Origin of the sequence: Reyranella sp. CPCC 100927 (assembly GCF_007859315.1) — a bacterium.
Lineage (GTDB): Bacteria > Pseudomonadota > Alphaproteobacteria > Reyranellales > Reyranellaceae > Vineibacter.
On sequence record NZ_VOHA01000008.1, the window covers coordinates 1 to 56,306 of the forward strand.

The window sequence follows — 56,306 nt, forward strand, 5'->3', positions numbered from 1 at the left end:
GAGAAAACTGTTACCCATGTGGTGAGCACAAACTGTTACCCATGTTGCGGCTGAAGACCTTCGGCCACCTCCCCCACTGCGTGGAGGAGGAAAGCACTGCGCGGGGAGAAGGGGCGTGGATCAGAGCTTGATGCAGACGTTGCGCAGTTCGGTATAGAACTCCATCGAGTGCACGCCGCCTTCGCGGCCGATGCCGGACTGCTTGGACCCGCCGAACGGCGTGCGCAGGTCGCGCAGGAACCAGGCGTTCACCCACGTGATGCCGACCTCGACCTGCGCCGCGACACGATGCGCGCGGGCGAGGTTCTCGGTCCAGATCGCGGTGGCAAGCCCATAGGGACTGTCATTCGCCAGTGCGATCGCCGCATCCTCATCATCGAACGGCACGATGCTGCAGCACGGCCCAAAGATCTCCTCGCGCATCACGGCCGACGTCTCGGCAAGACCGGTCCAGATCGTCGGCGCGATGAAGAACCCCGATGAATAGGGTGACGGCAGCGCCGGGATGCCACCACCAGTCACGATCTCGGCGCCATCGGCCTTCGCCCTGGCGTAGTAGGACAAGACCTTGTCGCGATGGGCCTGGCTGATCAGCGGGCCGATCGTGGTCGCGGTGTCGAACGGATTGCCCGGCTGCAGCCTTTCCGCCGCCGCCTTCAGGCGCTGCGTGAAGGCCGCAAGGATCGGCCGCTGGACGTAGACCCGTTCGGTGCCCAGGCAGACCTGGCCGCAATTGGCGAACACCGCGCGCGTCACGCCCTCGATCGTCTTGTCGAGATCGCAATCGGCGAACACGAGCGAGGCGTTCTTGCCGCCGAGTTCCAGTGAAACCGGCCGCACGCCGTCGGCAGCGGCGCGCATGATCGCGGTGCCGGTGCCGGTCTCGCCGGTGAAGGTGATGCCGTCGACACCGGGATGGCGTGTCAGGTATTCGCCGGAACTGTCACCGCCGAAACCGTGCACGACGTTGTAGACGCCCGGCGGTACGCCGGCCTCGTTCATGACCTCGCCCAGCAGTGTTGCCGTGGTCGGCGTCTCTTCCGAGGGCTTGACGACGACCGTGTTGCCGCAGGCGAGCGCCGGCGCGACCTTCCAGGTCAGCAGCAACAACGGCAGGTTCCACGGGCATATGACCCCGATGACGCCACGCGGAACGCGGATGGCATAGTTCAGGGCGCCGGCACCGTCCGGCGTGGCCGTCCGGAACGTTTCCGTCGACAGCGTCAGCACCTGGTCGGCGAAGATGTTGAAGTTCGCCGCCCCGCGCGGAATGTCGATGTGCGCGGCAAGGCTCTTCGGCTTGCCGGTGTCGAGCACCTCGGCCGCGAGGAAATCATCGAAGCGTGCCATGATGCCGTCGGCAACCTTGCGCAGTATGGCCGAACGTTGCTGCTCGCTCATCTTGCCCCAAGGGCCCTTCAAGGCCCGCTTCGCCGCCTTGACCGCATCATCGACCACGGCCGGGTCGGCTTCGGGCACGAGGTTGACGATCGCGCCGGTGGCCGGGTTGCGATTTTCGAAGTGGCTGCGCGCGGTCGGCACGAAGCGACCGTCGATGAAGTGCGACAGGTGCGCGACCTTGTCGGCGCGGGTGTTCACGGCGGTGGCCATCACTCTCTCCTGGCAATTCGCTGCCCGCTGTCATCCCGAGCGAAGCGAGGGATCTTTGTGCAGCAGCAAGAAGAACAAGATCCCTCGCGACGCTCGGGATGACAGTCTTGGTCTAGACGGCGACGTGATCGTCGCGCGCCGACCACGACCGGCTCAGGTCGGCCGCCGCCACGACGTCGCCAAACAGGAAGCTGACATTGGCGAGCGTGGCGCGGTGCAGCGCCTCGGCGTGAGATCCCACCGCGTCTTCCACGATCGCCACATCGAACCCGCGGCTATGGGCGTCCCGCAACGTCGATTCGACACAGACGTTGGTTTGGACCCCGCAGAAGACCAGGGCTTCGCGCTTCAGCGCACTCAGGTGCGGTCCGAGGTCGGGGTTGGAGAAGCCGGAATAGGTGTGCTTCTCGAAAACGGCTTCATCGGGCGCTGGGCAGACGCCGAAGAACTGCGCACCCCAGGTGCCTCTTTCGCAGCAGACCGCGGCGGCACCGATGCGCCGCTTCTGCACCACCATCGACGGCGGTATGTGCTGCGCCTCGTAACAGGCGGTCAACCAGACCACGGGCACCCGTACCCGGCGCGCCGCCTCCAGCAACCGGTTGAGCGGCGCAACGATGGCCGCCAGGCCGGAGACGTCCTTGCCGATGCCGTCGATATAGCCACCGGGCGCACAGAAATCGTTCTGCATGTCGACCACGACAAGGGCCGAGCGGCGCGGCGACAGCCGTTCCGCGACGCTGTCCAGAACGACACGGCTGGCGAAGCGGGTCATGCGAAGCGCGACCAGACGCTGGCACCGATGCCGCAGCGCATTTCAGCAGAAGCCACGTAGAAGACCGTGCGCGCCCCGGTTCCGCCCGCCGCCGCCATCGCGACCATCCAGGCCAGCAGTTCGGTCGTACCGCCGCCGCCGACCTCGTTCATGCGGTCAACCGTCGCCTCGCGCATCACGCGCTCGGCGTCGCTTTCCGCCATCAGGTCGAGGAACCAGCGATCGAATTGCGGATCCATGGTGAAATAGCGCGGCCCGCCCGGCTCGTGCGACAGGCCACCGGTTCCCATCAATGCGACGCGCAGCCCTGCAGGCAGGACATCGCGCACGATCCGCCGCAATTCCTGCCCGAAGCGAATGCAATCGATCGGTTCCGGTACCGGCGGATTGATGCAGTTCATATGGATCGGCAGGATCGGCACGTCGTAACCGAGATACCAGAGCGGCACCGACCAGTTGTCGTCGAAGAGCAGCCCATCGCCGCGATCGATGTGATGGCCCGCCGCGATCGCCTCGCGAGCGACGATCTCGGCAATGTCGGGCCGCCCGCGCACCTGGTATCCAGGCTGCTTCAGCCACGCCTTGAAGAACTCCGCCGGTCCCGTCCACTGCGCCGCGCCATCGACACGCCAATGCGGCGGATCCTTCAACGGCAGGTTCAACAGGTGATCGTTGGCGATCCCGATAATCACGTCGGGCCTGGCCGCGCGCATGATCGCCGCCAGCTCCTGGTAGCCTGCCTGGATGGCGTGCTGATCGGCAGGCGGACACGACTCGATCCAGCCGGTCACGCCAGGCGCATGCGCCATCGCCATGATCGAGACGAACTCAGCCATGGGATGTCTCCGTCACGGTCGCGTCCCGGTGCTCGACGATCCGATCGCCGAACGACTGCCGGTAAGCCTGCGCGGCGGCGCTCCGTGCCGTGTTGTTGGCGGCGCCGTGAATGAGCCGCGTGATCTGCGGCAGGAAGTAGGAATGAACGCCGAGCTCGCCGAGGCGCCGGACATCGACATTGCGCAGCGCGTCGCGCTCGGGAGCGCTCAGACCGTAACGCTCCATCAGGTCTTCCAGGCGCTCCTTGAAGTGTGGCCACACGTCATTGTCGCGCCTGACGTCGAAGATCAGCCGATTGGTTGGCAGATCGGGATCGAATTCATTCGCCATCGTCAGCCCTCCTCGGTGGGCGTCTTGTATGGCCAAAAATTTATGCAAACAAGAAAATTCGTAAACTACACCCTTTTGATGCAAACAGACATTCTCAGAAATTCAGCTAAACTGGCGTCGACGGCGGCGTGGACCGCGAACGGAACCAAGCCGCATCGTCCGGACGGAGAGTGCGCATGAGCGAGTTTTTGCGGAAGACAACGACGCCGGAATGGGGTCCGTCGGCGTGGCTGATCCGGCACGCCGGACCGCGAACCCACGCCGACGATGCGCTCATCCGGCTGCGCCAGGACATCATCACCGGGGAATTCGCACCGGGCGTCCGCCTGCGCCCCGATCAGCTCGAGGAACGCTACGGCATCGGGCGCAATCCCGTGCGCGAGGCCCTGTCGCGCCTGGCGGTCGAAGGGCTCGTTCGCGGCGAGGGCCAGCGCGGTTTTCAGGTCGCGCCCATCACGCGTGCGGAGCTGCTCGATGTCGCGGACCTGCGACAGCGCTTTTCGACCTTGGCGCTCGCCCGCTCCATCGCCAACGGCGACGAGCATTGGGAAGCCGGCATCGTCGCGGCCTACCACCGCATGTCGCGGATGGAAGCCAGCCTGGTCGGCGATCCGGCGAGCTACGCCGACGAATGGGAGAAGCGCAACAGCGCGTTCCACACCGCGCTGGAGGCGGCCTGCGGCTCGCCCTGGCTGTTGCACTTCTGCGCGCTGCTCTACGAGCAATCGGAGCGCTACCGGCGCGCCGTCGTGCGCTACCCGAAGCTGCGGCCCTCGATCCACACCGAACACAAGGCGATTCTGGACGCGTGCTTGGCCCGCGACGAGACGGAGGCTTGCCGGCTGCTGGCCGATCACATCGCGCGCGGTGCCAAGGCGACCCTGGCCAAGCTCGACGAACAGACGGCCGGCGGCGAACGCAAACGCGGGACGAAGAAAAAGTAGCGCGCGGCAACGATTCCCTACGTTTCAATTTTTTCATGTAAAAAAGAAAATTCATAAATTATTTGACGACCCTCAAATTGGATGGTCTTCTGGGGTGGCATGGTGCGACCGGCAGTAACGGTCGCACGACGTGAACTTGTGTCGACCAGCGGGCAACGGGCAGCGGCCCGCACCAAGAAGCACCGCCGGGTTCGACGAGGGAGGTGATCGTGAACAGCAGTTTGCGCTCGGCGCTGCGCGCCGCGATCTGTGGCCTTGCCCTTGCCGTCGGACTGTCGCCGGGCGCCGCGCCCGCGGCGGACGACAAGCTGCGCATCGGCGTGATCCTGCCGCTGTCGGGCGTGTTCAGCAACGAAGGCCGCCAGTACGAGCAGGGCATCGCCGCCTACCAGAAGCTTCATGGCAAGACGGTCGCGGGACTGTCGGTCGAGATCATCACGCGCGATGACCAGGGACCCGGTTCGGGCGACCTCGCACGCCGTCTGACGCAGGAACTGATCCTGCGCGAAAAGGTCGATGCCATCATCGGCTACAGCTTCACGCCCAACGCGATGTCGACGGCGTCCCTGCTCAGCGAGGCCAAGCGTCCGGCGATCATCGTCAACGCCGCGACCTCGATCATCACGGAACGCTCGCCGTATTTCGTGCGCGTCTCCTGGACCTTGCCGCAGTCGGCGGCCACGCTGGGCGACTGGGCGGCGAAGAACGGGATCAAGACCGTCTACACGATGGTGTCCGACTACGCGCCCGGCATCGACGCGGAAACCTGGTTCACCAAGGCCTTCGTCGCCGGCGGCGGCAAGGTCGCAGGCTCGGTGCGCACGCCGATCACCTCGATGGAATACGCGCCGTACCTGCAGCGCGTCATCGAGGCCAAGCCGGATGCGCTGTTCGCCTTCAATCCCGGCGGCGACGTTTCCGTGGCCTTCATGAAGGCCACGCGCGAGCGCAACCTCGCCGGTGCCGGCATCAAGCTGCTGGTCACCGGCGATGTCGTCGAGGACAATTCGCTGCCCCTGATCGGCGACGGGCTGGACGGCGTCATCTCCGCCCACCACTACCAGCTCGGCATCGCCACGGCCGAGAACGAGCGTTTCATCAAGGCCTACAAGGACATCGCCGGCGCCGACGCGACCCCGAATTTCAGGGCCGTGCAGGCTTATGACGCAATGGACCTGCTGTACAAGGCGGTCGTCAAGACCGGCGGCAAGACGGACGCTGAAGGCCTGCTTGCCGCCATGAAGGGGATGACGCTCGCGAGCCCGCGCGGTGCAATCACCATCGACGCGCAGACGCGCGACATCGTCCAGGATGTCTACATCCGCCGCGGCGAAAAGATCGACGGTCGCTGGCAGAACCGCAGCTTCGATACGTACAAGGCGGTCGCCGACCCCGGCAAAACCCCGCGCTGATTCGCCGCCAAGGGATCCGGCCACCCGTGTCCAACGTGATCGCCATCATCATGGACGGCGTCGCCTACGGCATGCTGCTGTTCCTGTCCGCGGTCGGACTCTCGGTGACATTGGGCCTGATGCGGTTCATCAATCTCGCCCATGGCGCTTTCGCCATGGGTGGCGGCTATCTCGCCGTCGTGCTGGTCGATGCCGGCCTGCCCTTCCTGCTCTCGCTGCCGATCGTCTTCCTCGCCATCGGCGCCGCGGGCATCGCGATCGAACGCGCCGGCATCCGCCATCTGTACCGGCGCACGGCCCTGGAGCAGGTCCTGTTCTCCATTGGCCTGGCGTTGGCGCTGGGCGCGCTCGCCAACCTGGTCTTCGGCCCGCAACAACAGGCGATCCAGATCCCGTCACTGCTGTCAGGGCGCGTCACCGTGCTCGGCCTCGAGATCGCCCGCTACCGCCTGTTCCTGATCGGCATGGGCGCGGCGACCGCGATCACGCTGGTCTGCCTGTTCGAATACACACTGTTCGGGGCGCGCATCCGCGCCGCCGTCGACAACCGCCGTGCCGCCGAAGGCATCGGCATCCAGGTCGAGCGCCTGTTCGCGGTCACCTTCGGCCTGGGTGCCGGGCTGGCCGGTCTGGGCGGCGCGCTCTCCGTCGAGATGCTCGGGCTCGACCCCGCCTTCGCCCTCAAATACCTGACCATCCTGTTGATGGTGGTGGCCATCGGCGGCGCCGGCTCGATCGCGGGCTCGCTGCAGGCGGCGCTGGTGCTGGGCACGGTCGACGCGCTGTTCAAGTATTTCCTGCCCGAGGCCGGCGGCTTCGTGATCTTCGGCCTGCTGGTCGCCGTTCTCCTGGTCAGGCCGTCCGGCCTGAGGGGACGCGCGGCATGACCTTGCTGAAAGACAGCGGCCTCGCCGTCGGGCCCGGCATGCGGCTGCCGATCAGCGGGGCAACGACGCTGCTGTTCGCTGCCCTCATCGCCAGCGGTTTCCTCTTCCCGAACCACTTCGCGCTGGCAACGCAGATCCTGGTGCTGATGATCTTCGCGCTGTCCTACGACCTGCTGCAGGGACACGCCGGGATCGTCTCGCTCGGCCATGCCGTCTTTCTCGGCCTGGGCGCCTACAGCAGCGCCATCCTGGCGCGGGCCGGCCTCACCGATCCGCTGCTCGGGCTGGCGGTGGGTGCCGCGGTCCCCGCCTTGATCGCGCTGGTGTTGAGCCCGATCGTCGTGCGCGGCAACGACTTCACGCGCCTTCTCGTGACGCTCGGGGTCGCGTCCCTGGTGTACGAGGCCGCCAACCGGCTGCGCGACCTGACGGGCGGCGCCGACGGGCTGTCCGATTTCGAGGTCGCGCCGCTGCTCGGCCTCTTTGCCTTCGATTTCGAGGGCAGGACGGGCTTCATCTACGCCCTGGCTACGTTCTTTCTGGTCTACCTGGCGCTGTGGCGCGTGACGAACTCGCCTTTCGGCATGGCGTTGCGCGGCATCCGCGAGAATGCCCGGCGCATGCCGGCCATCGGCTCGCCGGTCGCGCGCCATCTGGCGGTGGCCTATCTGCTGTCGGGCGCGGTCGCCGGCATCGCCGGCGCACTGCTGGCGCAAACCAGCCGGTTCGCCTCGCTGGACATGCTGGGCTTCGAACGCTCGGCCGAGATCGTCATGGTCGTGACCCTGGGCGGCAACGGCCACCTCGCAGGGGTCGGTATCGGCGCCGCCGCCTTCGGCGTGGTCAAGGACGCATTGTCGACGGTGAGCCCGCGCTACTGGCAGCTCGGCCTCGGCATCGTGCTGATGGCCTCGGTCTTCCTGGCGCGCGGCGGTATCGGCGGCATCATCGAGCGGCTGAGCCGCCGGCGGCAGCCATGACGGCAGCGCTCGCCACCAGCGACCTCAGCATCCGCTTCGGTGCCTTCGAGGCCGTGCGCCAGGTATCACTCGCCATCCGTCCCGGCGCGCGCCACGCGCTGATCGGACCCAACGGTGCCGGCAAGACGACGCTGGTGAATGCGCTGACCGGCAGCCTGAAGCCGACCGCCGGCCGCATCATGCTGGCCGGCGAGGACGCGACGCACCTGTCCGAAGCCCAACGGGTGCACAAGGGCCTGGTGCGGACATTCCAGATCAACCAGCTGTTCGCCAACCTGTCGGTCCTGGACAATGTCTGGCTCGCGGTGCTCGAGCGCAACCGCCGAACCGGCATCTTCTGGCGCTCCGCGCGGGCCGATCGCGCCGCGCTCGATGAGGCACGCGCCTGCCTTGAATTCGTGCACCTGCTGCCGCTGGCCGATCAACTGGTCGCCACCCTGCCCTATGGCAGCCGCCGCCTGCTCGAGATTGCGCTCGCCATGGCGGCGCGTCCCAGTGTCCTGGTGCTCGACGAACCGGCGGCCGGCGTACCGGCGGCCGACAGCGAAGCGATCTTCGAACGTATCCACGCCCTGCCCGACAGCCTGACGCTCGTCTTCATCGAGCACGACATGCGGCTGGTATTCCGCTTCGCCGAGCGCATCACGGTGCTCGTCGCGGGACAGGTCCTCACCGAGGGCACGCCGGCGGACATCGCCGCCAACCCGCAGGTCCGGGAAGTCTATCTCGGCCGGCGAGGCGCGCATGCTTGAGATCGACAGCCTGACGGCGGGCTATGGCGAAGCCATCGTGCTGGAAGGCATCACCCTGCGCCTGGACGAGGCCGAGGGTCTGGCGGTCCTCGGCCGCAACGGCGTCGGCAAGACCACGCTGATCCTCGCGCTGATGGGCCATGCTGTCATCTCGGGCGGCACCATCCGCTGGCGCGGCGCAGACATCAGCCGCAGCGCTGCCAACGAACGGGCGGCCCTCGGCATCGGTTGGGTGCCGCAGGAGCGCGACATCTTCCCCTCGCTGACCGTCGAGGACAACCTGCGCGTCGCGGCACGGCCGGGCCGCTTCGGACTGGCCGACGCCTATGCGATGTTCCCGCGCCTGAAGGAGCGCCGGCGCAATCACGGCGACCATCTCTCGGGCGGCGAGCAGCAGATGCTGGCGATCGCCCGCGCCTTGATGACCAACCCGAGCCTGCTGGCGCTCGACGAACCGTTCGAGGGACTGGCGCCGGTGATCGTCGAGGAACTGGAAGAGTCGATCCGGCGGTTGCGGCGCGACTACGGGTTCGCCATCATCCTGGTCGAACAACACGCCGAGGACGCGCTGCGGCTGAGCGACAAGGCCATCGTGCTCGATCGCGGCAAGATCATCCGGCAGGACCAGTCCCAGGCCCTGCTCGCCGACTTCGATACCCTGCGCCCGCTGATTTCGGTGTGAGGCGGAACGCAGCACGGCGGCTCACACCCGCACCACGATCAGCTGGTGCATGGCGGCGGCCAGGGTGCGCGCGACCGAGGGATGACGCAGCGAGATCGGACCGGGGTCGATCAACACCATGTTGTTCATCGTGCCGAACAGCATCTGGAAGGCGAACGCGATGCGCTCCTGCAGGGCCGTACCGGACTCGGGCGGCGACAGCGCCACGATGCGCGGCAGCGCGTAGGCGACATGCAGGCGACCAGCCTCGCGCAAGGGGGTCCAGGTCCGGCGGTCATGCGTGGCACGGCGCAGGCAGGCACGCACAAGCCCTTCATGATCGCGATACCACTGCACGCCGCCTTTGCAGATCCAGGCCAGCAGATGCGGCAGACTGTCGTCCGGCACCGCATCCGAGGCGTAGGTGGTGTCGAGGTATCGCCGTGCGTCCGCCACCACCAGCCGCTGCAGCGTATCGATGAAGGCTTCCTTGCTCTCGAAGCGGCCGTAGAACGAACCGACCGTAGCCTCGCACCGCGCGCACAGCGCCTCGATCGAGAGGCTGTCGAAATCATGGTCCTGCAGCAGCGCCAGGCCCTCGTTCATCAGCCGCACCACGAGATCCCGGCTGCGCTGCTGCTGCACCGGCCGCATCCCCGGTATATCGGCACCGGCTAGGAGTTCCTCATCCAGCATGACATCGGCCCCCGTCCACGTCCGTGCTATCGCACATGGCGTATGGCGGCGCCTAGATCCCTCGCGGCGCTCGGGACGACAGCAGGCGCCCAGGTTTTCGATTTGCCTTGCATTAAAACTAGAATCAGAACTACAATTCTATTTATAACGATAAGCTGGAGGAACGTCATGCGCAATGCCCGATTTGACGTATGTCCCACCTCGGGTGCCCTGGGCGCCGAGATTCTGGGCATCGACCTCTCGCAGCCGCTCTCGCCGGCGGAAACCGAGGAGTTGCGCCAGGCACTGTACGAGCACGGCGTGATCTTCTTCCGCGACCAGGTGCTGACGCCCGAGCAGCACATCGCTTTTGCCGGCAGCTTCGCGCCGATCAACGTCAACCGCTTCTTCAAGGCGGTGGCGGACTATCCGCAGATCGCGGAGGTGCGCAAGGAGCCGGCCCAGACCACCAATATCGGCGGCGGCTGGCACACCGACCACAGCTACGACCAGGTCCCGGCACTGGGCTCCGTGCTGCTGGCGCGCGAGGTGCCGCCACGCGGCGGCGACACCATGTTTGCCAGCATGAGCCTCGCCTATGATGCGTTGTCTGACGGGCTGAAGCGCACGCTCGAGGGGCTGCGCGCCGTGCATTCCAGCCGGCACGTCTTCGGCGCCAAGTCCCTGTATACGAAGGGCGTCGGCGATCGCATCGGCAACCCCGAACAGGCGACCCAGGACGCCGTGCATCCCGTCGTCATCCGCCACCCCGGCAGCGGCCGCAAGACGCTCTACGTGAATCCCGGCTTCACCATTCACTTCGAAGGCTGGACGGCGGCCGAGAGCAAGCCGCTGCTGGATTATCTCTACGCCCACGCGATGCGGCCGGAGTTCCATACCCGCTTCTCGTGGCGCGAAGGCTCGATTGCGTTCTGGGACAACCGCGCGACCTGGCATTTCGCGATCAACGATTACCACGGCGAGCGGCGCCTGATGCACCGCATCACGCTGGAGGGCGAGCCCCTGAACTGACTGTCGCGGACCCCAGCCGAAGGAGTCGTCATGACCAGGGCCAAGGCCATCGCCGCGACCGTCGTCGCATTCATGGGCGTATCGTTTTCCGCCGCGCTGGCGCAAGGCCGCGGCGAGACGGTGAAGATCCAGGACTATCCCGGCATCGGCAACCTGATCTACCGGGTCGCCGTCACCAAGGGCTACTGCGAGAAGCACGGCATCACCTGCCAGCTGCAGACTGTTCCGTCGGCACCGCTGGGCGCCCAGGCATTGCTGGCCAAGAGCATCGACGTCGCCGTCGTCGGGCCCGAGGTGCAGATCATGGCCGGGCTCAAGGGTGCCCGCCTCGTGGCGCTGCTCAGCATCGGACAGCGCAATCCGTTCCTGATCACCGTGCGCAACGATGCCGACGCACCGGCCGCCGACCGCGGCTATCCCGCCTTCATGGCCGACCTCAAAGGCAAGAAGATCGGCGTGACCGCGCGCGGCTCGATCGCGGAGCTGCAGTTCGGGCAGCTGGCGCGGCGCGCCGGGCTCAAGCCCGAGGACTTCACATTCGTGGCGGTGGGCGCCCCCAACACATCCTACGGCGCGCTGATCTCCAAGCAGGTCGATGCCAACATGACCTTCGAGCCGTCGAACTCGATGTGCGTGGTGCTCAAGACCTGCCGCACGCTATACCGCGCCGGCATCGCTACCGAACCGCCCGAAGTGGCCGGCACCAACGGTGCTTCCGTCGTGGCGGTCATGACCCGCGACGCGGCCGCCAAGTCACCGCACGTGCCCGAGGCGCTGATCGCGGCGGCGCGCGATGCTGAAGCCTTCATCCAGGCACCGGGCAATTTCGACGAGCTGCTGAAGATCGCCCAGGGCTTCTTCAAGTTCGACATGCCGCGCGGCGAGGAGATCATGGCGGTGTCGCTGAAGGACGCGGTTCCCAGCTACCGTATCGCGATCAGCCGGCCGGCGCTCAAGCAGATCGCCGACAACATGCTGGCCACAAGGCAGATCGAAGCCGCCGTCGACACCGCGCCGCTGCTGTACGAAAAGGCGCCGTGATGGAAACCGCCTGCGCCATCGAGGTGCGCGACCTCAGCGTGCGGTTCGGCGGCGGCACCGCCGCGCCGGTCCTGGCCGTCGACAACGCCTCGTTCACCATCGCCCCGGGCGAGTTCGTCTCGCTGGTCGGCCCCAGCGGCTGCGGCAAGACCACCATCCTGAACCTGTTGACCGGCCTGCTGGCGGAAACGCCGGACGGCGAGGCGCGCGTGCTGGGCAAGGCGCCGCGGCCGGGCAATCCCGACATCGCCTACATGCTGGCGCGCGACAGCCTGATGCCGTGGCGCACCGCCCTGGGCAACGCCGTCTATGGCCTGGAGGTACGCAACGTCGCCAGGGTCGAGCGCGAGGCCCGCGCCCGGACCTTGCTGGCGCGCGTCGGCCTGGATGCCTTCGCCGACCAGTACCCCAAGGCGCTGTCGCACGGCATGCGCCAACGTTGCGCGCTGGCGCGCACCTTCGTGCTCGACAGCCCGGTATTCCTGATGGACGAGCCGTTCGGCGCGCTCGATGCCCAAACCAAGCTGCAGCTCGAGGACGTGCTGATGGACTTGTGGTCGGCCGATCGCAAGACTGTCGTGTTCGTGACCCATGACCTGGCCGAGGCGGTGGCGCTGTCGGACCGCGTGATCGTCATGAGCGCCCGGCCAGGCCGCATCCTGGCCGACGTGCCGATCGACCTGCCGCGGCCGCGCAGCATCCGCGCGCTGCAGAACGATCCGCGCTTCCACGCGCTTTACGGGCGTCTCTGGGGTCTGCTCGAGCAGGGGATGGCCGGCCATGTCCATTAGCACGCGGTCCGAACGGCTGGTGTCGATCATGGCCGCGGCCCCGGCAGGCGGGCGCGTCGCACGACGCATCGGGCCACGAACCGTCCCCTTGTGGCTGCGGCACGTGCTGTTCATCGCCGCGCTGATCGGCGCGTGGGAGCTCGCCGCCAGCCAGGATCTGCTCGACCCCGCCTTCTTCGGCCGCCCCTCCGGCATCGCCGCCTATCTGTGGAAGGGTTTCGTCACCGGCGGCACGCTGTGGCGTGAGCTCGGCTACACTCTGGCCGGAGCCGTGATCGCCTTCATCGGCGGTAGCGTCTGCGCCGTGGCAACCGGCCTGCTGTTCATGGTTTTCCCCGGCTTCCACCGGGCGTCGGAGCCTTATCTCACGCTGCTGAACGCGATGCCGCGCATCGCGTTGGCGCCACTGTTCCTGCTGTGGTTCGGACTGGGCATCGGATCGAAGATCGCCGTCGGGTTCAGTCTCACATTCTTCATCGTGCTGTCGGCCACGGTGGCCGGTATCCGCAGCGTCAACAGCGACCATCTGGTGCTGTCCAAGGCACTGGGCGCGACGCCGCAGCAGGTATTCACCAAGGTTACGCTGCCCTCGGCCGTGCCGGTGATCTTCTCCGGCTTCCGGCTGGGCCTGATCTTCGCGCTGCTGGGCGTGGTCGGCGCCGAGCTGATCGCTGCGGAGCACGGCCTGGGCCAGACGCTGGCCTATCTGCAGTCGACCTTCAGCATGGACGGCGTGATGGGGCTGTTGTTCCTGTTGGCCTTCCTGGGGCTTGGCGTGACGTCCCTGATGAACCGCCTGGAACGCACCCTGCTCGACTGGCAATAGCACCCGATCATCCGCGCCGGGCGATCGAGGCGAAGGTTCACCGGCGCCGCGACGACTTCGTCGCCTGCTTCACCAGCCGCAGGGTCTCGCGCTCCTTGGCCATTCCCTTCGCGAGATCGCACCACGGGCGGGCGAGCCAGGCCTGGAGCTTATCGGGCGCGTGGCGCGCGAAATGCAGCAACGCCGTGCGCACATAGAAGAGCCCGGTGTTGCCGTAGGCGTCGTGCGCACTCCAGCCGCTGGGGATCCACATCTCACGGACCACCTCGGCCAGGACCGGTTCGTCCCGCGGATGATCGATCAGGAAGAAGAGAAGCTGGGAGCCGCCGGCATAGGCGTAGTGCTCCAGTCCCTGGAGAAACCAGTCGGCGGTCGGATGGTTGTTGGAATAGAGATGCAGTCCGTAGGCCGACATCGCCGCCACGAGCGCGGCGCGAAAGCGCGGATGGGCATCGCCATAGGCCGCCAGCGCCCAGTGATCGTCCAGTGTCGGCCGCTCCGCGAAGGCGCGCGCCATGGTCTCGGGAAGATCCGGCAGATCGAAGTGCCGCGCCGCCGCTTGTCGCAGGTCGGCATCATCGAAGGTCGCGAGCATCGCGAAGACCTTGTCGGCCTCCGGTCGGGTCGCAACAGCCGCCAGCAACGCCGCGCGATGGCCCGCCTTGATCAGGCGCCAGGCAAAATTGACCGCATCGCCGTGACCGTCATCGCCGGCGAAGGGCGCGAACGCCGGCACCTGTTCGGCCCGGCTCGGCCCCTTGATCCAATAGCGGCGGATGGGCGGCGGTGCATGCTCGGCAATCAGCCGCGCGGCACGATCGATGTCGAACGCTGCCGGATCGCGGGCGATGTCGAAATGGAATGCCGCGATCAGGGGACTGTCCCAGTGGCCGTCCACCGTATGCGCGAAGGGAAACAGCGCCGCGAGCGGGATCCGCTCGGCCTCGAAGGCGTCACGCGCCTGCTGCGCTGGTGAGGCCGCGAAGGCCTCCTCCGCGGCGATGTGGAAGGCACCGTCGAGTGCCCGGCCGAACAGGTGACGGTAGCGCACGACCGGCGCGCCGGGTGCGATCGGCGCTTTCGAGATCGCGCATTTGCGCGGCTTCTTGCCGCTCCACCTGCCATCGCGCACGGCGCATAGCGCAGTCGTCTCGGGACCGTGCGGCTGAAATGGCCGAATCACGTACGCGCGCAGAAAAGTCGCATATTGCGGCGTCGTGGCGAGGTGCCCCAGCCACTCGTTCTGGCGCATTTCCTGCGTCCAGCCCATCGTCTCCGCCGTGGCAAGATTGAACCGCCAGGCCTGACCATAGCCGCGCCGCGCCAGCGCGCGTGCCGCCTCCAGCGCCTGCGCGTCGCGGCCCGTTGCGGCCAGCACGCAGATGGCATTGAACTCGAAGTGGCTGTTGTCGATCGTTGGCGCCGCCAGATACGCGGGAAGCTCCGCCTCGACGAGCGGCAGCACGCGTCCGGCCGCGTCGGCGACCAGCGCGATGGCGACGAAGCCGGCGTGGAATGCCTGCACTCGCTCCAGCCGCCGATCGAGCGGCCCGAGCCCGAGGATGGCCTCGCCGCGCTCCAGCAGCGATGCCGGCGACAGCACAAAGCTGTCCTGACGCTGGGCGCCGGCATGGGCGATCAGGGCCACCGCCAGCGGATCGGCCGTCGTGGCATCGGCACGCCCATGGCGCCGGGCATCGCAGGCATGGACGAAGACATCGACCGCCGCGGTCTGGTCACCCTGCCCCAACGCCGCATCGATCAGTCCCATCCAGACGAACGGGAAAGCCGTCGTGAGCCGCCAGTGTCCTTCGCCGCGCCGATGCGGCGGCGCCAGGCAATCGCAGAACCAGCCGAGCACCGGCGCGACCGTCTCCGGGTGGCCCATCCGGTTGAGCGCCTGCGCGAAGAGCGCCGCCGCGACGCCCAGCAATGGGTGGAGGGGAGCGCTGTCCGTCGGCGCTATCGCGATGATTTGTGGTGCGCTCGCGCGCGCCAGCGCAATCAGCGCCGCATCGGGGTCCAGCGCATCGAGCGCGCCCTTCAACGCTGCGAAGAAGCCGGTCGCCGGATCCTCGTCGGCGCGCGGGACATCGGCCATCCGCGGCTCAATCGCCGCCCGGCAGGGCGCGGGCCTTGTGCGCGACCGCCGTGATCATGATTGCCTGGTGCGGATGCGGCAGCGCTTTGACCGCCACCGTGTTGCGCGCCGGACTGCCGCCCGGGAAGAATGCGCCGTAGGCACGATTGAACGCGTCATAGTCCGCCATGTCCGTAAGATACGCGCTGACGTTCACCACGTCGTCCAGCGACACGCCGATCGCCTTCAGCATGTCCTGTATTTTTTCCAGGGTGTAGCGGGTCTGTGTCGCGATATCGATTTTGGCCTTGCCGTTGACGAAGGACACGCCCTCGAAACTGTCATCGGCCCGCCGCGCACTGGTTCCCGACACGAAGATGAAATCACCGACGCGCTTGAGGTGCGGATAGTTCGCCCGCGGCCGCGCCGTGGCGGGAAAGGTCCGGCTTTCGACGAACAGCGATCGCTCGATCTGGTGCGCTCGCGTCTCGAGCGCGGCCCGTACCGCCGGCAGCTTCGCGTCGGTCAGGCGCGATGCCGGCGCCGACAGCGCGATGGCCGCCACGACGTTGCCCCGCGCATTGCGCAGCGGGACGGCGATCGAGCGCAAACCTTCTTCCCATTCCTCGTCATCGACCGCGAAGCGTTGCTGTTGGATGTTGCGCAGTTGTCGCTCCAACGCACCGCGATCGGTGATGGTCGCCGCCGTGAAACGCTCCAGCGGCGTCGCATCCAGGTACGTCTTGCGGTGATGGTCGCTCATTGCCGCGATGAACAGCTTGCCCGCCGCCGAGCAATGCATCGGAAACGGCTCACCGACGGGATGCGCGATGAGCAGCGACCGGTCCGGCTTGGCGACCGCGGCATTGATCGCCTGGCTGCCGCTGCGGGCAACGCAATGCACGACCTCGCGGAACGCTTCGGCAAGGGCTTCGAGATGCGACTGCGCAGCGTTGATCAACAGCTGGTCACCTTCGACCCGCCCACCCAGCTGCGCCAAACCCGGCCCAAGGTGAAATCCACCACGCCGGCCGCGAGCCACGGCCCCTTCCTCCTCGAGCGTCAGCAGAAAACGGTGAACCGTGGCCATGTTGCTGTCGATCGCCCGCGCCAGGTCGCGCGCGTTGACGTCGCGATCAGCGGCCGCGATGGCGCGCAGGATGGCAAAGGCCTTGGCCACGGAATTGTTCTTGGGCGTGAGGGTATGGCCGCGAATGGTCGCACCTCTTGTCGATCTGTCGTTCGGCGCGCACGCGCGGATGCTCGCCCGTCCGCAACAGGTGTTTTCGCTTGACGCACGGGCCCGATAGAGCAATCTTATTTATCAATAATCATATCTCACTATTTGAGATTTCCAAAGAGGAAACGGCCATGACCCAGGGAAAAATTGTCGCCGGTTTCGTCGCGCCCCACCCGCCGCATCTCGTCTATGCGGAAAATCCGCCGCAGAACGAACCGCGGGCGCAGGGCGGCTGGGAGCCGCTGCGTTGGGCCTATGAACGGGCGCGCAAGAGCATCGAGGCGCTGAAGCCCGATGTCCTTCTGGTCCACTCGCCGCACTGGACGACGTTGGTCGGCCACCACTTCCTGGGCGTGCCGCGGCTGTCGGGAAAATCGGTCGATCCGATCTTCCCCAATCTCTTCCGCTACCAGTTCGACATGACCGTGGATGTCGCGCTGGCCGAGGCATGCTGTGCCGAAACGCAGGAGCTGGGGCTGACCGCAAAGATGATGCGCAATCCCAACTTCCGGGTCGACTACGGCACGATCACGACCTTGCACATGATCCGCCCGCAATGGGACATCCCCGTGGTGGGCATCTCGGCCAACAACTCGCCCTACTATCTCGACCTCAACACGGGCGTCGAGCAGATGGAGACGCTGGGCAAGGCAACCCGGCGCGCGATCGAGAAGAGTGGCAAGCGCGCGGTGCTGCTGTGCTCCAACACGTTCTCACACTACCACTTCCAGGAAGAACCGGAGATTCCCGAGGACATGAGCCGCGAGCATCCGCAGAGCTACCAGGGCTATCAATGGGACATGCGGATGATCGAGCTGATGCGCAAAGGCGAGATCCGCGAAGTGATGCGGCTCTTCCCGCAATGGGTCGAGGAGGCCTTCGCCGAAGTGAAGTCGGGCGCGTTCCCATGGATGATCGCGGCCATGGACTACCCGAGCATACCGGCCGAACTGCATGGGTACGGCACGGTGATCGGCACCGGCAATGCCGTGATGGAATGGCGGCTCGCCGCCTGATCCCGCCATCCTCGCTCGCCAGGAGACCACCATGCCGGTCGTTTCAGCCTTTCTCGTACCGGGAAACCCATTGCCTCTACTCAAGGAAGACAACGCGCCGTGGGCTGCGCTCGCCCAGGCGGCCCGCGCCGCCGGCGACGTGCTGCGCCAATCGAAGCCCGATGTCCTGCTGATCTACTCGACCCAGTGGATCGCCGTGCTCGACGAGCTGTGGCAGACGCGCCCGCACAGCACCGGCCTGCACGTCGATGAGAACTGGTACGCGTTCGGCGACCTGCAGATGGACCTGCGTGCCGACGTGGCCCTGGCCAAGGCCTGCATCGATGCCGCGAGCGCCGCCGGCATCCGCTCGAAGCCCGTCGACTATGACGGCTTCCCGATCGACACCGGCACCATTGTCGCCAACGCCTTCCTCAACCCCGGCGGCAAGATCCCGGCGGTGGTGGCCTCCAACAATCTGTACCATGACTTCGCCAAGACCGAGACGCTGGGCAAGCTGGCCGCCGCGCAAGCGAACAAGCACGACAAGCGGGCTGCGGTGATCGCCATCGGCGGCCTGTCGGCCAGCTACTTCGATCGCGACATCGACATCAGCCACGACCACATCGTCAACGCGGCGGACGACCAGGCGAACCGGACCCTGCTCGAGGCGATGACCCGCGGCGGCGCCGGCGCCTTGCGCGACGCGGTCGGCCACTACAACGGGTCGGCCAAGGGCGACATGGGCATGAAACACCTGGCCTGGCTGCTGGGTGGCGTCGGCGACTTCAAGCGCGCGGTCGTTCACGGCTACGGCGCCACCTACGGCGCCGGCGCCGCCGTCGTCGAGTTCCAGCTTTCGTAACCGCGCAGCGCAGGAGCGCATCCTCGATCATGACCGTGACCCAAGACAGCCGCGCGTCGGTTCCCACCGGAGTCGTCAAAGGCAAAGCAACGCCGCGCGGTCGCTTTCCTCACTATCGCCGGGCGGGCGACTTCGTCTTCATCTCCGGCACCAGCGCGCGCCGTCCCGACAACACGTTCGAGGGTGGCGACGCCGACACGATGGGCGTGGCGCGCGTCGATATCCGCGTGCAGACGCGCGCCGTCATCCGCAACCTTCAGGACATCCTGGCCAGTGCCGGCCTGTCCTTGAAGGACCTGGTCGAGGTCAGCTGCTTCCTGGTCAACATGAACGACTACGAAGGATTCAATGAGGTCTGGGCATCCACCTTCGACGAGAACGGACCCACCCGAACGACGGTTGCCGTACACCAGCTGCCGCACCCTCTGCTGCTCATCGAAATGAAGGCGATCGCCTTTTCTCCCCTCGACCACGAGTCCGATCGGTAGTCACCAGATACAGAGCATCCGGCCTTCCTCTTGCCTGTCACGTGGTGGTTTCGACGGCGCCAGGCGTTGAAATCGGGGACGCCGTCAGTACGAAGAAACGTCTCGGCGTTGGCTTCGGATATGGATGGGTGGCAAAAAGGTGATGCCAGTGCCGGATGTCGCCGAAACCGTTGCGGTTCAGCAGCGCTTCGGCATCGGCCAGTTCAATGCCGCCATAGAAGGGCAGACTGTCGTTCACGTCCCCGTACGTCGTGTCCGATGCACCAGCCGGATCGGCGGGGTCCCGCCAGACACCGTCCGAGAACAGCAGGACGCCACCAGGTCGCAGAAGACCTCGGATCGTCGCCAGCGTGCGACTGGGATCGGGCAGGGTCCAGAACAGGTTTCGCGCGCAGATCACGTCCCAGCTGGCGAGCGGAAGCTTGGGATCATCGACATCCCCTTGAACGAACCGGACATCGACGCCCATGGCCTCGGCGTTTTGCCGTGCCTGCACCAGCATGCCGTCAGCACCATCGACGGCGGTCACCCTGTGACCCAAAGCGGCCAGGATCAGTGCGCATGCGCCGGTTCCTGTTCCCAAATCCACCACGTCCCGAGCCGGCGGCATCGGGACCGCCTGCGCCAACACCGCAGCCCACTCCTGGGCGAATTCGATATGAGACGCTCGCGCATTGAACGATGACGCGTGCTCACTCCAGTACCGGAACACGGTGCTTTTGATTGCTTCCATTGGGACCATCTCGTAATAAAGAGATGTTATATCATAACTTTACCTGATGCCGACACAAACCTTAACTTTAGGCTCGCAGCTTCGCGCTGCGAACGGCGTACCCACGGCAGTGGCCGGATCGGACCCACCCGCACGACAGTCGCCGTGTACCAACTGCCGCACCCTCTGCTGCTGCTGGCTACCTCATCTGGCCCGGACTGTACGGCTTACCTTTTCCGTCGCGCGGATCGAACGCGTAAACCGGTCCCTCCCATTGACCGAAGTCTATGGCCGAGGAGAACCAGCCCGTTGAGTGGGAGTAGGTCTGCGGATCCCGCGGGGCAATGACATAGGCACCGCTGTATATCGCGAACTCTCCCATCAAACGCATTCCGTCGCCCCACGTACCCTCGTTGCCGGGCTCAGTTCTGGCTGCGCCGCAAGCGTAGATCGTCACGCGCTGGATCCATGGCTTCCAGACCTGCACCTTGTTGATGTTGCCCAGATGGAGTTTCTGTTTGCACAGAACCAGTCCGAATCCCGGTATCGGCGTGCTTGCGTCGGTTACGCCGCGAACTGCGTTCGCGCTTACATAGGCACCATGGCAGATGATGATCAACTCGCTGAGGCCGCCCTGAGACTTGGCATACGATGCGACCCAGTTGATGGAGCCGTCGATGTCGCTGTCTTCATTGCTGTGATGTGTGTTGGATGCCAATTTGGGCGATTCGCCTTCCACCCGTGTATCGTGCCAAAGCATGCGTCTCATGGACGTTCTCCGTGAACGATGTCGATGGGTCGACGTCTACTGCGGAACCAGCTCGGTACGGCGGTTGCGCGCGCGGCCGGCGTCGTCGGTGTTGGGTGCCACCGGGGCGAGCGGCCCGATGCCGTGACCGGTCAGCCGGGCGGCGGCAATGCCATGTGCCTGCACCAGCATCTGCACCACCGACTGCGATCGCCGGCGCGATAGATCCATGTTGTAGGCAAGCTGCCCCTGGTTGTCGGTGTGGCCAACGACATGCAGGCGCAGGTTCGGACTTGCCTGCATCAAGCGGGCGATCTCCTCGACCTGCGGTCGGCTTTCCGGCTTGATGTCGGCCTTGTCGAAATCGAACAGGATATTGTGCAGCACGATGCGGCCGTCGCGGTTGAGCGCGCTGTTCATCTCGGGGACGCCAACCGTCACCATGCGCTGCTCGCGCGCCTTGGGTTCGATGATGGTCACCACAACAATGGTCCGCTCGTTGAGCGCCTTGCAGTAGAGGTCATTGCGCAGAGAGTAGGTGGCAATCGCGACATGGGCGTCGCCGTTGGGCGTCGGCACGCGCGCCGCGGCATAGCGCAGGCCCGATATATTCGACACGACGCTGCAGTAGCCGTTGCTGTTGTATGGCGCGCGCAGCTCTGCCTTTGGATAAATCCGCATCATCAAGCTCTGGTCGCCACCGCCGCCGTCGCTGCTTCGACTGTTGTCGCCGCCACAGGCCTCGTCGCGGCAGCTGAACATGGCTTCGCCGCCGCGGGCCACGATCTCGTCCTGGTAATTGCTCATCACTTCGAGCGGGCTGCGCTGGGGCGGCACTACGTAGACGATGCGTGTCTTGCGTCCTTCCAGCGCCACGGCGCGTTCCGGCGCAAAGACCCTGTTGTTCATGCTGTCCCGCTTGTCAGCCACTTGCTTCAATGTGCTCACGGGCAGCTCGAACTCGTCGAACGCCATCTGCGCGTAGTCGACAATGAAGCTGCCGTCGTAGCGGCGCAGCAGCGGGTTGTCGCGCGCGTTGGGAATATCCCGCGTCGGAACCGTGGCGTCGGCGAGCGCCAGGTCGGGCGTGAGCATCACGGCCGTTGCGAGGACCAAACCGAAACGACAGGGATGACGCAAGGTCGACTCTCCACGGCAGACGGGACGGACACTGCGTGTCGCACGATGCCGACAGTGGAGATCAAAATGAGCCGGCGCGCCTCCTCCCAAAGGAGGAGGCACAAAACAGCCGGGCGTGGTTGTCAGCCGGGGCGGCGATGCAGTCCGCTGGATGACGCCAGCGCCAGCCGTATCAGCTCGGTCTGCCGCTGCGTGCCGGTCTTCTGGTAGCTGTGCTTGAGATGCGTCTTGACCGTGGTCCGTGACACGCCCAACTGGTCCGCCGCATCGGCGAGCGATGGCGTGTCATGTGCGAGCAGCGCGACGAGCGCGGCCTCGGCCGGAGTCAACCCGTACGCCGTTTGCAGCGCGCTCGCCATATCAGGCGGCATGGCATCCGGGTCGGCGACGAAGATGGCAACCAGCACCCTGCTCGGCTCCAGGCCCACCGCATGAACCGGCACCGGAGACATCGCGACACCATAGGGCCGCGCACCCGATCGCCGCGCCACGGCGAAGGTCTCACAGGCGGCCGCGTTACGGTCGGCCGTGGCCCTGATCCGCCGCCGCATCGCCGACGTGTCGGCCGGTCGCGCCGCGGTCAAGCGATCCCGCCGTGCCAGCAGACCGTCGGCCGCGCGCAGGATGCGCCGCGCGGCGCGATTGGCGTGCACGATCCGGCCATCGGGCTCGACCACGATGATCGGATTGGCGGCGGTATCGAGCAGCGCACCGCAAAGCTCGCGTTGACCGGCCAGTGCACCCAGGCGCCGGCTGAAACCGACAGCCCGGACCAGATGCGGCGACAAGGCCTGCAGCAACGCAACCTCGTCGGGTGCAAAATCGCCAAGGCGCCGGCCGCGGCAGAACATGATCGCGCCCACCGCCTGTGGTCCCGCCGACGTCACCAGGCCGAAATACGCGTGACGGTCCTGCGGCGCGCTCCATTCATTGTAGAACGGCGAGCGCATTAGGTTCTGTTTGGGCAGCAGCATCCAGTCGGCCGACGCCAGACCGGGCCGCAACCGCCGGAACGCCGGAAACAGCGGATTGAGTTCAGGCCTGTGGAATTCCCGATTGTACAGTGCCTGCCATTCGGGCTCGGCGCCGAATTCGCTGGAGAAACTCAACTGGTTGCCGTTGCCCACCGTCGTCGCCAGGATGCCGCCGTTGGCGCCGAAGCGCTCGCCGAGACGCACCAGTGTCGTATCCCACAGTCTGGGTTCGACACCGGCCTCGTAGATCTGTCCGATCAGGTCGAGCACATCATCGGCAAGCGACATGTACAGCCCTCGTGGCAGCGACCGCGGATTCCAGGAGAGGCAGTGCATCGGAACGGAGAGAGCCACGTTCCGACAGCATCACACGCTGGTATTATATGAGCATTCGCTCACAGTCAAGAAAGTGTGTCTGCACACTGGTTTTTCAAGCTGATCCGATGCGATCCGGTTGCCTTGGCGAGGACCATCGGATAGAGGGCATATCCATGATCAAGACCGCGCTCACCGCCGCTTTCTATTACGCGACGTTCCGATAGGGGCGGCGCGGTTTTGACATGACCGAGACAAGCCGCCGTCAGGGCGGCTTTTGTTTTCGGGCAATCCTCCTGGCGGCATACGGCCAGGAGACCTGCGATGAGTGCAACCACCCCAACGGGCATCCCCGTCGAACCGCGTTCGGCCGTGCTGAGAACGCTGTTCGCGCGCGGTTACATCCATCAGGCGACCCATCTCGCCGGCCTCGATGAAGCGTTCGCGGCGGGTATCGTGCCCACCTACGCCGGCTTCGATGCGACCGCCGACAGTCTTCATGTCGGCCATATGCTGCCGATCATGGCACTGCGCCGGCTGCAGCAGGCCGGCCACAAGCCGATTGTGCTGATCGGCGGCGGAACGAGCCGCATCGGCGATCCAAGCTTTCGCTCGGAAGTCCGGCCGATGCTGAGCGCCGAGCAGATCGCTTCGAACATCGCCGGTATCCGCACAATCTTTGGCCGTCTCCTCACCTTCGGCGACGGACCGACCGACGCGGTCATGGTCGACAACGCCGACTGGCTGGGTGACCTGCGCTGGATCGAGATGCTGCGCGACATCGGCCGACATTTCTCGGTGAACCGCATGCTGTCGTTCGACAGCGTGAAAGCGCGGCTGGACCGGCAGGAGACCCTGAGCTTCCTCGAGTTCAACTACATGATCCTGCAGGCATACGACTTCCTGGAGCTCTCACGTCGGCTCGGCGTGCGCCTCCAGATGGGTGGCGCCGACCAATGGGGCAACATCATCAACGGCATCGAGCTGACGCGCCGCACCACGGGCGAGGCGGTATTCGGGCTTACGGTGCCGCTGCTCACCACGGCGTCGGGAGCCAAGATGGGCAAGACGGCGGCGGGCGCGGTGTGGCTCAATGCCGAGCGACTGTCGCCGTTCGACTACTGGCAGTTCTGGCGCAACGTCGAGGAGGCCGATGTCGGCCGCTTCCTGACGCTGTTCACGGACCTGCCGCTCGACGAAATCGAAGACCTGGCGGCAAGGCAGGGCGCGGCGTTGAACGCGGCCAAGGAGCGGCTTGCCGACGAGGCGACCGCGCTGGCCCACGGCGCGCATGCCGCACGACAAGCAGCGGAAACAGCCGGGCAAGCCTTCGGACGGGGAGCGGCCGCCGAGGGGTTGCCGGTCGTGACGGTGACGCGGACCGAGCTTGCAAGCGGCATCCCACTCGTCGACCTGATCGTACGCGCTGGCTTGGCGCGCTCAAAAGCGGAGGCCCGTCGCGCCATCGCCGGGCGCGGCGTGCGTCTCGACGGCGCGTTGGTCACGGACGCCACGCGCGTCTGCCACGCGCAACCGGCTCCCGAGCGCCTCTCGCACGGGCGCAAGCGCCACGTGATCGTCAGCGTGATGGACTGATGGACGGCACGCGAGGGCTACGGCTTCGACGGCGCCGCATCCTGCAGCCAGAACGTATCCGGCCGATAGATTCCGAAATACGCGCCGGGATGCCAGCTGTAGATGCCCGTCCGCGGCACATTGCGCAGCCGTCGACTGACCACGATCGGTTGGCGCGATCCGGCGATGACCCCGATGGTGAACTGCTGATCGGCATGCGCGGCCAGCAGCTCATGCCAGACCGCGCGCTGATCGGCTTCACCCGTCGCGCGCTCCCACTTGCCCAGCAGATCGATCAGTCGCTGCACTTCGGGAAGGTCGCTCGGCTCGCCGGCCTTGCCGTTGCTCTCGCGGTAGAGACCCCATTGCGGCCATTGCAGGTCGCCTTGCGTGGCGGGCACGAATTCGCGCGGGCTGGAGTTGCTCGTGGGCATCGCGTTCTCCACCCCTGCCCACACGGCGATCATGGTCTGGCCGGCAAAGACCCGCTTGCGAAAAAGGTCACGCGCATGGTTGCGGTACACCATCTTGATACCGACCTGGCGCCACGTCGATGCGATCAGGTTGAGGATGTCGGTCTGCTCCTTGGTGTCGCCGGCCATCTCCACGATCAGCTCCAGCGGGCGGCCGTTCGGGAGGCGCCGGATATCCCGGCCGCGCCGGGTCAGCCCGATGTCGTCGAGCAGGCGATTGGCGTGCTGCGGATCGAACGTCGTCCATTTCTCGCCATACTCCGGCCGATACAGCGCCGAGTCGGGGCGCACCGTGTTGTTGGACGGACGGGCAAGGCCTAAGAACACGGCTTCGTTGATCTCCTCGCGGTCGATCGCCAGCGACAGCGCGCGGCGGAAGCGAACGTCGCGAAACAGCGCGCGCAGAACCGGATCCACGTGATTGAAATTGGGGTACAGCGCCAGCTCCGAACCGGTCCCGGTCTCCCACAGGTACACCTCGAACGGAAAATTCTTCGAGCCTTTCTTCAGGTAGGTGTAGTTGTCGAACCTCAGGTAGATGGCTTGCAGGCCGGCTTCTCCCGTCCCGGCCTTGAGCGGGATGACCGAGGGTGACACGACGTTGAGGATCACGCGGTCGATGTAGGGCAACTGGACGCCCTGTGCGTCGATCCGGTGATAATAGGGGTTGCGCTCGAAGATCAGCCGCATCGACGGCAACCGCGTCTTGGGAATCCACGCCAGCAGCGACGGCATGTCGGGATTGTCGTTGACGTACATCTGGTCCAGCCGGTGGTGCAACCGCATCCAGTCCTGCACCTGGAACCGCTTCATCGCCGCCTGCAGCGCGGCCGGTTCGGCGTACCTGGCGTGGAACTGGCGCAGGTAATGCGCCGGCCGATAGATGAACAGCGGAAGCGCGCGTGCCTGGGCCTCCAGGAAGTACGGATTGGGCGCGTGCCAGGTGAACCGTACGGTGCGGTCGTCGACCACGTCGAAGACAGGCGGCCGGCCCTCGACAAGCATCTCGACCGATGGGCCGTTGGGATTGAGGTCCCGGTTGTTGGCGACGTCCTCCCACCAGAAGCGAAAATCCTCGGCCGTGAACGGGTGGCCGTCCGACCAACGATGCCCCGGGCGCAGTCGAAAGGTAAACCGCCGCCCCTCCTCGACCGTATAGGACTCAAGGATGTCAGGCCGCAGCGCGAGATCGGTGCCGAAGGCCACGAGCCGGGCATAACCCAGCAGCGTCATCACACGCGTTTCCCGCTCCGACCCCACCAGCATCTCGATCGTGCCGCCCTTGCGCCCCGGCCCATCACTGCCGGCAAAGGTGCTTACGACCGACGGCACGGCAGGAAGCCGTTGCGCCAGCGGTGGCAGCGGCGCGACGTCACGGACCTGCGCCGGCGACGCACGGCTCCACGCCGCGGATGCGATCATCGCCATCGCCAACGTCAGGCTCCGAACGTGTTGTCGGCGTGTCTGGCGGACTGTCGTAAGGCCCATCTGGTTCCCGCGAGCGCTGATCGGCGCTGATCCTTGTCGCAGGATATCAGCCATTGCCGCGGCCACGCAGCGCTTGAGCGTCGCAGTGCGTCGCCGCACCCCGCCTCATCCGACGCGATGATGGCTCATGTCGCGCGGCGGGCGGCCTCTTCGCGCGCGGCTTCTGCCAGTTTGTGCTTCAGGATTTTTCCAGTCGAGCCGGCCGGCAGCGCCTCCAGGACAATGATCTCGGTCGGCCGCTTGTAGGCGGTCAGTTGGCCACTGGCATAGTCCATGAGTTCGCCTGAGGTGACGCATGACCCGGGCAGGAGTTGTACGAAGGCGACGACCTCCTCGTTACCCGCCACGGCACGTCCCACCACAGCCGATTGCACCACGCCGGGGTGGGCGTTGAGAACGGCCTCGACTTCGGCGGGATAGACGTTGAAACCGGAACGAATGATCAGCTCCTTGGAGCGCCCGGCGATGAACAAGGCATCGCCGTCGAACCGGGCCAAGTCGCCGGTGTTGAACCAGCCGTCGGCGTCGATCGCCGCCGCCGTGGCCTCCGGCGCCCGGTAGTAGCCGCGCATGACGTTGGGTCCACGGACGTGCAGTTCGCCGACATCGCCGGCGGCCACCGGCTTGCCATCGTGCCCGACCAGCCGCGTCTCGAGGCCCGGCAGGACAGTGCCGACAGACTCGTCCTGGCGCAGCGCCTCGTAGCGGACGCCGGAGATTCCCGGCGCACATTCCGTAATGCCGAACGCATTGAGCAGCGGCACGCCGAACTCGGTTTCGATCCGGCGCTTCAACGCCAGATCAAGCGGTGCGCCGGCCACGAACAGCCGCTGCAAGGCGCCACGCGGCAGCGTCTCCAGTCCGGCCACCTTCTTGTATTCCAGCAGACGCTGGTACGTCGCCGGCACACCGAACAGCATGGTCACATCGCCCCTGGCGATCGCGTCGGCCAGCGCCGCGGGATCGTATCGCGGCACGAGGTGTACGGTGCAGCCGGACATCAGCGATGCGATGAGGATGATGGAAAAGCCCACGATGTGCGACATCGGCAGCACGCCGTAGATCTTGTCCGCCGGCTTGGGCTGGCGCAGGACGCCGGAGACGCGGGCGTTGAAGAGGATGTTGGCGTGCGTGAGCATCACGCCCTTGGGATTGCCTGTCGTTCCCGAGGTGTAGAGCAGTGCCGCGACCTGCCGTGCCGCGTCGGCCTCGACCGGCTCCGGTACGGCAGCGTCGTTCAGGGGCCCGATCCCCAGCACGCCCAGGCGGCCCACGACCTGAAGCGTTGCCTCATGCCGCAACGCGTGTTGACGCGCCGGCTCGGAGATTTCCACGACATAGAGTACGCGGCGCGCGCCGCTGTGATCGCGGATCTGATCGATTTCACGATCGGACAGGCGCGGGTTGCCGACCACTGCCCAGGCGCCCAGTTCCGAGGACGCCAGCACGAGTGCCGCAAGGGCCAGGGAATTCTCTCCCACGATCATGACCCGATCGCCGGGCCGGACGCCGTAGCCCTCCAGGCTGGCCATCGTGTCCGCGACGATCGTCGGCAGTTCGCCATAGGTCCAGACAATGTCGCCGCCGATCAAGGCCGGATGGTCCGACTGCTGGCGCGCCGGCGTGCGGATGACATGGCTGATCCGATCGGGCAAGCCCGCCAGCAATGCCGCGGCTGCCTCCCTCGCCGTGCCTGAGTTCATGCTCGCCCCTGTTGTTGGATATCGCTGCCAACTCGTGCACTCACCTTCCGGATCATCAGTTCTATTTCAACACTCGTCAATTGCCCCTAATGGACATTTTTTGATTTAGTCCGTGAAAAATTCTAAATTGTCTGGTGTTTTTTCCACACTGATACTCAGCTGCGTCGAATGCGATGCGGCGTGCCGTTCAAGATTTCATCGCTGCGCTCGACGCAAAAACGTCTATTCTCGGCGCGGACTCGCGCAGGCGTGACAAGGAGAAACGAAGCCCCATGAAGACGCGCATTACCGAACTGCTCGGCATCGAACATCCCATCATCCAGGGCGGCATGCACTATGTCGGCTTTGCCGAGATGGCGGCGGCGGTTTCCAACGCCGGCGCGTTGGGCATCATCACCGGCCTGACGCAAGGCACGCCGGAGAAACTTGCTGCCGAAATCCGTCGTTGTCGCGACATGACCAGCAAGCCGTTCGGCGTCAACCTGACGTTTCTGCCCTCGGTGAAGCCGCCCGACTATCCCGGGTACATCAAGGCCATCATCGACGGCGGCATCAAGATCGTCGAGACCGCAGGCAACAATCCGCAGAAGTGGCTGCCGGCACTCCAGGAGGCCGGCATCAAGGTGGTCCACAAATGTACGTCGGTGCGCCACTCGCTGAAGGCCGAGTCGATCGGCTGCGACGCGGTGAGCGTGGATGGCTTCGAATGCGGCGGCCATCCCGGTGAAGACGACGTGCCCAACTTCATCCTGCTGCCGCGCGCGGCGGAGGAACTGAAGATCCCCTTCGTGGCCTCCGGCGGCATGGCCGATGGGCGCTCGCTCGCCGCGGCGCTGGCCCTGGGTGCCGATGGCATCAACATGGGCACGCGCTTCATCGCGACCAAGGAAGCGCCCGTGCACGACAACGTGAAGCAGGCCCTGCTGGCCGCCACCGAACTCGATACGCGGCTGGTGATGCGGCCGCTGCGCAACACCGAGCGCGTGCTGAAGAACAAGGCTGTCGACCGCCTGCTGGAGAAAGAGAAGACCCTGGGATCCCAGATCAAGTTCGAGGACATCATCCCCGAGGTCGCGGGTGTCTATCCCCGCATCATGACCGAAGGCGACATGGAGGCTGGCGCCTGGTCCTGCGGCATGGTGGCGGGATTGATCAGGGACATCCCGACCTGCAAGGAATTGGTCGACCGCACCATGCGTGAAGCGACGGATATCATCAGGGCCCGCCTGACGGGCCTGCTCGCGGCGTAACCCGCCGGCGGGGAAACGGCGGCCAACCGCCTCTGACGATGTCACCTGGACCCGCGTTCAAAGCGCGGGGCCAGGCACCTCCGGCCGTGCTATGGATGCAAGGATCCGGGGACGTCGCTGGAAGAGGCTGTGATGGCTGTGCGCGTGCAGAAAAAGAAGAAAACCAATATCACCAAATCGCCCCGTGCCGAACTGAAGCGCCGACAGATCCTGGATGCCGCAGCAGACGTCATTGCCCGTCGCGGCTACGCCAACACCATGCTGAGCGAAATCGCCGCCCAGATCCGCACGCAGGCCGGCAGCATCTACTATCACTTTGAATCGCGGGAACATCTGTTCGATGAGGTGCTGCGGCAAGGCGTCGAGGATGCCCATGCCTACACCCGGCAGATGGTGGCGAAGCTGCCGAAGACCGCCTCGGCGCTGGACCGGCTCGAAACCGCCATCCGGGCGCATCTCGAACTGCAGATGACCGGCATCAACAACTATTCGCGCGCAACCCATCGCATCTTCGGCGAGATTCCCGACGACATGCGCCAGCGGGTTCGCACACAGCAGAATGCCTACGGGCGCTACCTGCAGGGCCTGATCGATGCGGCCATGGATGCCGGCGACATCGAGAAAGTCGATCGCAGCGTGTTCCTGCTGCTGCTCCTGGGGGCGGTCAACTGGGTTCCGCAGTGGTTCAACCCCAAGGGACGGCTGTCCGCCCGCGACATCTGCGATCTCGCCGTCAGGATGGTGTTCGAGGGGCTGGCGACGCCGAAAGGCAAGTCCTACCGCAGTCGGGCACTGAAGACATAAAACCTGCCCGCGCCGCCGTGCGCCTCATGCCTTGCCGTAGACGGGGATCAAAGCACCTGAATTGACGGGATCCGCCATGCCGAGTTGCGCCACGATCAGCGCAGCGATCGACGCCGGCTTGACCCAGGTCGTGTGGTCCGCCTGCGGCATGTCGGCGCGATTGACCGGCGTATCGATCGTCGAGGGACAGAGGGCCACGACCGAAATATTCTCGCCCTTGAGTTCCTCGGCGAGTGCCACGGTGAAGGCGGCGACGGCGGCCTTCGATGCGGTGTAGGCCGTCATGTTGGCGCCTTGACGCGGGTTGAGCGCCGGCCGTGCCGATAGGTTCACGATGTGCCCGCCGCGACCAGCCTGGCGGAAGTTGGCTACGGCCTGCCGGCAGCTCAGCACGCACGAGATGAGGTTCATGGACAGCTGTTGCTGCAGCACGTCCGCCGGGCTGTCGGCGATCGGTGCCCAGGCGAAGCCGCCGGCGATATTCACGACGGCACGCAGCGGCGGCAGCTTGGCGTAGAAGGCCGCGACCGACGCTTCACTGGAAAGATCGACCGTCGTGCTGACCGAGACTCGCTCTTTCGGAAAGCGGTCGGCAGGCACGGCGGTTTCGATCGCGGGAACATGGCAATGCGCGCCGGCATCGACCAATGCCTTCACCACGGCCACGCCCAATGCGCCGGTCCCACCGGTGACGACAATGTGGGCGTCCTTCAAGTCCGGCATTTCGCACCTCGCCAGCATCACGGGCGCTGACTCTCTCACATCGCACACACCACGCAAGCCGTTGACGGCTACGGCGCGGACGCAGCCCCGATATCGTTCCACGGTGCGGTGCGACAAGCCGCGATGGCGGCGTCGAGAAACAGCCTGACCTTGGGCGCCAGATAGCGGCGGTGGGGATACACCGCGCGAATCGGCGGCCCGTCGCCGGAGAACGCCGTCAGCACCGGGGTGAGACGGCCGGCGCGAATATCGTCGCCGACGATATAGGCATCGAGCTGCGCCAGGCCGGCGCCGTCGAGCACGGCGTCGCGCACCGATTCGGCATGGCCGATGCGCAACCGGCCGCTGACGGGTTGCAACCACGCGCGCGTGCCGTCGCGAAACCGCCAGTCCAGGACCCGCCCGCCGTTTCCGAACGTGATGCAGTCATGGTCCTTCAGGTCGGCTGGCGCCTGCGGCACATCGCGGTTCGCCAGATAAGCCGGTGCCGCACAGATGATGAGCCGGTTGGGCGCAAGGACGCGGCTGACCAGGCGGCTGTCGTCCTCGCCGCCGATGCGGATGCAAAGATCCACGCCGTCGGCGATCAGGTCGACGAAATGATCGGAGAAGCTGGCCTGAACGGAGACGTCGGGCCAGCGACGCAGATAATCGGTGATCAGCGGCACCACGTGCCGGCGGCCGAAAGCGATCGGCAGGTCCAGACGCAGGATGCCGACCGGACGGCTGCCCTGCTGCATGGCCGCGAGCTCGCCTTCCTGCAGTTCCTGCAACGCACGCAGGCAGTGCTCGTAGTACGCCGCGCCCTCTTCCGTCAGCCCGATCGACCGGGTGGTGCGATGCAGGAGGCGCACGCCCAGGGCCTGCTCCAGCCGCGCGACGCTCTTGCCCACCGCCGAGCGGGTCACACCGAGCCGTTCGGCCGCGGCCGTGAAACTCTTCAGCTCGACCGCCCGGACATAGGCCTGAATATCGGACAGCCGATCGGACATGACACGCTCTCCACTCGGACGCCAGGAGATCGACTGACGCGATGCGATCAGGCTATCACCCCGGCAGATCGCCGCTATCGCAAACGCTCGCTTGAGTCTGCCCGTGGAGCGGCAATGATAGGCGCGCCAGCGCCCCAGGGAGAACCGCCGTGAGTGCGATCATCAGCCGGACCGAGTCGTTCTGCAGCCGCTTCGGCCTGCGCGTGCCGATCCTGCTGGCGCCGATGGCGGGTACCTGCCCGCCGTCACTGTCGATTGCGGTCTCCAGTGCCGGCGGACTGGGTGCCGGCGGCGTGCTGATGATGCAGCCCGACGAGATCCTTACCTGGGCCAACGAGGTGCGCGCGGCCAGCAACGGGGCGTTCCAGCTCAACGTCTGGATCCCGGATCCGCCGCCGCAGCGCGACCCCGCGCATGAGGCTCGTGTGCGCGAGTTCCTGGCGCAATGGGGTCCGGCCGTGCCGCCGGAAGCCGGCAACGCGACGTTGCCCGACTTCGCCGCACAATGCGAAGCCATGCTGACGGCGGGCCCCCGCATCGTCTCCTCCATCATGGGCCTCTACCCGCCCGACTATGTCGCCAAGCTCAAGGCGCGTGGCATCGCCTGGTTCGCCACCGCGTCGACCGTCGCCGAAGCGCGCGCCGCCGAAGCCGCCGGCGCCGACGTGATCGTGGCCCAGGGCGCCGAGGCCGGCGGCCACCGTGGCGCCTTCACGGCCGCCGACGCCGAGCGCCGGCTGGTCGGGCTGTTCGCGCTGCTGCCGGCCGTCGTCGATGCCGTGCGCGTGCCCGTGGTCGCCACCGGCGGCATCGCCGATGCGCGCGGCATTGCCGCGGCACTGGTGCTGGGCGCCAGCGCCGTGCAGATCGGCACCGGCTTCCTGCGCTGCCCCGAGGCCAAGATCCACCCGGCCTGGGCCGATGCCCTGGCGCAGACCGCCCCCGAGGACACGGTCGTCAGCCGCGTCTTCAGCGGTCGACCGGGCCGCGCCATCGTCACCGACTATGTGCGCGCCGCCACAGCCGACAGCGCACCGCCGCCGGCGCCCTACCCGGTCCAGCGCGGTCTCACCACCGCCATGCGCGCGCAGGGCCAGAAGGCAGGCGACGTGCACCGCATGCAGGCCTGGGCCGGCCAATCCGCGGCGCTGGCTTCGGCGGAACCGGCAGCGGCGCTGGTCCAGCGCCTGTGGGACGAGGCCAGGGCGATCGTCGGGTAGCGCTGCCCACATCGGGACTCGCGATCAAATTTGTCGGTCCCGGTGTTGCCAATAACGATCGCGCACCACGCGCTTGAGCACCTTGCCGACGGCACTGCGCGGCAAGCTTGACCACACCTCGACGGTCTTCGGCGCCTTCACGCCACCCAACCGGTCGCGGCACAGCACCACAATGGCTTCCGCTTCCGTCGTCAATCCAGGCTTCAGCTCCACGACGGCCTTGACCGCCTCGCCCCATTTGTCATCGGGTACGCCGATCACGACGCAATCCTGAACCGCCGGGTGGGTCAGAATGACCTGTTCGACTTCGGCTGAATAGACATTGAAGCCGCCGGTGATGATCATGTCCTTCTGGCGATCGACGATGTAGACGTAGCCGTCCTCATCCAGATAACCGAGATCGCCGGTGTGGTGCCAACCATCGCATGATACGGCCGCTGTCGCCGGCGCATCCTTGTAGTAGCCGACCATTGCCAGATTGCCACGAAAGACGATCTCGCCGACGTCCCGGGGCCTTGCCGGCCGACCACTGTCGTCCACGATCGCCAGTTGGTTGAACATGCAGGCGCGCCCCGCGCTCTGCAGCCGCCCGATCGGCCCTTCAGCCAGGATCTGCGCATGCTCGCGCGGGCTGAGAAAGGTGCCCATCAGCGGAAACTCGGCCTGGCCGTAGGCCTGCGCCATGACCGGACCGAAGACGCTGACCGCTTCCTTGATCTTCGCCGCTGCCATGGGCGCGGCCGAGTAGATGAAATAAGCCAGCGAACTGTAGTCGAACTGACGCACCCTGGCATGCGCCAGCATCATATAGATCACGGTCGGGGGCAGGAACAGGTGCGTAATGCGATGGTGTTGGATGGCCTGCATGATCGTCAATGGATCCGCGCGGTCCAGGATCACGACGGTCGCGCCGACGGCCATCAGCGGCAACGCGATAACCCCCGCCGCATGCGTCATAGGGGCGGCGATCAGGTAAACCGGCGGCTGCTCGCAGGGCAGATGGGCCCAGAAATTCGCTGTCATCGCCTCCAGCGTGGCATCGCGCCACATCACGCCTTTGGGATGGCCGGTCGTTCCTCCTGTCGACAGGACGGCGCAGAGCCGATCCGGGTTTAACGGCAGCGCCGGCGCGACGGCTCCCGGCGCCGCCATCCATCGCGCCATCTCGTCGTCGGCATCGAGACGAATGGCCCGTATGTCGGACACCGCTGCTCGCATCGCATCGGCGGCGGCTTCGAACACGCCGTGATAGAAAAGCCATGTGCATTCAGTATTGCGCAGGACTTGTATGTTCTCCTCGACGCCATTTCGAATGTTGATCGGCACCCACACCGCGCCGGCGCGCAGCACGCCAAGGACGATCAGGAAGGCATCGATACGGTTGGGGCTGTAGACGGCCACTTTGGTGTTCGGGCCGGCACCTCCTTCCAGGAGCGCAACCGCGATCCGGTTCGTCAAGGATGCGGCCTCGGCGTACGAAACAATGTCGTCGTCCTTGACGAAGGCCGCGCGCGACGGTGCAAGCCGCGCACCGCGGTCGAAGTAATCAATGGCCCGCATGGTCGAGCAATCCTCAGCCGCGAATGAAACTGCACCCACCTTCGGACAGAGGTCGGATCGCCTTGTCAGCCGGGACCGTGTCGAGAATCCGAAGATAATCCCATGGCCCCTTCGACTGCTCCGGCGCCTTCACCTGGTAGTAGAACATCGGCTGCAGTTTCCTGCCGTCAATCCGAATACTGCCCTTGCCGAACAACGGATCATCGGTCGGCAGCTCTTTCATGCGCGTCACGACCGTCCTGCCGCCGGCCGAGCCATCATCGGCCACGGCCTTCAGGTAATGAAGAAGCCCCGCATAGACACCGGCCTGAACCATCGTCGGTTTCGCACCCTTGTGGCGTGCCGCGAAGCGAGTCGCGAACTGGCGCGTGCTTTCGTTCATATCCCAGTAGAAGGACGTTACCGAACCCAGGCCCTGCGCGACCGGCAGGCCCAGCGCACGCACGTCCGTCTCGAACACGACGGGTGCCACGATGCGCCGCCCGGCACCGGCGAAACCGAACTCGTGTGCCTGCTTGAGGGCGTTCGTGAAGTCGCTGCCGCCGGCAACCAGCACCAGCACCTTGGCCTGGGAACTGCTCGCCGTCAGCAGATGGGATGCGAAGTCCGGTGTGTTGATGGCTGAACGAACGGCCCCCACCACCTTACCGCCCGCTGCCTTGACCGCGTTGGAAATGTCCCGTTCCAGCGCATGGCCGGCGCTGGTGTCGCTCGTCAGGAAGAACCAGGTGTCACCACCGGACTTGACGACCGCGTTGGCGATGCTCGCCGCAATCGCCCACGAATCATACGTCCAGTGAACGGTATTGGGCGTGCAGGCGGCGCCGAAGAGATCGGAGCTGGAAGAACCCGAAACGATCGCCACCTTGTCCTGGCTGCGCGCGAGCTCGGTAACGGCCAGGGCCGACGCGGAATGCACGAGATCGACGATGGCGCCAACCCCGTCCGCGAACCAGCGACGGGCGATTCCGGACGCAACGTCGGCCTTGTTCTGGTGATCGGCACTGCGCAGCTCTACCTTCATTGAAGGATTGAGCTTGGCGTAGTCCTCGACCGCCAGTTCGGCCGCGACCAGCGAGCCCGCACCGCTGAAATCGGCGTAGACACCGGACATATCGGTCAGAACGCCGATGCGCCGTGCGGCATCTGTCTTGCCTCGGTCCTGTGCCATGCCGACGGCAGTTGGCAGCATCAGCAGGGCCGCCAGCACAAACGGGGTCAGCCGCCTGGACATCATTGTTGCTCGTCCCTCAGTGGAGATGTCGCGCCGTTGAACCGAAGACTTTACTTCGCGGCGAGCGCGTATCCGTAGTAGGCACGGCCAGCGGTCTGCCGGCCGGCCGCATCGAAGATCATGGCTTCGCACGCCCGTGTTTCTCGCTCCGCTATCTGCGATACGTAGAACACCACCAGCGTTCGCTGCGTTGGGTCCCATGCGGCGGTTTCCAGCGTGAAGCGCAAGGTTTTGATTCGGTCGAGCGCGGCGCGCCAGTACGTCTCAAGGGCAGCCTTGCCGCGAATAACCGGTTCTCCTACAACGCTCTCAGCGACCGGGCTTTCGAATACGCAATCCTCGGTGAAATGCGCGATCACTGCGCCCACATCTCGGTTATTCCAATTGTTGATCCAAGCGGCAGCAAATGTCTGTGCGAACGCCGCATCACCAAACGTCGAGACTGCCATGACTCGCTCCTGTCGCCAGCGAACCCACGAGCAGAGGATGTATCAATATGATTGATAATGTCAATGCTATTGATATTAAGAGAGAACGGGAACTCAATGAAGCGCTGGAGCTGCTGCATTTCTGCTTTCGCGCCGTGATCGCCGAGCCCGACCGCATACTCATGAAGCAGGGTTTCGGGCGGGCGCACCACCGCATCCTCTACTTCCTGGCGCATCAACCCGGCATGCTGATGACTGAACTGATCGACGTACTGGGCGTGTCGCGCCAGGCGCTTCATCGCCCGCTTGGCGATTTGCTGCGCAAAGGGCATCTATCGATCGAGCCCTCTCAGCACAACCGCCGGAATAACGTCCTGACCCTGACGGCAAAGGGAATGGCGCTCGAACGAACGATATCGGGCCTGCAGCGCGACGCGTTTCAGGATGCCTTCGTCGCGGCTGGACCCGCCGCGGAACGCCACTGGCGTGCCATCATGGCTCACATAGCGGCAACCGGGGACGCCAGGTCCCTGCCGTCGAAGCGACGCCCGCTCAAGGCTGATTGATCGTCCGCCGTTATCGGGCCAGCGTCGTGCGTCTGGCCCGTGTCGCCGCTTCATCGACGGCTCTGCTATCGTCGGACAGGACAACGCCATAGACGTCGCCGGCAGCCTGCAGGCTGACGACACCGTCGCGGACATCGCGCAGGACGGCGTGCGGATCGCGCTCCAGCGGCGAGCCCCAACCGCCGCCGCCCGGCGACAGGGCCCGTTCGCGCAGCGGCTGGTCGAAGCGACGCACCTGGTACTTCGGCGGATCGACGATCGTGCCGTCCGCCAGGACCAGCCGCATGGCGCCGCCCTGACCGGCGCGTCCACCCTGGACACCGAAACCGGTCTCGTAGTTCAGCCCTTCGCCGCGGAACGAGTACTCGGCTGGCTCCAGCACATCGACGAGGTAGTCCACACCGGTGCCGCCGCGATACTTGCCCGGCCCGCCGCCATCGCAGCGGAACTCGTGCTTGAGGATCCGCAGCGGATAGGTCTGCTCGTAGCCTTCGACATTGGGGATGGTGAGACCACCCAGCGCGATCAGGTGACCGATCTGGTTGAAGCCGTCGCGGCCGTCGACGGCGCCGCCGGCCGCCATGCAGTGCCAGTGGTAGGCGACAAACGGCCGGTCCGTGCCGATGCGACCGGCCGAGCCGTTGTGGATGCTCTTGCCCCAGCCGGCGCAGGCGCGCGCCGGATCGGCCAGGCCCAGCGCCCGCCAGATGACATGGACGATCTCGTGCGCCACGAACACGGTGCACATCGTCATCGGTGCCGGCGGCCGGGCATTCACGATCGTGCCCTGCGGCGCTACGATCCTGACGCAGCGGAACGTGCCTTCGTTGCGCGGCAGGTCGGGCTCGAAGAACGATGCCAGCGACATGTAGACAGCCGACCATGTGTTGGCGATCGAGCTGTTCTTGAAGCCCAGGATCTGCGGGTCGGTGCCAGTGAAGTCGACCGTCAGGCCATCGGCATTCAGCTCCAGCGCAACACGGATCCAGATGTCGCGGATCTCGAAACAGTCGTTGTCCGTCTTCTCCTCGGCCCGCCATACGCCATGCGGCAAGCGTGCCAGCGCGGCCCGGAAGCTGCGATCGGCATGCGCCAGCACGCCGTCGATCAGCGCCAGCCCCTGCGCCAGGCCGTAATCCTCGAGCAGCGCCTTCAGGCGCTCGGCGCCGATCTGGGTCGATCCCAGCATTGCGCGCACATCGCCGTCGAGCAGTTCGGGCGTGCGGCTGTTGAGCTTCAGCAGCGCCCACAGGTCGTGCCGCAATGTGCCACGATCCACCAGCTTGAGCGCCGGCAGACGGATGCCCTCATGGTAGATTTCGGTCGCTTCGGCATTGTAGGTGCCGGCCGCGCCGCCGCCGATGTCGGACTGATGCGCGCGGTTGCAGGCAAAGGCAGCCAAGGTCCCGTCGACGAACACCGGCCGTGCGATCACCCAATCCGGCAGATGGTTGCCGCCCGCTTCGTAGGGATCGTTGAGCACAAAGGCGTCGTCGGGGTTGATCTGACCAGCCCATGCCTTCAGCAGAGCCCGCACCGCGAAGCCGCCGCCACCGGTGTGAATCGGGATCCCGTCGGCCTGGCTGATCAGCGTGCCGTGGGCATCGGTCAGGAAGCAGGAAAAGTCGTGGCTCTGATTGAAGATCGGGCTGCGCGCCGTGCGTGTCATCACCCAGCCCATCTGCCGGGAGATGTGGTCCAGCCGGTTCTGCACCAGCGCCAGCGCAATCGGATCCAGTGTCATCGACGATCTCCCCGCCACGTTACAAATGGCACCGACCTCACCCTGAGGAGCGAGCGCAGCGAGCGTCTCGAAGGGTGGGCAACCGCATGGGCGGTACGACCAGTCGAGACTGCAGCCCATCCTTCGAGACGCCGGCTGCGCCGGCTCCTCAGGATGAGGTTGTACGTCGCCATACGACCCATCCGTTCAGGGCAACAGCGCGATATCGAAATTGCCGGCCGTGTCCACACCCAGCACGTCGCGCGCGCCGACGAAGACCGTGGTGGTCGCCTCCTCGACGATCAACGGCCCCGAGAGGCGATGGCCCGGACGCAGGTCGGCACCGCGGTAGACGTTCACGGTCATCCAGCCGTGCGGCTCGTCGACATAGGCGCGACGCGATGCGATCGCCGCCGGTACGCCCTGCCCTCCCGGCGCCGGCGCCTGCGGATCGAACACGTCGACCTTGCCGATGCCGGCAACGCGCAGGCCGACGATGGCGATGCGGCCGCCGGGCTGTATGTGACCGAACAGGCGCTGGTGCTGCGCCTCGAAACCGTGGCGCGCCGCCGCGGGATCGAAGGCGCCGTCGACGTCCACCTGCAGCGACGATTGCTGGCCGGGATAGCGCAGGTCGAGCACCCGCACGATCATCTGCCGTTCGGGCGCGAAACCCTCGGCGCGCAGCACGCGCCGGGCTTCGGCCGCCATCTCGTCGAACGGCCGGGCCAGCGCTTCCGGTGCCACGCCGTCGAGGTCGCCGGCGAAGACCCTTACCCAGTCCTGGCGCACATCGGTGTGCAGCATGCCCAAGGCGCAGAAAGCGCCCGCGACCCGCGGCACGTAGACACGCCGGCATCCCAGCATGCGCCCCACCGCCGCGCCATGCATCGGCCCGGCGCCGCCGGCGGCGACCAGCGCGAACTTGCGCGGATCGATGCCGCGTTCGATGGAGATCCGCTCGACGGCGTTCAGCAGGTTCTGTTCCAGCAGCCGGATGATGCCGACAGCCGATTGCTCCGCGGAGAGCGCGAGCTTGCCGCCGACAGCACCGGTGAGTGCTGCTTCTGCCAGCTCGCTCTTCAGCGACACGGCGCCGCCGGCATAGGCGCCGGCTCGCAAGCGCCCCAGCGCCAGCAACGCATCGGTGACGGTCGGCTGGGTGTTGCCGAACCCGTAGCAGGCGGGGCCCGGCCGCGCGCCGGCGCCCTTGGGGCCGACGAACAGCATGCCGCCGGCATCGACACCGGCGATCGTGCCGCCGCCCGCTCCGACCGTGTGGATGTCGACGGCCGGTGTCGACAGGTGATAGCCGCCGACCATCAGCTGGTCCGTCGTCGCCACCCGGCCGTTGTTCATCAGCATGACGTCGCACGACGTGCCGCCGATCTCCATCGACAGCAGGTCATCCGTGCCGGCGGCGCGGCCGAACACGGCCAAGGCGCCGACACCACCGGCCGGTCCGGACAGCGCCAGGTTGACGGGCCGGCTTTCGAGCTGCCGCACCGAGGCGATGCCGCCGTTGCTCTGCACCAGCAGGACTCCGTGCGGCAGGCCAAGGTCGCGCAGCGTCGTGTCCAGCGCCCGCAGGTAGGGAACCACACGCGGCGCGACGTAGGCATTCACGACCGTGGTCGATACGCGCTCGTACTCACCGACGACCGAGATGACGTCGCTGGATACCGATACCGGCCAGGCATTGTCTGCCGCGCGCACGGCTTGTGCCACGGCCTGTTCGTGCGCCGGATTGGCGAAGCTGTTGATCAGGCAGATGGCGACCGAGTCGACGCCCTCGGACCGGAACACATCGAGCGCCGCGTGTACGTCGGCAATCTCGACGGGCGCGATCTCGCTACCGTCGGCAGCGATACGCCCGCGCACCGGCAGGCGGAGATAGCGCGGCACCAGGACGGGCGGAAAGGGCGTGCGATGGTCCCAGGTGTTCTCCCGCAGGCCGCGCCGGATCTCGAGACTGTCGCGAAATCCTTCCGTCGTCAGCAGGCCGACGCGCGCGCCCTTGCCTTCGAGGATGGTGTTGGTGGCGACGGTCGAGCCGTGCACGAAACCGGCGCAGCCGCGCAGGAAATCGGCAACCGTCAATCCGACCTGGGACGCCGCCGCCGTCACGGCATCGAGCACGCCACGGCTGGGATCGGCCGGCACCGATGGTACCTTGGCGACCGCCATGCGCCCATCGACATCCTGGACAACCAGATCGGTAAACGTGCCACCGACATCAACGCCCACGCGCCATGGTGCACGCAGCGTCACAACCTGCTCCCCCGACACGCCGACCCGTCCTTCCCTGCCTACCCAGAGTCACTTGTCACTGATACAGCTGTCATCCCGAGCGCCCCTTCGACAGGCTCAGGAGAGGGATCTTCTGCCAGTGACGCACGGGTGCGCTTGCATCGAAAGATCCCTCGCTGCGCTCGGGATGACAGTCCCAAAGCCTAGACGCCGGCTCGGACCAGCGTCAAACGCTCAGCGTCGAGATGCAGACCCGCACGGATTGCAAAGACCATCGTTTGGCCTTGAACGATCCGCGCTGACATGCTTCTGCAGCCATCGACCGGATGCCGCCGTTCTGATCGGAGTTCGCATGAGCAACCCCAAGACTCTTCGCCGCCGCATGGCCGACCGCGGCCTGGTCCACATCATGGCGACGCACAGTCCGCTGTCGGCGGTGCTGGCCGAGGAGGCCGGCTTCGATGGCCTGTGGGCATCGGGTTTCGAGCTGTCGGCCCTGTACGGACTGGCCGACATGAGCCTGATCACCATGACCCAGCATCTGGACATGCTGCGCGCCATCGCCGCCCGCTCGTCGCTGCCGATCGTCGCCGACATCGACACCGGCTTCGGCAACGCCATCAACGTCGTTCACGCCATCCGCGAGTATGAGCGCGCCGGCACGGCGGCCGTTGTCATCGAGGACAAGACATTCCCCAAGGTGACCAGCCTCGCCGCCGACGGCCGCCAGGAACTGCTGCGCATCGAAGAGTTCCAGGGCAAGATCGCCGCCGCCGTGGCCACCCGGCAGGATCCCGACTTCCTGGTCATCGCCCGCACCGAAGCCCTGATCGCCGGTCTCGGCGAATCCGAGGCCTTGCAGCGCGCCACGGCCTATGTCGAGGCTGGCGCCGACATGATCCTGATCCACTCCAAGAAGAAGACCCCGGACGAGATCGAGAGCTTCGCGCGCGCCTGGAAGGGCGCCGTGCCGCTGGTGATCGTGCCCAACGCCTATCCCGAGTTGGATGCCGCCCGGATCAAAGCGCTGGGCAACATCGCGATGGTGATCTACGGCAACTACGGCATCCGCGCCGCGACCACCGCGATGCAGTCGGCCTTCCGCCGCATCATTGCCGATGGCGGCGTGCAGAACGTCCACAAGGACATCGTCGCGGTCGAGGAGATCTTCCGGCTCCAAGACATGGACAGCGTCAAGAAGGACGAAAAGCGCTTCCTGCGCTGACGACCGACGCGGCTGCCGGGTTCTGGGCGGTCTGTGCGCGCACGACTCATGCGGCCGGCGGTCGGGCGGCTCCATCAACACCACCATTGCGCAGTGGGGCGAGCGGCTGACGCCGGCGCCAACGGTGCTGACCACCATCGCTGCGTTGTGGCACCCCGTCGTCGTCCCTGCCGACATCTGCTGTTATCGCCGTCGGATCCCGATGCCTGTCAGGCGGCGGCGAGTCGGCACCGGCAGCGATCTCGTTTGCGGGAATTGCGCAAACGGCCGCGCGTGCATCCGGTGCGACAGGCTCGCAGGCGGCGTCGAGTCCCGACGACACGCCGCCACTTGCTTTCGTCGCATCATTATCGCTTGCGGAAATTGCGGGAACAGCTGGAACGGGAAGGGCTGCACCGTCTGAGTCCGCCACTCTAACAGTCCGTGAACATATCCTTCCCCCGGAGGGGGAAGGTGCCCCGAAGGGGCGGAAGGGGGATGTCCGATCGGAAGCGCTGGTACCAAGTGATAACGAATCCACTGCAGCATCCCCCTTCCGGCGCTTCGCGCCACCTTCCCCCTCCGGGGGAAGGAATGGAGTCCTGACGTCGCTCGCCGTCTCGGCCCCCCAAAGCGCGGGGTGCACTTGCCAGCGCCGGCGGCGGCGACCACGGCCGCCTTCGGCCGGCGTCACGGATTGCAGCCAGCCGCCGTCGATGAGGTCCTCGATCAGGCGCTGGGTACCGGCGGCATCCAACGCCTGCGACAGCGCCTCGCGGCGGATATGCTCGCGCGACACTTCCGGCAGGCGCTGTGCTGCCAGCCAGCGCAGCACCTGGCGTTGACGGCTCTCACGCTCGCCGCCGGCACCGGCGATGCGGAACGTCGCCTGCGCGTGCGGCCACAGATAGTCGCGCCACAGCCGGGCCGCCGCGTCGATGGCCCATACCGGCACATGCTCCGGCTCGACGACGTCCTGAGGCTTCGCTGCCCAATCCAGGAACGTCAGCACGCCCGCCAGCCGCAGCACCTGGCTGGGTCCCTTGCCCCACCATGCCGCCGCCCGACCAGCGAGGTCAGGCATCACGCCAGCGTTCAAGAGGCGGAAGTCCTGGAAGGCGTCACGCGCCTCATCCGTCAGCGGTAGATCGCGCCGTCGCCACGGCTGTTCGCGCAGCCGCCGCAAGGCCGACACCGCCGCCAGCGTCGCGACATCCCCTTGTTCCGACAACGGCCGCGGGCGCATCCCCGCCGCCGGGCGCACGAACAGGAAGCGGGCCAGCACGCCCCCGTCATCGCGGGTGAGGGCCGGCAACAGCGCGTCGGGATGCGTCGTGCCCAGGATCGAGAGTGACGGGTCATCCAAGTCGACCGTCTTGCCGCGCCAGCCCAGATCCAGGCTGCGTTGGCACCACGCAGACAGCCAGAACGCATGGGCGCTGCCGTCGCGTGTGCCGCGCGCCAGGTGCGACAGCCAATCACCGTGCTCATCGCGCACCAGCAGCACGCCCTGCGGCTCGGTCTCACGCAGCACACCCAGGACGGCGTCGATGGTGGTGCCGTTGGTGAACAGCGGCGCCGGGGTGATGCCCTTGGCCAGCGTCCGGGGCTCGCAGCGCTGCTGGTGCCACAGGGCCGCCAGCAGACCGCACGCCGCCTCCACCGCCGGCGTCTTGCCGCACGAGGGCGGCCCGACCAGCGCCGTCCACAGGATGCACGGCTCCGCCCATCCCGGCGCCGGCGCGACCCTGCGGTCGGCGACGAGGCTGCCCGCCGCGGTCAGCAGCGACAGCGCCACGTAGTCGGCCGGCGCGTTCGTGCTTGCCACGACAGCCTCGGTCCACGCGCGCCACAGCGGCGGCAGCACGTCCAGCCGGAACGGCGGCGGTGCGCCCGTCTGCTCGTCGAGCAGGCCGAGGTCCAGATTAGGCCATGCCTCAAACGGAGCGGGCGCGGCCACATGGGGAGTTTCGATGATGGGTGCGTTCATGACTTCACTCCTGACAGCGGCAGGAATGCTGTTCGTGTAAGCCGCGGTAAGAGAGTCTATGTTCGCAAATCAGATACAATATAATTAGAAACAAATCAAGAACAAATACACCTGACAGCACGCCGTCACCCGGTGACCTCTCTTGCTGGATGACCAAGTCCGGTACGCTATATGACCCATCTACATGGTCACGAGCGTGACGTGAGCGCGATCAATCTGGCGGATGCCAAGGCACATCTGAGCGAACTCATCGACCGGATGCAGGCTGGGGACTCGATCGACATCACTCGGCGCGGCAAGCTGGTTGCGCGGCCTACCGCCGTCGCCACACCGCGCAAGCGGATCGACGTTGCCCTGCTCCGGTCTCTGACGGCGGCCATGCCGTCGCAGGCCGAAAGTGCCACCGATCTGGTGCGATCGATGCGGGACGGCGATCGCCACTGATGCTCTATCTCGATACATCGCTCGTTGTCGCGGCACTCTCCAACGAAGTGATGACGCCGCGCGTCCAGGGCTGGCTGGCCGAGCAGGATCCGATGCAGCTTCTGATCAGCGACTGAACCATCACTTAGCACACGCTCGACCAGCGGCTTGCCGACGCAGTTGCTGGCATGATCCAGGCCCTCGACTGCCGGTGCCCAGCGAATACACCATCACCTCGGCGGTGCCTCACCAGGCCCCGGCAAATCAAGCGCCGACCGCAATCGGCCGCGTCCCCGCTGATACAGCAGCGCGTAGGTGGCCGGCGCCAGCAGATCATCGTACGGCACGAAGCCATCGACGTGCTTGTTAAACGGAATGGCGCCGCAGCCCGGCACAAGACACTGAGGCTTACTTTTGGGACACGCGTTAAAATTGCAGAGCCGCCCGAGATATCTGTCAGTTCCCGGTTCGATCAGAAATATCTCGGCTTGGTGACTGGCCGTGCCCGGTCCGGTTCCGCTCGCGTACGCTTGGTGCAACGACCGATCCCGGGCGCGACGCAGCGCATCAAGCCGGTGCTGAGACGAAATCCAAACGGCCAGATCAAGATCTTTGCATTCATGCCAGACCTCGATTCCCTCCCGACGGAACTCGCGGAACCGGGGAACCTCCTTCCAGAGCGGCTTGGCGACGGAGCCAATGACAGCCACGGCTTCGACCTCGTCGAAAGCCACCAACGCGTCGACCACGATATCCGCAGCGCGCCGAAAGTCACGCTGCAGCCGTAGCAACTGGTTGTTCTCCGTCTCGATATCGGCACGTTTCAAAGACAACCTCATGCTTGCATGCAGGGACGTCCAACGGCAGCACATCGATCTCACTGAGGCCCTACTCCACCGCTTCGATCCACTTGACATGCCTCCGTTCACTCCTGGCGGCTCCGTGACCTGACGGGTGAGCTTGTCGAACCATGAAGCCGTATGCCACCAGCGATGGTGCACAACCTTCATGGTTCGACAAGCTCACCATGAAGCTACCTCCATCGCAGCGGCTTGACTGGTCATGACCGGCGTCTCTTGGCAAAGGTGGGAGAAAGCGCGGCGAAGGCGGCGGCTCCTTTCATGCGCAGATCGAAGCGCTTACCATAGAGCAGCCACACGGCGGTCAGATGGCACATGGCACCCATCAGCAGCGACATCGCGAGGTGCGGATCGAGATCACGGCGGAATTCGCGGCGCGCGACGCCCTCCTCAAGGAGGTCGATGTAGCGGCGCGCGTAGTCGTCGATCGAACGCCGGATGGTCGGATGTTCCGCCAGGACGCTGGGCCAGATCTCGAGGAAAAAAACGCGGCCCCAGCTCGGGTTGCCGACGATGTAGCTGAATGTCGCCGTATAGAGGCGATGCAGACGGTCGCGGCAACTGCCCTCGTCGGCCTGCCGGTCCAGGATCTCGTACAGTTCCTCGAAGTTGCGCGCCGGCACGTTGGCGATCAGGTCCTCCTTGTCCGCGAAATAGTCGTAGATGCTGGGCAGCGGCACGCCCGCTGCGCGCGCCACGTCCGTCAGCGACGCCACGGCCAGGCCGCGATCGCCGAAAACCCGCGTCGCGGCATCCAGGATCCGCCGATGGCGTTCCTGGCTGCGCTGCTGCTTCAGCTTCAGCTTCAGCTTCAGGGTCACGGCCATGGCGCACTGCGGTCGGTCGCGGCGAGCGAATCGAGACCCTGAAACGCCTGGCGGGCGATGATGCGCCGCATCATCTCGGACGTGCCGTCGAGGATGCTGACCACGCGCACTTCACGCCAGATCCGTTCGATCGGCTGATCCTTGGAGTAGCCGGAACCGCCGAAGATCTGCAGGGTCTGATCGGCGATGCGGAACACCATGTCGGCACCGATCAGCTTCGACAGCGCGCCGCCCAGGCTGCGTCCGGCCGGTTCATGGTCATAGCGCCAGGCTGCTTCGTAGGCGACCAGGCGCGCCGCATGCAGCGACGCCACCATGTCGGCGATCGTCCACTCGATGCCCTGGTGCTCGCGCAAGGTGCGCCCGAACTGCCGGCGCTGTGATGCACGACGCATCGCCAGCTCCAGCAGCCGCCGCGCCGCCCCCACGCAGTAGGCGCCCCAGTGAACTCGCCCGGCGTCGAGACAGCGCATCGCCGACGCGAAGCCCTGCCCTTCGGCGCCAATACGGTTCTCGACCGGTACCCGGCAGTCCCGCAGGATGACCTCGCAATGCGAGGCGCCGCGGCCGGCCGCCATTTCGATGGCACGCCCGACCTCCAGGCCTCGTGTGCCGGCCTCGACCACGAAGGCGGTCATGCCGCGCGCGCCCGCATCGCGATCGAGCGTGGCGAATACGGTGAAGAGGCCCGCCTCCGCCGCATTGGTGATGTAGATCTTGTGGCCGTTCAGGACATAGGCATCGCCATCCCGGCGCGCCGTCGTGGCAATGCTGGCCGCGTCGGAGCCGCTGTCAGGTTCGGTGAGCGCCAGCGCCGCGATCACCTGACCCAACGCCAGCGCCGGCAGCCACCGCCGCTTCTGGGCCTCCGAACCGTCGAGCTCGATCGCCTTGGAGCCGATGTGAACATTGACCCCGCAGAGGTAGTAGAAGGCTGCGTGCGCCCGGGCCAACTCCTCGATCGCCAGGCAACTGCCCAGCATGGACATGCCCAGCCCGCCATAGTCGCGCGGCGTGTTGGTGCCGAAGAGCCCCTGCTCGGCAATCCGTTGCAGCAACACTTTCGGCACGGTGCCGGTTCTCTCGATGTCATCATCATGCGGCTGCAGTTCGCGTTCGACGAAGTCGCGCACCTGCCGCTGCCAGGCCACCAGATCGGGCGGGAGACGGAAATCCATGGCACCGCCAAATTCGAAGAATGTTCGAAATCATGCTCGATGATCGAGGCGGGCTTGTCAACCCGGCCGCTTACGCGCGCCGCACAGGCCAGCGCCAGCCGAGCGTCACACCCAGACCGGCAACAAGGATGAGCACCAGGCCGACCGCCTGCAGGGCCGTGATCGATCGTCCGTAGACGACAAGATCGCCCAGCAAGGCCGCCGCCGGGTTCAGGAAGGCCAGCACGCCAATCGCGACGGTCGGCAATCGCGAATAGGTTCTGTAGAGAAGAACGTAGACGACACCTGTGTGAATCGCGCCGAGGCCAGCCAGCCAGAACCACGCAGCGGAGTCGACCGTCGGAAAATCCGCGTAGGCGAGAAAAGGCAAAAAGAGAATCGCCCCGATCAAGCAGTGCAGGATGCTCAGGACCTCCGGCCGGGTGCCGCGCACGCGTCGGGCTGCCAGTGTTGTGCCGGCATAGAAGAGCGACGCCAGCAACGCGAAGCCGACACCGACAGCGAAGCCCGGATCGACGGTCATGACATTGATCTTGGGCCCAATGGCCATGACGAGGCCGCCGAACGCCACGGCCACCCAGACGGACTTGGCCAGCGAGATCTTTTCACCGAACAAGATGCCGCCGGCCAGGACCAACCAGAACGGCTGCGCGTTATGAATGATCGTGGCGAAGCCGATGGAGGTGCGATGGTACGCCTCGAAAAGCGCCGCCCAGTTCAGAACGAGAAACAAGCCGCTGAGAATGGCAGCCCAGATCGTGCGCTTGTCGATGGCGAGCGATATCCGTGCCCGCCCGCGCAGCAGGCACCATATGAGCAGCGTGATGCAACCGAAGAGGCATCTGAAGAATACGGCATTGAGCGTTGGCTGCCCCGACTGGACGGCGAAGATGCCGGCCGTCCCCGACAGCGCCATCCCGCTCGCGAGTTCCACGTATGCCCTTGCGTCAGGACCGTCCTGGCGCTCGCCGGCCGTGCTCGTCATCTGGCTGTACCGCTTTCCGAATCTCAGGCGCCTTCGAACCCACGGAAGAAGCTGTGCAGGTGTCGGCCGAGATGAGGGCTCAGGTAGCCGCCCTCCTGCACCAGCAGTGTCGGCAAGCGCAGCGCTGCGAATTTCCGGCCCGCCTGGACGAAGCCTTCGTTCGTGATCTTGAAGGTTGCCACCGGATCGTGCTCGGAAGCATCGAAGCCCAATGAAACCACGAACGCTCCCGGCGCGAATGCCCGCACGCGGGCCAGAGCTGCGTCGACCGCGTCGAGCCACGGCGCATCATCCGTCGCCCATGGCAGCGGCTGGTTGAAGGTCAGTCCCGTGCCGGGGCCAGCACCGGTTTCGTCGGCGTAGCCCGCGTAATATGGCGCGCCCAGGCGCGGGTCGACGTGGATGGAGCAAAACAGCACATCAGCCCTCTCCCAGAAGATGAACTGCGTGCCATTGCCGTGATGCACGTCGATATCGACGATCGCCGCCTTGCCGTATGTCCGGGTGAGCCGATGGGCCCCGATCGCGGCGTTGTTGAGGAAGCACACGCCCGTCATGAGATCCGGAAAAGCGTGGTGACCGGGCGGCCGGCACAGGGCGTAGGCCGACGTACCGGTGGCGGCAACCCGGTCGGCGCCATGAACGGCGACCTGGGCGCTGGCGTAGGCGGCCGGCCAGGTTCCGGCGGTGATGGGACAAGACGTCGAATTCGAATACCAGCCGAGCTCGCCCAGGAGTTCGGTCGGTTTGCGGTGCATCCGATGCGTCGGATGGACGTTCGGAATCACCTCCGGGCCATAGTCCGGATTGGCCGACCAGCGCGCGTAGACGGTCTGCAGGAACGCGACGTAGTCCTTGTCGTGTACGTCGATGATCGGCTCGAGGCCCTGCAGCGGCGCCTCGACGATCTGGTGAGCATCACGCCGCATGGTGTCGAGAAAGATGCGATAGCGTTCCGCCCGATCCGGTTGATCGATGAATTTCCCTGTCCGGAAAACCAGCGCCGGATCATGAAGTGCCTGGTCGGGATGATGGACGACGAGCATGAGAATTCCCTGCCGTTCAGATCGAAGAATTGCCGCGCTCAATCGAGCGGTCGGCCCCGGGTCTCAGGTGTCAGCAAGAGATGGGTCAGCAGCGTGATCGCGCTGATCGCCATCACGTACAGGGCGACGTACAGCGCACCCCCAAGCCCATGCAGCCACGTGGCAACCAGCGGCGCCGTACCGCCGAAGATGGCGGCGCAGACCGCGTACGGGATACCCATGCCGGAGGCACGAACCCGCGTGGGAAAGAGTTCCGCGAACAGCGTCCCGATGACCGCGTTGTTCAGCGAGATGAAGACGGCGCCGATCACCGCGACGATCAGAAACGTAGCGAAATTGACCGTGCCGACCAGGAACGAGAGAAGCGGATACGTGAAGAGAAGAAAGCAGCTCGCGGCGGCAATCAGGAACGGCTTGCGGCCGAGCCGGTCCGACATGTAGGCGAATATCGGCACGCAGACGCAGTACGCTGCGGTCGCCGCGACGTTTCCAGCGAAGCCCGCAGCCCGATCAAGGCCGCCGGCAAGATGCGCGTAGGTCGGCAGGAAGATCAGCCACAGGTAATATTGAACACCGTTCATCTGCACGATGAATACGATGAACGCTTCCCTGGGATAGTCGGCGATCGACCTCAGGATCGCGGTCAGCTTGGATTTCTGCTGGTCCCTGATCCTCTCGAACGCCGGCGTTTCCTCGATCCCGTAGCGAATGTAGAGGCCATAGAGCGATAGCACGGCACCCAGCAGGAAGGGCATGCGCCAACCCCAGGACGCGAGCGCGTCGGGCGGCAGATAGCGTGTGGTGATGCCCGCGACGGCAGTGGCGGCCAGCACCGCGGCGCCGATCGATACCATCTGCGGCGATGCCGCCAGCGCCCGGTTGCGGTCCGACGCGTGCTCATTCAGAAAGGTGACCGCAATCTGGAATTCGCCGCCGGAGGAGAAACCCTGCAGCAGCCGCGCCGCCACGATGATGATCGGCGCCGCGATGCCGATCTGGGCGTAGGTCGGACAGAGGGCGATGATCAGACTGCCGATGCCCGCCATGATGATGGTGGCGGACAGGATTGTCCGCCGTCCGTATTTGTCGGCGAGCGGCGACAGCACCAGCGCCCCGACCGGACGGCCGAAAAAGCCGATGGCGAAGACCGAGAAGCTGGCAATCAGCGACGCCGTCTCATCGCTTGCCGGAAACATCTGGTTGGCGAAAACGCCGGCCAGAAGACCGTAAACCGACCACTCATACCATTCGATGAAATGACCGATCGATCCGCCGACGATCGTTCTCAGGCGTTTGCGAGACTCTCCTGAACTGACGCCGACATCGGCTGCCGCGTCATAGGTCGCATGATCGCGCATTGGTTTGATTCCTCCCGCTCGGCCTTTTCCGGCCGTTCCGTTTTGATTCGTGAGTCGTGGTGCATCGCATCTCGGGTCATTGCCGCCCCTTGCGAACGACTTGGCGTTGCATGAGGGCTTCAAGCCGGTGGCCGACGAGATCGGCCAGGATGGACAGGTTGCGATCGAAGTACGCTTCATCCTTGTCGAGGAAGCGCTCCAGGCTGAGACCGCGGATGGCGATCAGCATGAATTCGAACAGATCGAAGACCTTGGAGCGGGCATCGCCGGGCGGGATGTGTCGTTCCAGCCAGACATGCAGGATGGTGCGTATCGTGCGGGCTCGGTGGGCAACAACGCGCGGATGCAGCGCCGCGTCGGCGCGCGTTCCGATGATCACCTCCCAGTTGGCCCAGTACTCGGGGTTGCCGTAGAAGACCTGCCACAGGTGCCGGATCAACGCCGGAATGTTGAGGACGCCGTTCGTGTCGAACGGCCGTTCCATCTCAAGAGCGTCGCGCAGATGCTCGGCCGTATGGTCGAGCGCCCCGAAAAGCAAATCATCCTTGGTCGGGAAATGATGATGGAGCGCGCCGGTCGTGACACCGGCGCGCTTGGCAATGAGCGCCGTCGTCGTGCCGGCGAACCCGACGGTGTGCAGCAATTCCACCGTGGCACCGATCAGCACAGCCCTCGTTTCGGCAGTGCGATCGACCTGGGCTCTTCGGGGACGGGCAGCCATCTCTATGCTCTCACATTTACATACATACTAGTTAGTATGTTTTTTTGTGCGGTCCGTGTCAACCCGTATCGAGCGGCGGGTGGCCCAGGCCTTAAACTAGGGTCAAAACCCATAAAGTCGTGCGCCGCCGCGTCTGCTTCTGACCCGTTTCCAGACATCGCCGACGTTGCGCGGTTCGTCAGAGAAGGGTCATTAGGCGACATCAATGACGAGCCGAATTGAGTTAACCTATACCCGTCAGTCCGATTTTCGCCGCTTGGACGACTGCGTTCGTGACTCGCAGGTTCTGCAATCCGTCGTGTCGGGTCACCAGGGGGCTTTTGGCTCGCCGCTCGGAATGCCGTTTTAGAAGCATCATGCGGAGCGTGGGAGGCGCAGCCGACCAACATCGGCTGACGATTTTTGCATCGGGGCCTAAGTTTCCATGATTGGACTATTCGAGCGGCACGGTAAGCTTTTTGATTGTGGTCCCGGTGTCAGGACGGAAGCCACGCCACCACACAAACGCCTCTGCCGCCTGCTCGACCAGCATACCGACTCCGTCTGCAAGCCGTTTCACGCCAGCGTTCCGCGCCACCCGGAGGAAGGGGGTAAGACCCTTTCCATATAGCAACTCATAGGCAAGGCAATCGTCGCCAAAGACCTCTGGGCTTATCGGCGGAAGCTCGCCGCGCAGGCTGGCGGAGGTTGCGTTCACGACTAGATCGAACCGGCCAAGTCTTTTGTCGGCGAGGTCCGAATAGCCGATCGCAGTAATCGGCCCATATTGCCTAAACTGACGCCCAAGCTCTTCCGCCTTAGTTACGGTGCGGTTTACTATGACCAGCTCCGCTGGCCCTTGCTCGAGGAACGGCAGCACAACGCCGCGTGCTGCGCCACCCGCGCCGAGCAGCGCCACCCGGCGTCCCTTCATCAAGCGGCCGAGATTGCGTGTGATATCGTTGGTAAGGCCGACGCCGTCGAAGTTTTCTCCGGTCACCCGATCCACCTCGAACTTCATCGCGTTTACGGCACCAGCGAGCCGGGCGCGCTCCCTAAGATCGGTGCAATACGCGAACGCGTCCAGCTTGAACGGCGCGGTGATGTTGAGCCCTAACCCGCCTTCGCGCCGAAACTTGTCCACCACTTCGTTGAAGTCGCCGATAGGAGCCTCAATCGCGACGTAGTCGATATTCTGCCCGGTCTCTTTGGCGAAGCTGAGATGGATCAGCGGCGATTTGGTGTGGTCGATCGGATTGCCGACGACGGCATATTTGTCAGACATTAGTCGCTCCCTCACCTCCTCCTCTCCGATGTTCGGGTTTTCGATTGACACACGCCCTCTGCCTAAATCTTCTCCAATGGTATCCCTTCAAGTTCTACCGCCGCAATGTCCGCCTCGGGTCAATCTCTGACGAACCGCTCGGCGTCACCAATGTCTGGAATCCGGCCGGTAGCGGACGCGGCGGGGGGCAGATCTTATGGGTTTTGACCCTAGTCGTTCGAGGCAGCGCGGGTACGATCGACCTGACGTGACAGATCTACTGCTGCGGCACGCCCCTTATCCACTTTTTGACGATCGTCTCGTCACCTGGATAGTTCTCGGGAGCCACGGGCGTTGATTGTGCTTGTATGCATGTCCATTCACCCGCCTCGTGAATGTACGTGTCGGTGTACGCCGTCATGCTGGTCGTCTCGACTCCGTCCTTGACGACGGTGTGCTTGTTGACTGACCGGACGAGTGCCGTAGACCCGAAGACGCTGATCGATTCGCCCCGATAATCCCAGTAGGGAATCACTGCCGGATCAAATCCGGTCGCCCAGCGGTCAAGATAAGTCGACCGGCCGACGCGTTCCCCCTTGGACGTGATGCAAACAAAGTCCTTGTGCGTCAGCCGATCGTGCGACGGCACGTCATTGGTGACGAAGTTGTTGATAAATTGCGCATTCAACGCGCGCAGCTGACGCAGAGCGTCTTCGTTCGTCATCGATGCATCTCCGTATCAATACGCATCCGAAAAAACGCTGCCGCCGCCCACCATGGGCATTTCACATCCTTTGTCAACCGTATAGGGGGTTAGAAGAGAGGAACACTCAAAATCGTGACCGCGGCGACGAACGCGGTGCCAGACCTGTTGGAGCAGCCAGGATCTGAAACTATGGACGCCGCGAAGAGCCTACGGGCCGGTGGGCCTGGCAGCGCACAGGCGTTCGACCAGGCGCTGTGCCGCGGTGACGTCGTGGCCGAAGAGAGCCATGACATCCAGCAGCTTGGGATGGTAGCGCAGGCCAAGAAGCTGCTGGGCAAAGGCGCCGGCCGCAATTTCGGCCAGCGACGACAGGCCGGCGGTCAGCGTCAAGGGGCCGATCGCGAACAGCGCGACTCGATGACGAGCCGCCAGCGCATGCGCCGGCCGCAATCCTTCCAGGTGATGGAACAGCTCGTGCGCCAGAAAGACCGGGCGCGTGCCCGTGGCGCCGAGACCGTCACGATCCGGGTAGACATCGAGGCAGGCATCCAGCGCCGCCAGCGCCGGCGCATAGAGCCGGACGGATGCCGGCCGCAGCACGTGGTCGGCAAACACCGCGACGGTCCCGAAGCCGCCCTCGCCGTGGATCGTTTTCACCTCGATACCCAGCCGACCAGCGATGTCATCAGGGCAAGCGAGGCCGAACGTTCGGCGGATGGTGCGTGCCGCCGACGCGCCCTCTTCCAGTGCGGCGTCAACCAACCGATGCCGGTCGCCGGCAGCGATGTGATGAAATTGCCGATCTGCCTCCAGTTCCAGCAGGCCCAGCGCGCGCGGCGTCGCAACCGGCCCGGCGAGCGCCAGCAACTCGGCCAGTGCGGCGGCCATCCTAACGTCGCGCCCCGGCAACGGCGATGAAGACGACACCGGCATCGGGCGCCAGGCCGTCGAATTCGCTGCGCGCCACCGCCAGCGCCTGCTCGACCGCCACCATGCCCGTGAGGTCGACCACCTGGGCGCCGACGATGACGAACATGTCGGGCGCGATGACGCTGTCGCCGTTATAGATCGTGGTCTCTTCCCAGAACGCTTTCAGCACGTCCAGCCCATGGCGCGCCTCGGCCCGGTTCACCTTGGCATCGCCGCGCTGGATGCGGATCACGCCGTCGAGATCCACGGCCCGCACCGGATGGCGCCGGGTCGTCAGGATCTTCCAGCGCTTCTCGGTCACCGTGCCCTGGATCACGCGCATGCGGTCGGTGGCGGCAGCGACGCGCACCGCCTCCACCGGCACACCCATCGATTTCGCAGCAATCGCCCGTGCCTCCGCCTCGTCGACGGCGCTGGTGCGGGTTTTGGCGCGCATCTCGGACGCGCCCATGGCGGTGGCGCGTACGCGCTGCGTATGTGGGTTGACCTCGATGGTGACCTCGACATTCTCGGCGGCAGCGCCCAGCCTCACCACCGCATCGAAGGCCTCACGCTTGATGGCCTTGAGATCGTCCGGCTGCGGATTGGGGATCACCCGTTCGACGACATCGCGCACCAGCGCCAACGCCACGCCGATGGACGAGATGACCTCGGCATCCTTGGAGATCGTGTGGGCGAGGTTCATGCGTTCGGCGGTGAAGGGGATCAGCGCACCGGCACCACCGCCCTCGCCCACCAGGACGGCCTGGTCACGGTCGAGCCCATATTCGGCAATCAGCTGCTCCACCACGGGAATGGCCTTGCCGGTGGCGCGATCGAGGATCTGGCGTGCCGCATCTTCCACCGAACAGCCCAGCAGCGCCGCCAGCGGCGTCATGGCGCGGCGCGCCGACTCAGGGTTGCCGTAGGCATGCAGGCCGGGCTTGGCATAGCCCAGCACGTTGGCCGCGCAGGTATTGGTGATGGCATAGCGCGTGCCGTCGGCAACCCGGATCGAAACATAGTCGTCGGGATCGTCGGATTTGGGCTGGAACGGCTCGACGCGGGCATCGGCGAACACTGCCGGGTCGGCGAACGCGGCGTATGGCAGGCCCGCGATGTGGGCGCTGCGCGGGCCGACATCCACCAGCTTGCCGTCACGGACCCGCGCCATGCTGCCGCCGGCGATGCCGATGACACGCACATCCAGCGAGCTGACATAGGTTTCATGCCCGCCGACGCGGGCGTACTTCACCGTCGGGCGGCCGTTGCGGATGACGCCGATGTTGGTGCTGGTACCGCCGACCTCGAAATAGATGCCGTCCGACACCCGCAGATGCATCAGGGCGCCGGCAACGCTGGCGGCCGGTCCCGACAGCATCGTCATCGCCGGCCGACGCCGCATCTCCTGGATGTCCATCACGCCGCCGTCGCCGCGCATGATCATGAGCGGCGCCTGGATACCGGCCTCGCGCACGCTCGCCTCGGTCATGGTGGCCGTATCGATCATCTTGGGCAGGATGCTGGCGTTGATCACCGCCGTGCGCGTGCGCGTCGTGAGCCCGTAGAGCTTGGAAATCTCATGGCCGCACGTCGCCGCCATGCCGGCGCCGACGGCGGCGTCGCGCACGATCTCCTCGGCGCTGTGGTCATCGACGCCGAAGGCGCTGCTCGCAACGACCACCCGCGCGCCTTCGGCCTGCAGCTCCTGAACGGCGGCCCGCGCGCTCGCCTCGTTCAGCGCATTGGTGGTCAC

The 56,306-nt window shown here is 65.7% G+C and carries 52 protein-coding genes and 1 pseudogene (1 of these 53 running past the window's edge); 21 read left to right on the forward strand and 32 right to left on the reverse strand.

All coding sequences use genetic code 11. The features are described from left to right. Window positions 1-120 precede the first annotated feature (120 nt). From FQU96_RS21535 to FQU96_RS21550, 4 genes are all read right to left on the reverse strand, one after another. On the reverse strand, window positions 121-1,611 hold the full coding sequence (locus FQU96_RS21535; RefSeq protein WP_146543405.1) for a 2-hydroxymuconic semialdehyde dehydrogenase: 1,491 nt from the start codon (window positions 1,609-1,611) through the stop codon (window positions 121-123). 112 nt (window positions 1,612-1,723) lie between these two features. Beyond that, entirely contained in the window at window positions 1,724-2,386 is a 663-nt protein-coding gene (locus tag FQU96_RS21540) for a cysteine hydrolase family protein (protein ID WP_146543406.1), read from the reverse strand. Continuing rightward, the gene (locus tag FQU96_RS21545; RefSeq protein WP_146543407.1) at window positions 2,383-3,222 is read right to left on the reverse strand and encodes a hypothetical protein; all 840 of its coding nucleotides are present in this window, start codon (window positions 3,220-3,222) and stop codon (window positions 2,383-2,385) included. Before FQU96_RS21545 ends, FQU96_RS21540 begins: the two co-directional genes overlap by 4 nt. Then, window positions 3,215-3,553: a hypothetical protein gene (locus FQU96_RS21550; RefSeq protein WP_146543408.1), complete on the reverse strand. Its 339-nt coding sequence runs from the start codon at window positions 3,551-3,553 to the stop codon at window positions 3,215-3,217. The genes FQU96_RS21545 and FQU96_RS21550 overlap by 8 nt, the downstream gene beginning before the upstream one ends. 176 nt (window positions 3,554-3,729) lie before the next feature. Between FQU96_RS21550 and FQU96_RS21555 the strand changes: the two genes are divergently transcribed. The 6 genes from FQU96_RS21555 (at window position 3,730) to FQU96_RS21580 (ending at window position 9,210) form a co-directional block, all read left to right on the forward strand. Further along, entirely contained in the window at window positions 3,730-4,497 is a 768-nt protein-coding gene (locus tag FQU96_RS21555) for a GntR family transcriptional regulator (RefSeq protein WP_146543409.1), read from the forward strand. 209 nt (window positions 4,498-4,706) lie between these two features. Further along, window positions 4,707-5,909 carry an ABC transporter substrate-binding protein gene (locus FQU96_RS21560; RefSeq protein ID WP_218574801.1) on the forward strand — a complete coding sequence of 401 codons (1,203 nt, stop codon included), beginning with the start codon at window positions 4,707-4,709 and terminating at the stop codon, window positions 5,907-5,909. A 35-nt stretch (window positions 5,910-5,944) separates the two neighbouring features. Continuing rightward, window positions 5,945-6,796, forward strand: a complete 852-nt coding sequence (locus FQU96_RS21565; protein ID WP_255468439.1) for a branched-chain amino acid ABC transporter permease — start codon at window positions 5,945-5,947, stop codon at window positions 6,794-6,796. Further along, window positions 6,793-7,776, forward strand: a complete 984-nt coding sequence (locus FQU96_RS21570; protein WP_218574802.1) for a branched-chain amino acid ABC transporter permease — start codon at window positions 6,793-6,795, stop codon at window positions 7,774-7,776. Before FQU96_RS21565 ends, FQU96_RS21570 begins: the two co-directional genes overlap by 4 nt. Then, window positions 7,773-8,528, forward strand: coding sequence for an ABC transporter ATP-binding protein (locus FQU96_RS21575; protein ID WP_146543411.1), 756 nt, complete (start codon window positions 7,773-7,775; stop codon window positions 8,526-8,528). Before FQU96_RS21570 ends, FQU96_RS21575 begins: the two co-directional genes overlap by 4 nt. Further along, the gene (locus FQU96_RS21580) at window positions 8,521-9,210 is read left to right on the forward strand and encodes an ABC transporter ATP-binding protein (RefSeq protein ID WP_146543412.1); all 690 of its coding nucleotides are present in this window, start codon (window positions 8,521-8,523) and stop codon (window positions 9,208-9,210) included. Before FQU96_RS21575 ends, FQU96_RS21580 begins: the two co-directional genes overlap by 8 nt. A gap of 21 nt (window positions 9,211-9,231) precedes the next feature. On the opposite strand, the gene FQU96_RS21585 is transcribed toward FQU96_RS21580, so the two are convergent. Then, window positions 9,232-9,885 (reverse strand): TetR/AcrR family transcriptional regulator, encoded by a 654-nt coding sequence (locus FQU96_RS21585; RefSeq protein ID WP_146543413.1) that lies wholly within the window; start codon window positions 9,883-9,885, stop codon window positions 9,232-9,234. 168 nt (window positions 9,886-10,053) lie between these two features. Between FQU96_RS21585 and FQU96_RS21590 the strand changes: the two genes are divergently transcribed. From FQU96_RS21590 to FQU96_RS21605, 4 genes are read left to right on the forward strand one after another with little or no spacing between them, the layout of a single operon-like run. Then, on the forward strand, window positions 10,054-10,896 hold the full coding sequence (locus FQU96_RS21590) for a TauD/TfdA family dioxygenase (RefSeq protein ID WP_146543414.1): 843 nt from the start codon (window positions 10,054-10,056) through the stop codon (window positions 10,894-10,896). A 30-nt stretch (window positions 10,897-10,926) separates the two neighbouring features. Next, entirely contained in the window at window positions 10,927-11,937 is a 1,011-nt protein-coding gene (locus tag FQU96_RS21595) for an ABC transporter substrate-binding protein (protein WP_146543415.1), read from the forward strand. After that, window positions 11,937-12,728 carry an ABC transporter ATP-binding protein gene (locus FQU96_RS21600; protein WP_146543675.1) on the forward strand — a complete coding sequence of 264 codons (792 nt, stop codon included), beginning with the start codon at window positions 11,937-11,939 and terminating at the stop codon, window positions 12,726-12,728. The genes FQU96_RS21595 and FQU96_RS21600 overlap by 1 nt, the downstream gene beginning before the upstream one ends. Continuing rightward, window positions 12,718-13,554, forward strand: a complete 837-nt coding sequence (locus tag FQU96_RS21605) for an ABC transporter permease (protein WP_218574804.1) — start codon at window positions 12,718-12,720, stop codon at window positions 13,552-13,554. The genes FQU96_RS21600 and FQU96_RS21605 overlap by 11 nt, the downstream gene beginning before the upstream one ends. A 37-nt stretch (window positions 13,555-13,591) precedes the next feature. Here FQU96_RS21605 and FQU96_RS21610 read toward each other — a convergent pair whose 3' ends face one another. Together FQU96_RS21610 and FQU96_RS21615 are read right to left on the reverse strand one after the other, a co-directional pair. Beyond that, a complete protein-coding gene (locus FQU96_RS21610) occupies window positions 13,592-15,655 on the reverse strand; it encodes a hypothetical protein (RefSeq protein ID WP_146543416.1) in 2,064 nt (687 codons plus the stop codon). A gap of 7 nt (window positions 15,656-15,662) precedes the next feature. Beyond that, window positions 15,663-16,814, reverse strand: coding sequence for an IclR family transcriptional regulator C-terminal domain-containing protein (locus FQU96_RS21615; RefSeq protein WP_146543417.1), 1,152 nt, complete (start codon window positions 16,812-16,814; stop codon window positions 15,663-15,665). 191 nt (window positions 16,815-17,005) lie between these two features. Between FQU96_RS21615 and FQU96_RS21620 the strand changes: the two genes are divergently transcribed. From FQU96_RS21620 to FQU96_RS21630, 3 genes are read left to right on the forward strand one after another with little or no spacing between them, the layout of a single operon-like run. Further along, on the forward strand, window positions 17,006-17,890 hold the full coding sequence (locus tag FQU96_RS21620) for a tRNA U-34 5-methylaminomethyl-2-thiouridine biosynthesis protein (RefSeq protein ID WP_146543418.1): 885 nt from the start codon (window positions 17,006-17,008) through the stop codon (window positions 17,888-17,890). A gap of 31 nt (window positions 17,891-17,921) precedes the next feature. Further along, window positions 17,922-18,734 carry a tRNA U-34 5-methylaminomethyl-2-thiouridine biosynthesis protein gene (locus tag FQU96_RS21625; RefSeq protein WP_146543419.1) on the forward strand — a complete coding sequence of 271 codons (813 nt, stop codon included), beginning with the start codon at window positions 17,922-17,924 and terminating at the stop codon, window positions 18,732-18,734. A 29-nt stretch (window positions 18,735-18,763) separates the two neighbouring features. Continuing rightward, window positions 18,764-19,222 (forward strand): RidA family protein, encoded by a 459-nt coding sequence (locus FQU96_RS21630; RefSeq protein WP_146543420.1) that lies wholly within the window; start codon window positions 18,764-18,766, stop codon window positions 19,220-19,222. Between the two features lie 37 nt (window positions 19,223-19,259). Here the strand turns inward: FQU96_RS21630 and FQU96_RS21635 are convergent, their stop codons facing one another. The 4 genes from FQU96_RS21635 to FQU96_RS21650 form a co-directional block, all read right to left on the reverse strand. Continuing rightward, entirely contained in the window at window positions 19,260-19,964 is a 705-nt protein-coding gene (locus FQU96_RS21635) for a class I SAM-dependent methyltransferase (RefSeq protein ID WP_146543421.1), read from the reverse strand. A 169-nt stretch (window positions 19,965-20,133) separates the two neighbouring features. Then, complete coding sequence (locus FQU96_RS21640; protein WP_146543422.1) at window positions 20,134-20,703, reverse strand: hypothetical protein; 570 nt, start codon at window positions 20,701-20,703, stop codon at window positions 20,134-20,136. 36 nt (window positions 20,704-20,739) lie between these two features. Continuing rightward, window positions 20,740-21,777, reverse strand: a complete 1,038-nt coding sequence (locus FQU96_RS21645) for an OmpA family protein (protein ID WP_146543423.1) — start codon at window positions 21,775-21,777, stop codon at window positions 20,740-20,742. A gap of 167 nt (window positions 21,778-21,944) precedes the next feature. Continuing rightward, window positions 21,945-23,084 carry a PAS domain-containing protein gene (locus FQU96_RS21650; RefSeq protein ID WP_178130631.1) on the reverse strand — a complete coding sequence of 380 codons (1,140 nt, stop codon included), beginning with the start codon at window positions 23,082-23,084 and terminating at the stop codon, window positions 21,945-21,947. A 351-nt stretch (window positions 23,085-23,435) separates the two neighbouring features. On the opposite strand from FQU96_RS21650, the gene tyrS reads away from it, so the two are divergent. Continuing rightward, window positions 23,436-24,707, forward strand: coding sequence for a tyrosine--tRNA ligase (tyrS, locus tag FQU96_RS21655; RefSeq protein ID WP_146543425.1), 1,272 nt, complete (start codon window positions 23,436-23,438; stop codon window positions 24,705-24,707). 17 nt (window positions 24,708-24,724) lie between these two features. Here the strand turns inward: tyrS and FQU96_RS21660 are convergent, their stop codons facing one another. Both FQU96_RS21660 and FQU96_RS21665 read right to left on the reverse strand, forming a co-directional pair. Further along, on the reverse strand, window positions 24,725-26,581 hold the full coding sequence (locus FQU96_RS21660; protein WP_178130632.1) for an ABC transporter substrate-binding protein: 1,857 nt from the start codon (window positions 26,579-26,581) through the stop codon (window positions 24,725-24,727). 191 nt (window positions 26,582-26,772) lie between these two features. Beyond that, entirely contained in the window at window positions 26,773-28,350 is a 1,578-nt protein-coding gene (locus FQU96_RS21665; protein WP_146543427.1) for a class I adenylate-forming enzyme family protein, read from the reverse strand. 272 nt (window positions 28,351-28,622) lie between these two features. Between FQU96_RS21665 and FQU96_RS21670 the strand changes: the two genes are divergently transcribed. Then, entirely contained in the window at window positions 28,623-29,600 is a 978-nt protein-coding gene (locus FQU96_RS21670) for a nitronate monooxygenase family protein (RefSeq protein ID WP_146543428.1), read from the forward strand. A 132-nt stretch (window positions 29,601-29,732) separates the two neighbouring features. Beyond that, window positions 29,733-30,404, forward strand: a complete 672-nt coding sequence (locus FQU96_RS21675) for a TetR/AcrR family transcriptional regulator (protein WP_146543429.1) — start codon at window positions 29,733-29,735, stop codon at window positions 30,402-30,404. Window positions 30,405-30,428: 24 nt separating this feature from the next. Here FQU96_RS21675 and FQU96_RS21680 read toward each other — a convergent pair whose 3' ends face one another. Together FQU96_RS21680 and FQU96_RS21685 are read right to left on the reverse strand one after the other, a co-directional pair. Beyond that, complete coding sequence (locus tag FQU96_RS21680) at window positions 30,429-31,127, reverse strand: SDR family NAD(P)-dependent oxidoreductase (RefSeq protein ID WP_146543430.1); 699 nt, start codon at window positions 31,125-31,127, stop codon at window positions 30,429-30,431. 68 nt (window positions 31,128-31,195) lie between these two features. Further along, window positions 31,196-32,119: a LysR family transcriptional regulator gene (locus tag FQU96_RS21685; RefSeq protein ID WP_146543431.1), complete on the reverse strand. Its 924-nt coding sequence runs from the start codon at window positions 32,117-32,119 to the stop codon at window positions 31,196-31,198. A gap of 149 nt (window positions 32,120-32,268) precedes the next feature. Here FQU96_RS21685 and FQU96_RS21690 point away from each other — a divergent pair, with 149 nt between their 5' ends. After that, complete coding sequence (locus tag FQU96_RS21690) at window positions 32,269-33,339, forward strand: nitronate monooxygenase family protein (protein WP_146543432.1); 1,071 nt, start codon at window positions 32,269-32,271, stop codon at window positions 33,337-33,339. Between the two features lie 24 nt (window positions 33,340-33,363). On the opposite strand, the gene FQU96_RS21695 is transcribed toward FQU96_RS21690, so the two are convergent. Genes FQU96_RS21695 through FQU96_RS21705 form a run of 3 tightly spaced genes read right to left on the reverse strand, consistent with a single transcriptional unit; the run spans window position 33,364 to window position 36,582 of the window. Further along, complete coding sequence (locus tag FQU96_RS21695) at window positions 33,364-34,899, reverse strand: AMP-binding protein (protein ID WP_146543433.1); 1,536 nt, start codon at window positions 34,897-34,899, stop codon at window positions 33,364-33,366. Between the two features lie 13 nt (window positions 34,900-34,912). Further along, window positions 34,913-36,133, reverse strand: coding sequence for an ABC transporter substrate-binding protein (locus tag FQU96_RS21700; RefSeq protein WP_146543434.1), 1,221 nt, complete (start codon window positions 36,131-36,133; stop codon window positions 34,913-34,915). A 50-nt stretch (window positions 36,134-36,183) separates the two neighbouring features. Next, window positions 36,184-36,582 carry a nuclear transport factor 2 family protein gene (locus FQU96_RS21705; RefSeq protein WP_146543435.1) on the reverse strand — a complete coding sequence of 133 codons (399 nt, stop codon included), beginning with the start codon at window positions 36,580-36,582 and terminating at the stop codon, window positions 36,184-36,186. Window positions 36,583-36,629: 47 nt separating this feature from the next. Between FQU96_RS21705 and FQU96_RS21710 the strand changes: the two genes are divergently transcribed. After that, window positions 36,630-37,127, forward strand: a complete 498-nt coding sequence (locus FQU96_RS21710) for a MarR family winged helix-turn-helix transcriptional regulator (protein WP_146543436.1) — start codon at window positions 36,630-36,632, stop codon at window positions 37,125-37,127. Window positions 37,128-37,137: 10 nt separating this feature from the next. Here the strand turns inward: FQU96_RS21710 and FQU96_RS21715 are convergent, their stop codons facing one another. Together FQU96_RS21715 and FQU96_RS21720 are read right to left on the reverse strand one after the other, a co-directional pair. After that, entirely contained in the window at window positions 37,138-38,871 is a 1,734-nt protein-coding gene (locus FQU96_RS21715; RefSeq protein ID WP_146543437.1) for a hydantoinase B/oxoprolinase family protein, read from the reverse strand. Between the two features lie 186 nt (window positions 38,872-39,057). Next, window positions 39,058-41,121 carry a hydantoinase/oxoprolinase family protein gene (locus FQU96_RS21720; protein WP_255468432.1) on the reverse strand — a complete coding sequence of 688 codons (2,064 nt, stop codon included), beginning with the start codon at window positions 41,119-41,121 and terminating at the stop codon, window positions 39,058-39,060. A 331-nt stretch (window positions 41,122-41,452) separates the two neighbouring features. Between FQU96_RS21720 and FQU96_RS21725 the strand changes: the two genes are divergently transcribed. Further along, complete coding sequence (locus tag FQU96_RS21725) at window positions 41,453-42,325, forward strand: isocitrate lyase/phosphoenolpyruvate mutase family protein (protein ID WP_146543438.1); 873 nt, start codon at window positions 41,453-41,455, stop codon at window positions 42,323-42,325. A gap of 46 nt (window positions 42,326-42,371) precedes the next feature. Here the strand turns inward: FQU96_RS21725 and FQU96_RS21730 are convergent, their stop codons facing one another. Beyond that, on the reverse strand, window positions 42,372-44,294 hold the full coding sequence (locus tag FQU96_RS21730; protein ID WP_146543439.1) for a DUF3987 domain-containing protein: 1,923 nt from the start codon (window positions 44,292-44,294) through the stop codon (window positions 42,372-42,374). Window positions 44,295-44,495: 201 nt separating this feature from the next. Here FQU96_RS21730 and FQU96_RS21735 point away from each other — a divergent pair, with 201 nt between their 5' ends. Further along, on the forward strand, window positions 44,496-44,738 hold the full coding sequence (locus tag FQU96_RS21735) for a type II toxin-antitoxin system Phd/YefM family antitoxin (RefSeq protein ID WP_146543440.1): 243 nt from the start codon (window positions 44,496-44,498) through the stop codon (window positions 44,736-44,738). Next, window positions 44,738-44,851: pseudogene (locus tag FQU96_RS21740) on the forward strand (VapC toxin family PIN domain ribonuclease); the annotation flags it as partial. The gene FQU96_RS21735 and the pseudogene FQU96_RS21740, both read left to right, overlap by 1 nt. A gap of 96 nt (window positions 44,852-44,947) precedes the next feature. On the opposite strand, the gene FQU96_RS21745 reads toward FQU96_RS21740, so the two are convergent. The 11 genes from FQU96_RS21745 to FQU96_RS21795 form a co-directional block, all read right to left on the reverse strand. After that, the gene (locus FQU96_RS21745) at window positions 44,948-45,544 is read right to left on the reverse strand and encodes a hypothetical protein (protein WP_146543441.1); all 597 of its coding nucleotides are present in this window, start codon (window positions 45,542-45,544) and stop codon (window positions 44,948-44,950) included. A gap of 233 nt (window positions 45,545-45,777) precedes the next feature. After that, complete coding sequence (locus FQU96_RS21750) at window positions 45,778-46,404, reverse strand: TetR/AcrR family transcriptional regulator (protein ID WP_146543442.1); 627 nt, start codon at window positions 46,402-46,404, stop codon at window positions 45,778-45,780. Then, the gene (locus FQU96_RS21755) at window positions 46,395-47,582 is read right to left on the reverse strand and encodes an acyl-CoA dehydrogenase family protein (protein WP_146543443.1); all 1,188 of its coding nucleotides are present in this window, start codon (window positions 47,580-47,582) and stop codon (window positions 46,395-46,397) included. The genes FQU96_RS21750 and FQU96_RS21755 overlap by 10 nt, the downstream gene beginning before the upstream one ends. Before the next feature lie 70 nt (window positions 47,583-47,652). Then, on the reverse strand, window positions 47,653-48,567 hold the full coding sequence (locus tag FQU96_RS21760) for a DMT family transporter (protein ID WP_146543444.1): 915 nt from the start codon (window positions 48,565-48,567) through the stop codon (window positions 47,653-47,655). A gap of 23 nt (window positions 48,568-48,590) precedes the next feature. Continuing rightward, window positions 48,591-49,613 carry a histone deacetylase family protein gene (locus FQU96_RS21765; protein ID WP_146543445.1) on the reverse strand — a complete coding sequence of 341 codons (1,023 nt, stop codon included), beginning with the start codon at window positions 49,611-49,613 and terminating at the stop codon, window positions 48,591-48,593. Window positions 49,614-49,651: 38 nt separating this feature from the next. Then, a complete protein-coding gene (locus FQU96_RS21770) occupies window positions 49,652-50,971 on the reverse strand; it encodes an MFS transporter (RefSeq protein WP_178130633.1) in 1,320 nt (439 codons plus the stop codon). Between the two features lie 76 nt (window positions 50,972-51,047). Beyond that, window positions 51,048-51,692 carry a TetR/AcrR family transcriptional regulator gene (locus FQU96_RS21775; RefSeq protein WP_146543447.1) on the reverse strand — a complete coding sequence of 215 codons (645 nt, stop codon included), beginning with the start codon at window positions 51,690-51,692 and terminating at the stop codon, window positions 51,048-51,050. 433 nt (window positions 51,693-52,125) lie between these two features. Next, window positions 52,126-52,956, reverse strand: a complete 831-nt coding sequence (gene aroE, locus FQU96_RS21780; RefSeq protein WP_146543448.1) for a shikimate dehydrogenase — start codon at window positions 52,954-52,956, stop codon at window positions 52,126-52,128. 256 nt (window positions 52,957-53,212) lie between these two features. Continuing rightward, window positions 53,213-53,659 carry a nuclear transport factor 2 family protein gene (locus FQU96_RS21785; RefSeq protein WP_146543449.1) on the reverse strand — a complete coding sequence of 149 codons (447 nt, stop codon included), beginning with the start codon at window positions 53,657-53,659 and terminating at the stop codon, window positions 53,213-53,215. Between the two features lie 189 nt (window positions 53,660-53,848). Next, a complete protein-coding gene (locus tag FQU96_RS21790) occupies window positions 53,849-54,529 on the reverse strand; it encodes a hypothetical protein (protein WP_146543450.1) in 681 nt (226 codons plus the stop codon). Between the two features lies 1 nt (window position 54,530). After that, window positions 54,531-56,306, reverse strand: partial view of a hydantoinase/oxoprolinase family protein gene (locus tag FQU96_RS21795; RefSeq protein ID WP_146543451.1) — the 3' portion only. 378 nt of this gene lie beyond the right edge of the window; only the last 1,776 of its 2,154 coding nucleotides appear in the window; its start codon lies beyond the right edge, outside the window — the gene reads right to left on this strand; it ends in the stop codon at window positions 54,531-54,533.

Excerpts from the sequence above, each read along its gene's own strand:
- FQU96_RS21755 (WP_146543443.1), bottom strand. The coding sequence starts at position 47,582 with ATGGATTTCCGTCTCCCGCCCGATCTGGTGGCCTGGCAGCGGCAGGTG.
- FQU96_RS21715 (WP_146543437.1), bottom strand. The coding sequence starts at position 38,871 with ATGACACTGGATCCGATTGCGCTGGCGCTGGTGCAGAACCGGCTGGAC.
- FQU96_RS21710 (WP_146543436.1), top strand. The coding sequence starts at position 36,630 with ATGATTGATAATGTCAATGCTATTGATATTAAGAGAGAACGGGAACTC.
- FQU96_RS21785 (WP_146543449.1), bottom strand. The coding sequence starts at position 53,659 with ATGACGAACGAAGACGCTCTGCGTCAGCTGCGCGCGTTGAATGCGCAA.
- FQU96_RS21550 (WP_146543408.1), bottom strand. The coding sequence starts at position 3,553 with ATGGCGAATGAATTCGATCCCGATCTGCCAACCAATCGGCTGATCTTC.
- FQU96_RS21585 (WP_146543413.1), bottom strand. The coding sequence starts at position 9,885 with ATGCTGGATGAGGAACTCCTAGCCGGTGCCGATATACCGGGGATGCGG.
- FQU96_RS21750 (WP_146543442.1), bottom strand. The coding sequence starts at position 46,404 with ATGGCCGTGACCCTGAAGCTGAAGCTGAAGCTGAAGCAGCAGCGCAGC.
- FQU96_RS21765 (WP_146543445.1), bottom strand. The coding sequence starts at position 49,613 with ATGCTCGTCGTCCATCATCCCGACCAGGCACTTCATGATCCGGCGCTG.
- FQU96_RS21675 (WP_146543429.1), top strand. The coding sequence starts at position 29,733 with ATGGCTGTGCGCGTGCAGAAAAAGAAGAAAACCAATATCACCAAATCG.
- FQU96_RS21775 (WP_146543447.1), bottom strand. The coding sequence starts at position 51,692 with ATGGCTGCCCGTCCCCGAAGAGCCCAGGTCGATCGCACTGCCGAAACG.
- FQU96_RS21630 (WP_146543420.1), top strand. The coding sequence starts at position 18,764 with ATGACCGTGACCCAAGACAGCCGCGCGTCGGTTCCCACCGGAGTCGTC.
- FQU96_RS21620 (WP_146543418.1), top strand. The coding sequence starts at position 17,006 with ATGACCCAGGGAAAAATTGTCGCCGGTTTCGTCGCGCCCCACCCGCCG.
- FQU96_RS21545 (WP_146543407.1), bottom strand. The coding sequence starts at position 3,222 with ATGGCTGAGTTCGTCTCGATCATGGCGATGGCGCATGCGCCTGGCGTG.
- FQU96_RS21680 (WP_146543430.1), bottom strand. The coding sequence starts at position 31,127 with ATGCCGGACTTGAAGGACGCCCACATTGTCGTCACCGGTGGGACCGGC.
- FQU96_RS21790 (WP_146543450.1), bottom strand. The coding sequence starts at position 54,529 with ATGGCCGCCGCACTGGCCGAGTTGCTGGCGCTCGCCGGGCCGGTTGCG.
- FQU96_RS21600 (WP_146543675.1), top strand. The coding sequence starts at position 11,937 with ATGGAAACCGCCTGCGCCATCGAGGTGCGCGACCTCAGCGTGCGGTTC.
- FQU96_RS21575 (WP_146543411.1), top strand. The coding sequence starts at position 7,773 with ATGACGGCAGCGCTCGCCACCAGCGACCTCAGCATCCGCTTCGGTGCC.
- FQU96_RS21625 (WP_146543419.1), top strand. The coding sequence starts at position 17,922 with ATGCCGGTCGTTTCAGCCTTTCTCGTACCGGGAAACCCATTGCCTCTA.
- FQU96_RS21595 (WP_146543415.1), top strand. The coding sequence starts at position 10,927 with ATGACCAGGGCCAAGGCCATCGCCGCGACCGTCGTCGCATTCATGGGC.
- FQU96_RS21555 (WP_146543409.1), top strand. The coding sequence starts at position 3,730 with ATGAGCGAGTTTTTGCGGAAGACAACGACGCCGGAATGGGGTCCGTCG.
- FQU96_RS21685 (WP_146543431.1), bottom strand. The coding sequence starts at position 32,119 with ATGTCCGATCGGCTGTCCGATATTCAGGCCTATGTCCGGGCGGTCGAG.
- FQU96_RS21770 (WP_178130633.1), bottom strand. The coding sequence starts at position 50,971 with ATGCGCGATCATGCGACCTATGACGCGGCAGCCGATGTCGGCGTCAGT.
- FQU96_RS21725 (WP_146543438.1), top strand. The coding sequence starts at position 41,453 with ATGAGCAACCCCAAGACTCTTCGCCGCCGCATGGCCGACCGCGGCCTG.
- FQU96_RS21570 (WP_218574802.1), top strand. The coding sequence starts at position 6,793 with ATGACCTTGCTGAAAGACAGCGGCCTCGCCGTCGGGCCCGGCATGCGG.
- tyrS (WP_146543425.1), top strand. The coding sequence starts at position 23,436 with ATGAGTGCAACCACCCCAACGGGCATCCCCGTCGAACCGCGTTCGGCC.
- FQU96_RS21700 (WP_146543434.1), bottom strand. The coding sequence starts at position 36,133 with ATGTCCAGGCGGCTGACCCCGTTTGTGCTGGCGGCCCTGCTGATGCTG.
- FQU96_RS21640 (WP_146543422.1), bottom strand. The coding sequence starts at position 20,703 with ATGAGACGCATGCTTTGGCACGATACACGGGTGGAAGGCGAATCGCCC.
- FQU96_RS21650 (WP_178130631.1), bottom strand. The coding sequence starts at position 23,084 with ATGTCGCTTGCCGATGATGTGCTCGACCTGATCGGACAGATCTACGAG.
- FQU96_RS21580 (WP_146543412.1), top strand. The coding sequence starts at position 8,521 with ATGCTTGAGATCGACAGCCTGACGGCGGGCTATGGCGAAGCCATCGTG.
- FQU96_RS21705 (WP_146543435.1), bottom strand. The coding sequence starts at position 36,582 with ATGGCAGTCTCGACGTTTGGTGATGCGGCGTTCGCACAGACATTTGCT.
- FQU96_RS21635 (WP_146543421.1), bottom strand. The coding sequence starts at position 19,964 with ATGGTCCCAATGGAAGCAATCAAAAGCACCGTGTTCCGGTACTGGAGT.
- FQU96_RS21730 (WP_146543439.1), bottom strand. The coding sequence starts at position 44,294 with ATGAACGCACCCATCATCGAAACTCCCCATGTGGCCGCGCCCGCTCCG.
- FQU96_RS21645 (WP_146543423.1), bottom strand. The coding sequence starts at position 21,777 with ATGCTCACGCCCGACCTGGCGCTCGCCGACGCCACGGTTCCGACGCGG.
- FQU96_RS21670 (WP_146543428.1), top strand. The coding sequence starts at position 28,623 with ATGAAGACGCGCATTACCGAACTGCTCGGCATCGAACATCCCATCATC.
- FQU96_RS21665 (WP_146543427.1), bottom strand. The coding sequence starts at position 28,350 with ATGAACTCAGGCACGGCGAGGGAGGCAGCCGCGGCATTGCTGGCGGGC.
- FQU96_RS21535 (WP_146543405.1), bottom strand. The coding sequence starts at position 1,611 with ATGGCCACCGCCGTGAACACCCGCGCCGACAAGGTCGCGCACCTGTCG.
- FQU96_RS21760 (WP_146543444.1), bottom strand. The coding sequence starts at position 48,567 with ATGACGAGCACGGCCGGCGAGCGCCAGGACGGTCCTGACGCAAGGGCA.
- FQU96_RS21590 (WP_146543414.1), top strand. The coding sequence starts at position 10,054 with ATGCGCAATGCCCGATTTGACGTATGTCCCACCTCGGGTGCCCTGGGC.
- FQU96_RS21605 (WP_218574804.1), top strand. The coding sequence starts at position 12,718 with ATGTCCATTAGCACGCGGTCCGAACGGCTGGTGTCGATCATGGCCGCG.
- aroE (WP_146543448.1), bottom strand. The coding sequence starts at position 52,956 with ATGTCTGACAAATATGCCGTCGTCGGCAATCCGATCGACCACACCAAA.
- FQU96_RS21695 (WP_146543433.1), bottom strand. The coding sequence starts at position 34,899 with ATGCGGGCCATTGATTACTTCGACCGCGGTGCGCGGCTTGCACCGTCG.
- FQU96_RS21540 (WP_146543406.1), bottom strand. The coding sequence starts at position 2,386 with ATGACCCGCTTCGCCAGCCGTGTCGTTCTGGACAGCGTCGCGGAACGG.
- FQU96_RS21660 (WP_178130632.1), bottom strand. The coding sequence starts at position 26,581 with ATGATCGCATCCGCGGCGTGGAGCCGTGCGTCGCCGGCGCAGGTCCGT.
- FQU96_RS21610 (WP_146543416.1), bottom strand. The coding sequence starts at position 15,655 with ATGGCCGATGTCCCGCGCGCCGACGAGGATCCGGCGACCGGCTTCTTC.